Source organism: Vibrio sp. 10N.286.52.C3, assembly GCF_041468865.1.
GTDB classification, from domain to species: Bacteria; Pseudomonadota; Gammaproteobacteria; order Enterobacterales; family Vibrionaceae; genus Vibrio; species Vibrio crassostreae_C.
The window spans coordinates 1-57,459 of sequence record NZ_JBFRJM010000018.1 but is presented as its reverse complement, the minus strand read 5'-3'; the positions used below and the strand labels follow the sequence as shown (position 1 = coordinate 57,459).

At 40.0% G+C, this 57,459-nt stretch carries 41 protein-coding genes and 4 pseudogenes; 13 read left to right on the top strand and 32 right to left on the bottom strand.

What is annotated here, in order from left to right:
• Positions 1-446 precede the first annotated feature (446 nt).
• From AB4138_RS07790 to AB4138_RS07775, 4 genes are all read right to left on the bottom strand, one after another.
• Positions 447-2,756 carry a molybdopterin-dependent oxidoreductase gene (locus AB4138_RS07790; RefSeq protein WP_102370553.1) on the bottom strand — a complete coding sequence of 770 codons (2,310 nt, stop codon included), beginning with the start codon at positions 2,754-2,756 and terminating at the stop codon, positions 447-449.
• Between the two features lie 867 nt (positions 2,757-3,623).
• The gene (locus AB4138_RS07785) at positions 3,624-4,481 is read right to left on the bottom strand and encodes a hypothetical protein (protein ID WP_372305524.1); all 858 of its coding nucleotides are present in this window, start codon (positions 4,479-4,481) and stop codon (positions 3,624-3,626) included.
• A 39-nt stretch (positions 4,482-4,520) separates the two neighbouring features.
• The gene (locus tag AB4138_RS07780; protein WP_102397177.1) at positions 4,521-5,063 is read right to left on the bottom strand and encodes a hypothetical protein; all 543 of its coding nucleotides are present in this window, start codon (positions 5,061-5,063) and stop codon (positions 4,521-4,523) included.
• Positions 5,064-5,373: 310 nt separating this feature from the next.
• Entirely contained in the window at positions 5,374-8,046 is a 2,673-nt protein-coding gene (locus tag AB4138_RS07775; RefSeq protein ID WP_102397178.1) for a TrlF family AAA-like ATPase, read from the bottom strand.
• Between the two features lie 396 nt (positions 8,047-8,442).
• Between AB4138_RS07775 and AB4138_RS07770 the strand changes: the two genes are divergently transcribed.
• The 4 genes and pseudogenes from AB4138_RS07770 to AB4138_RS07755 all read left to right on the top strand — a co-directional run bounded on the left by AB4138_RS07770 (position 8,443) and on the right by AB4138_RS07755 (position 12,477).
• Positions 8,443-9,474 carry an IS110 family transposase gene (locus AB4138_RS07770; protein ID WP_010429930.1) on the top strand — a complete coding sequence of 344 codons (1,032 nt, stop codon included), beginning with the start codon at positions 8,443-8,445 and terminating at the stop codon, positions 9,472-9,474.
• A gap of 491 nt (positions 9,475-9,965) precedes the next feature.
• Entirely contained in the window at positions 9,966-11,264 is a 1,299-nt protein-coding gene (locus AB4138_RS07765; protein WP_372305521.1) for an MFS transporter, read from the top strand.
• Positions 11,265-11,416: 152 nt separating this feature from the next.
• A pseudogene (locus AB4138_RS07760) lies at positions 11,417-12,016 on the top strand (tyrosine-type recombinase/integrase).
• Positions 12,017-12,225: 209 nt separating this feature from the next.
• A complete protein-coding gene (locus tag AB4138_RS07755) occupies positions 12,226-12,477 on the top strand; it encodes a hypothetical protein (protein ID WP_050612985.1) in 252 nt (83 codons plus the stop codon).
• 1,189 nt (positions 12,478-13,666) lie between these two features.
• Here AB4138_RS07755 and AB4138_RS07750 read toward each other — a convergent pair.
• From AB4138_RS07750 to AB4138_RS07690, 13 genes and pseudogenes are all read right to left on the bottom strand, one after another.
• Positions 13,667-14,129 (bottom strand): annotated as a pseudogene (locus AB4138_RS07750) (prepilin-type N-terminal cleavage/methylation domain-containing protein).
• Positions 14,130-14,340: 211 nt separating this feature from the next.
• Positions 14,341-15,522 carry a hypothetical protein gene (locus tag AB4138_RS07745; RefSeq protein ID WP_102370481.1) on the bottom strand — a complete coding sequence of 394 codons (1,182 nt, stop codon included), beginning with the start codon at positions 15,520-15,522 and terminating at the stop codon, positions 14,341-14,343.
• A complete protein-coding gene (locus AB4138_RS07740; RefSeq protein ID WP_102370482.1) occupies positions 15,509-17,533 on the bottom strand; it encodes a methyl-accepting chemotaxis protein in 2,025 nt (674 codons plus the stop codon). Before AB4138_RS07740 ends, AB4138_RS07745 begins: the two co-directional genes overlap by 14 nt.
• 123 nt (positions 17,534-17,656) lie before the next feature.
• Complete coding sequence (locus tag AB4138_RS07735; RefSeq protein ID WP_050612989.1) at positions 17,657-18,958, bottom strand: carbohydrate porin; 1,302 nt, start codon at positions 18,956-18,958, stop codon at positions 17,657-17,659.
• 353 nt (positions 18,959-19,311) lie between these two features.
• Complete coding sequence (locus AB4138_RS07730; RefSeq protein WP_050612990.1) at positions 19,312-20,484, bottom strand: glycosidase; 1,173 nt, start codon at positions 20,482-20,484, stop codon at positions 19,312-19,314.
• Positions 20,485-20,572: 88 nt separating this feature from the next.
• A complete protein-coding gene (locus AB4138_RS07725; protein WP_102370483.1) occupies positions 20,573-21,565 on the bottom strand; it encodes a glycoside hydrolase family 130 protein in 993 nt (330 codons plus the stop codon).
• Between the two features lie 99 nt (positions 21,566-21,664).
• A complete protein-coding gene (locus tag AB4138_RS07720) occupies positions 21,665-23,029 on the bottom strand; it encodes a phosphomannomutase (RefSeq protein WP_102370484.1) in 1,365 nt (454 codons plus the stop codon).
• Between the two features lie 183 nt (positions 23,030-23,212).
• On the bottom strand, positions 23,213-24,220 hold the full coding sequence (locus AB4138_RS07715; protein WP_102370485.1) for a LacI family DNA-binding transcriptional regulator: 1,008 nt from the start codon (positions 24,218-24,220) through the stop codon (positions 23,213-23,215).
• 141 nt (positions 24,221-24,361) lie between these two features.
• Entirely contained in the window at positions 24,362-25,444 is a 1,083-nt protein-coding gene (locus AB4138_RS07710; protein ID WP_102370486.1) for an ABC transporter ATP-binding protein, read from the bottom strand.
• A gap of 14 nt (positions 25,445-25,458) precedes the next feature.
• On the bottom strand, positions 25,459-26,730 hold the full coding sequence (locus AB4138_RS07705; RefSeq protein ID WP_372305517.1) for an AGE family epimerase/isomerase: 1,272 nt from the start codon (positions 26,728-26,730) through the stop codon (positions 25,459-25,461).
• A gap of 23 nt (positions 26,731-26,753) precedes the next feature.
• Positions 26,754-27,362, bottom strand: coding sequence for a DUF624 domain-containing protein (locus tag AB4138_RS07700; protein ID WP_102370488.1), 609 nt, complete (start codon positions 27,360-27,362; stop codon positions 26,754-26,756).
• Between the two features lie 7 nt (positions 27,363-27,369).
• Complete coding sequence (locus AB4138_RS07695) at positions 27,370-28,308, bottom strand: carbohydrate ABC transporter permease (protein ID WP_102370489.1); 939 nt, start codon at positions 28,306-28,308, stop codon at positions 27,370-27,372.
• A gap of 1 nt (position 28,309) precedes the next feature.
• Entirely contained in the window at positions 28,310-29,182 is an 873-nt protein-coding gene (locus tag AB4138_RS07690; protein ID WP_050612998.1) for a carbohydrate ABC transporter permease, read from the bottom strand.
• Between the two features lie 421 nt (positions 29,183-29,603).
• Between AB4138_RS07690 and AB4138_RS07685 the strand changes: the two genes are divergently transcribed.
• Entirely contained in the window at positions 29,604-29,867 is a 264-nt protein-coding gene (locus AB4138_RS07685; protein ID WP_050612999.1) for a type II toxin-antitoxin system Phd/YefM family antitoxin, read from the top strand.
• Entirely contained in the window at positions 29,864-30,157 is a 294-nt protein-coding gene (locus tag AB4138_RS07680; protein WP_102370490.1) for a type II toxin-antitoxin system RelE/ParE family toxin, read from the top strand. The genes AB4138_RS07685 and AB4138_RS07680 overlap by 4 nt, the downstream gene beginning before the upstream one ends.
• A gap of 53 nt (positions 30,158-30,210) precedes the next feature.
• On the opposite strand, the gene AB4138_RS07675 is transcribed toward AB4138_RS07680, so the two are convergent.
• From AB4138_RS07675 to aguB, 5 genes are all read right to left on the bottom strand, one after another.
• Positions 30,211-31,125 carry an AAA family ATPase gene (locus tag AB4138_RS07675; protein ID WP_102370491.1) on the bottom strand — a complete coding sequence of 305 codons (915 nt, stop codon included), beginning with the start codon at positions 31,123-31,125 and terminating at the stop codon, positions 30,211-30,213.
• The gene (locus AB4138_RS07670) at positions 31,122-32,147 is read right to left on the bottom strand and encodes a DNA mismatch repair protein (RefSeq protein WP_372305511.1); all 1,026 of its coding nucleotides are present in this window, start codon (positions 32,145-32,147) and stop codon (positions 31,122-31,124) included. Before AB4138_RS07670 ends, AB4138_RS07675 begins: the two co-directional genes overlap by 4 nt.
• Positions 32,148-32,849: 702 nt before the next feature.
• Entirely contained in the window at positions 32,850-33,941 is a 1,092-nt protein-coding gene (gene aguA / locus AB4138_RS07665) for an agmatine deiminase (RefSeq protein WP_102370492.1), read from the bottom strand.
• Positions 33,938-35,329: an APC family permease gene (locus AB4138_RS07660; protein WP_102370493.1), complete on the bottom strand. Its 1,392-nt coding sequence runs from the start codon at positions 35,327-35,329 to the stop codon at positions 33,938-33,940. Before AB4138_RS07660 ends, aguA begins: the two co-directional genes overlap by 4 nt.
• A 3-nt stretch (positions 35,330-35,332) precedes the next feature.
• Positions 35,333-36,217 carry an N-carbamoylputrescine amidase gene (gene aguB, locus AB4138_RS07655; protein ID WP_081324642.1) on the bottom strand — a complete coding sequence of 295 codons (885 nt, stop codon included), beginning with the start codon at positions 36,215-36,217 and terminating at the stop codon, positions 35,333-35,335.
• Between the two features lie 101 nt (positions 36,218-36,318).
• Between aguB and AB4138_RS07650 the strand changes: the two genes are divergently transcribed.
• From AB4138_RS07650 to AB4138_RS07640, 3 genes are all read left to right on the top strand, one after another.
• Positions 36,319-37,209, top strand: a complete 891-nt coding sequence (locus tag AB4138_RS07650) for a LysR family transcriptional regulator (protein WP_102370494.1) — start codon at positions 36,319-36,321, stop codon at positions 37,207-37,209.
• Positions 37,210-37,813: 604 nt separating this feature from the next.
• Positions 37,814-38,590 (top strand): hypothetical protein, encoded by a 777-nt coding sequence (locus tag AB4138_RS07645; protein WP_133146358.1) that lies wholly within the window; start codon positions 37,814-37,816, stop codon positions 38,588-38,590.
• Between the two features lie 35 nt (positions 38,591-38,625).
• Positions 38,626-39,150 carry a hypothetical protein gene (locus tag AB4138_RS07640; RefSeq protein ID WP_102370496.1) on the top strand — a complete coding sequence of 175 codons (525 nt, stop codon included), beginning with the start codon at positions 38,626-38,628 and terminating at the stop codon, positions 39,148-39,150.
• Positions 39,151-39,242: 92 nt separating this feature from the next.
• On the opposite strand, the gene AB4138_RS07635 is transcribed toward AB4138_RS07640, so the two are convergent.
• The 3 genes from AB4138_RS07635 to AB4138_RS07625 form a co-directional block, all read right to left on the bottom strand.
• Positions 39,243-39,611, bottom strand: coding sequence for a phage protein (locus AB4138_RS07635; RefSeq protein WP_102370497.1), 369 nt, complete (start codon positions 39,609-39,611; stop codon positions 39,243-39,245).
• A 1,172-nt stretch (positions 39,612-40,783) separates the two neighbouring features.
• On the bottom strand, positions 40,784-41,863 hold the full coding sequence (locus AB4138_RS07630; protein WP_372036931.1) for a ParB family protein: 1,080 nt from the start codon (positions 41,861-41,863) through the stop codon (positions 40,784-40,786).
• A complete protein-coding gene (locus AB4138_RS07625) occupies positions 41,863-43,062 on the bottom strand; it encodes a ParA family protein (RefSeq protein WP_102370500.1) in 1,200 nt (399 codons plus the stop codon). The genes AB4138_RS07630 and AB4138_RS07625 overlap by 1 nt, the downstream gene beginning before the upstream one ends.
• Positions 43,063-43,583: 521 nt before the next feature.
• Between AB4138_RS07625 and AB4138_RS07620 the strand changes: the two genes are divergently transcribed.
• Entirely contained in the window at positions 43,584-44,750 is a 1,167-nt protein-coding gene (locus AB4138_RS07620; protein WP_372036929.1) for a glycoside hydrolase family 26 protein, read from the top strand.
• A gap of 259 nt (positions 44,751-45,009) precedes the next feature.
• On the opposite strand, the gene AB4138_RS07615 is transcribed toward AB4138_RS07620, so the two are convergent.
• The 6 genes and pseudogenes from AB4138_RS07615 to AB4138_RS07590 form a co-directional block, all read right to left on the bottom strand.
• Positions 45,010-45,549, bottom strand: a complete 540-nt coding sequence (locus AB4138_RS07615; protein ID WP_102370502.1) for a redoxin domain-containing protein — start codon at positions 45,547-45,549, stop codon at positions 45,010-45,012.
• A 287-nt stretch (positions 45,550-45,836) separates the two neighbouring features.
• Entirely contained in the window at positions 45,837-46,160 is a 324-nt protein-coding gene (locus AB4138_RS07610; RefSeq protein WP_102370555.1) for a PTS fructose transporter subunit IIB, read from the bottom strand.
• A 441-nt stretch (positions 46,161-46,601) separates the two neighbouring features.
• The gene (locus AB4138_RS07605; protein WP_102370503.1) at positions 46,602-47,543 is read right to left on the bottom strand and encodes an alcohol dehydrogenase catalytic domain-containing protein; all 942 of its coding nucleotides are present in this window, start codon (positions 47,541-47,543) and stop codon (positions 46,602-46,604) included.
• Positions 47,544-47,701: 158 nt separating this feature from the next.
• On the bottom strand, positions 47,702-48,445 hold the full coding sequence (locus AB4138_RS07600; protein ID WP_102370504.1) for a type 1 glutamine amidotransferase domain-containing protein: 744 nt from the start codon (positions 48,443-48,445) through the stop codon (positions 47,702-47,704).
• 632 nt (positions 48,446-49,077) lie between these two features.
• A pseudogene (locus tag AB4138_RS07595) lies at positions 49,078-50,235 on the bottom strand (IS3 family transposase).
• Between the two features lie 72 nt (positions 50,236-50,307).
• Positions 50,308-50,427 (bottom strand): annotated as a pseudogene (locus tag AB4138_RS07590) (transposase); the annotation flags it as partial.
• A gap of 200 nt (positions 50,428-50,627) precedes the next feature.
• On the opposite strand from AB4138_RS07590, the gene AB4138_RS07585 reads away from it, so the two are divergent.
• From AB4138_RS07585 to AB4138_RS07575, 3 genes are all read left to right on the top strand, one after another.
• Complete coding sequence (locus AB4138_RS07585; protein WP_050613016.1) at positions 50,628-51,221, top strand: hypothetical protein; 594 nt, start codon at positions 50,628-50,630, stop codon at positions 51,219-51,221.
• 119 nt (positions 51,222-51,340) lie between these two features.
• On the top strand, positions 51,341-53,575 hold the full coding sequence (locus AB4138_RS07580; RefSeq protein WP_102370505.1) for an integrase: 2,235 nt from the start codon (positions 51,341-51,343) through the stop codon (positions 53,573-53,575).
• Positions 53,557-56,544 (top strand): tyrosine-type recombinase/integrase, encoded by a 2,988-nt coding sequence (locus AB4138_RS07575; protein WP_102370506.1) that lies wholly within the window; start codon positions 53,557-53,559, stop codon positions 56,542-56,544. Before AB4138_RS07580 ends, AB4138_RS07575 begins: the two co-directional genes overlap by 19 nt.
• Before the next feature lie 253 nt (positions 56,545-56,797).
• Here the strand turns inward: AB4138_RS07575 and AB4138_RS07570 are convergent, their stop codons facing one another.
• Entirely contained in the window at positions 56,798-57,019 is a 222-nt protein-coding gene (locus AB4138_RS07570) for a hypothetical protein (RefSeq protein WP_133146359.1), read from the bottom strand.
• Positions 57,020-57,459 lie beyond the last annotated feature (440 nt).

Genomic DNA, 57,459 nt, shown 5'->3' with positions numbered 1-57,459 from the left:
AGTAAATATTCTGAGATCGTCAATATCTATAAAAAAGTTCGATAACATCTCGACTATGTGGGGCACATAGAGTAAGGAGAGTTGAGATCTATGAATTAGTCAAATAAGATCTCTAAGAGCAGTTATAAGTAGGTGTTAAAAAGTAAAGAATTGAAACTAATGTGGTTAAAGTTGGAGAGCAAAAAACAGACGAAGAAAGCACGTCATATAATAGGTTTACAACGGTATTGCCTGATTAAGGAGTTAGAGAAATACCAAACGAACCGGTCGTGCTGATATAAAAACGTTACGTCAAGGATGGTTCAGGTTACAAACCATCCTTAAAGGTATGCACTCTCTAAGTCTCTTGATCAACCAGGCTTGTACTCAAGAGACAAGTATTTCACTACTCTTTTGTTTTGAGTCCTCAAAAGCCTCTTTATAATACGAGTCAACGCGGAATTTAGCTACTCGGTAGACATCTCAGGCGAATCAAATACAGTTATCTCCGGCAAGTCGCCTTCGAATTTCTCTATATTGACTAATGCACTATGAGCCGCAGTACTTTGTGATAATTTCGATGTACGTTTATCATGAGTGAGAACATTCGGATTACTATGCTTATCAAGGCTACCTTTTTCACTTGGATTCATCGGGTCATACCATGAACCCGTACACAAATAGATGGTTCTTTCTCGAATGTCTTCAGTAACAACAACGCCTGCTAGACAAGCCCCTCGGTCGTTAAAAACTTTTACGATATCTCCATCTTCAACTCCTCGATTCTTCGCATCTATCGGGTTGATCATCACTGGTTCACGCCCTTTAATCTTAGCATTTCGGCTGTAACGGCCTGAGTCTAGTTGGCTATGTAGTTTTGTTTTCGGCTGCCCTGAAATCATATGAAGCGGGAATATTTCCGCTTGTTTTGAATTCAACCACTCTGTCGGAGGTAGCCAGGTAAACTGTCCTGGGCAATCTTCGTATCCAAACGAGGCAATACGTTCGCTGTAGAGCTCGATCTTACCGCTTGGTGTAGTCAATGGATGCAAGGCAGGGTCTTGTCTAAATTCCGCAAGCAGCACGGTTTCCGGGCTCGGATCTGCGAACTCGATAATATCCCCATTCAAAAACGCATCAAAATCTGGAAGTTCAACACCTAAATTTTTCGACTCAGGAATCAGCTTTTGCCACATGCTCTCAAGCCATTGACGTGAGGTCTTGTTTTGAGTGAAGTCCTCTTCGATATCTAAACGCTTTGCGATTTCTGTGAAAATATCAAACTCATCACGAGCTTCACCTACAGGCTCAACTACTCTAGGCATAGGGATTAAGCTGTTGTCACGGGATCCAGCACCGATATCTTCTCGCTCTAATGTTGTCGTTACTGGCAATACGATGTCTGCAAACCTTGCTGTTGATGTCCAGTTGATTTCATTAACTATGATAGTTTCAGGTTGCTGAAATGCCTCAACTAAGCGGTTAATATCTTGATGATGGTGAAATGGATTACCACCGGCCCACCAAACCATACGGACATCCGGGTAAGTCAAATTCATACCGTTGTATTGGTACTCCTCCCCCGGATTGAGCAACATGTCGGAAATACACGCCACCGGAATGAATGTATCGACGTTGTTTTTGCGCTGTGGGAATGTAGGCCAACGAATAGGGCGATGCATTAGTCCAATCCCACCGTCAGACCCATACGCAATAGCGTAGCCACCACCAGGTAAGCCAATTTGGCCAAGCATAGAAGCTAAAGTGATCGTTCCCCAAAGCGTTTGTTCGCCATGCTCAGTTCTTTGAACCCCTGCGGCTGTACAGATAAAGGTACGAGACTTAGCCATTTGGCGAGCAAGTTGTTTAATACGTTCAGCCGGGATTTCCGATAAAGCACTGGCCCACTCTGCTGTTTTAGTTACGCCGTCTTTCTCACCAAGCAGGTACGCCTTAACTTCATCAAACCCAACGCTATATTTGTCGAGGAATTCATTGTCATGAAGATCTTCAACAAGCAAGGTGTGCGCAAGTCCCAGCATTATCGCTGAGTCAGAGCCAGGAACTGCAGCCAACCATTCAGCTTCAATTTCTGCCGGAGAGTCTGAGCGACACGGATTGATGTCAATAAACTCTACCCCCGCTTTGCGACATGCCAGTAGTTCGTCTTTCAACCGGTGACGAGCGCAACCACCAGGAGAAACTTGAGCGCTCTTAAGTGGTACACCACCAAACATAACAACCAACTCGCCCTCTTTGGCAATCGTTGACCAACGAGTAGCAGTAGATGTCAATTTATTAAAGTCACCGACAATATGTGGTAACAGGATAAGTGCAGTATTGTAGCTGTAGTTACCTTCACTGCTTACAAATCCACCAGCACAGGTTAAGAATCGCTTAAGCTGACTTTGAGCATGATGAAAACGACCAGCACTGCCCCAACCATAAGAACCGCCGAATATAGCTTTGTTGCCGTGTTCGTTACAGGTTGACTTAACAGCATTGCTGATAAGGTCAAATGCTGTTTCCCAAGAAACCTCAACAAAGGGTTCTTGACCCCTTGTGTTATTTTTATGTTGTGGTCCGTTCTCTAGATAGCTTTTACGAACAGCTGGTTTCTTTATTCTGGCTGACCCATAAAGAGAGCTGTGCATGTTGTCATTGATAGGAGAAGGATCCGTATCGATTGGGTGTGCACTGACGCGAACTAATTTACCGTCCTTGACCTCTGCAATCCCTGCTCCCCAGTGACTGGAGGTTGTGTACTTTTTCGTCATATTGTTACTTAGTTAAGTGATAAGAACATCGCATCACCGCTGTGTTGGCGATCAACGCTTGTCATAGGTGCCAAACAGTAGCCTTTGGCTGAAGTTTACCCCTGTGGAACCCGATTGTTCCAGATCTCATTCAGGATATTTAAGAATACGTTATTATCAATAAGCCCACGTTCTCGGTCAGGTGGATTTTGACCACATATAACTAATCTGACACCCAAAACTCACAAAGTCCGGTAAATGACCGTCATAGTGTTGTTCTTAGCTCAAACGAATTCGATGATTTTTGCCCTGTAAATCGCTTTGAAAGCGTCACAAACTTTCAAAGCGTATAGTATATATTGCGTCCAAGATGTCCGCTTAAAGCATTTTAGGCGGTCTGATGACTGTTTTTGATAGCAAAGTCGTTGATAAACTTTTGTCCAGAACCTTGCTGATTGAGGAGCTGGGACACTTTTGGACAGAAATAAGTTTCGGAACATTGAATATTAGAAAGTTATGAATAATTACAGGTATGGAAAGTCACTCAATTTAGTGTTCAGTTTTGTTGGCACAGAACAGTAATCTCCTAGGGTTATAACGCCTGTAATAAGGTGTGCCCCACCGTACTAGCAAAGCACACTGAACTCCGCACCAAAACCGGCGAGTGTAACGCATCACCTTGACTGCTTTGCTTACTGAATTATTTCGTAAGGCTCGTACCAAATATAAAAACCATGTCATCAAAACGAATTTCTACATAAAGTTCTACTGATATAAGAATGTAGATGAGTGTCGATTTCCAGTTTACTTTCATTAGGTTACTCCTTCTTACTAAGTAACCCAATAGTGCAGAACTCATGTGGCTTTTTGGTGGCTAGCCGAAATTATTTATGGCTGCCATTTTTTAAGTGATTTTAATGCAGCTGAAATATCTCTGTTTAGGTTTGATACCTTGTCTAGCTCCACACCATGCCTAGCTGCCAATTTACTGATATCTTGAGCAATTTGACTACAGTTGGCCGTTGTTCCTTTTTTATACTTTGGAGATTGTTCACTAAGTATTAACGCCATTAAACCCAAACTAGAGACTAAAGTATCTTCAGGTGTTCTCAATAGTCTTTTTTCTGGCTCTGTTATCTTTTGCTCAAGGACCTCCAAGTCCTTACGTAGTACAACTAACTCATTAAATTCCGGTAAATCATCCGTGGGATAAGCTCTTTCAGCGAGTCGATCAAATACGGCCTCACCATCAGTAGTAGGTAAAAAGTCAACAGGCTGAACATACCGTCCTTCTGAATCTAATAATAAGCACCCTTCGAGGTTAACTAACTCCGAATCTGTCCCTGTAATAAAGGACAATAAATGATCTTTAAAAATGCCAGTGTTCAACTGTATCTTGAGAGGGCCTTCAATGCGGAAAGGCTCTGATAATGAACCAATAGAAAGGCTAATGGCCTTTGGTCCACAAAGGTAATTAGTCATTAATTCATCAAGTGTGTAATCTAACTGTGACTTATGTGTCACATCTTGTGTTATATTTTCTAAAAACCATCCTCCAATAAGACTTGTATACATTGCGGCTTCTCGAGCCCAGCCATGTCGCACAAGCCAACAGATATCAAGTTCTCCATCAATGCATAGTTGAATGATATCTTTATCTGATACATCTTCTTCACAGATATAAGATAATCTTCTAGCAACATCATCGATGCTTAACCATTGCTTTAATTTGAAAATTTTCTTCATCTAAGCTTCTCTCAAGCGTTGAAAATTACTCATAAACGCTTAAATTTCATTTCTTCCTGCGCTCTTGAACACCTGACGTTGCAGGAGCTGAAAGAATGCATCAATTTCTTTCATAACCAATTTAGTTTCTCGGATCTGTTCTTCACTGAAATTTTCGTAAACACAGTATTTTCCCCTTTCGTAGGCAGTATTTCGTGATTTACAAGAATCTATAGTATCAGAGTAACTCTCCAATTTTCCGATCAGCTTTTGTAGTTTTTGACGCAAGGTTGGAGTTAATACAAATGCATAACTTTCATTCACACCACTTAGGTCACCGATATACTCACAGTGCTTACTTGCAAATGCTTCATGCAAGGGTGGCTGAGCAGGAATGTTTAATTGTGATTTCTGAGCCTTGATATTGATTACACCGACTTCTTTGAGTAGCTCAAGCTCGATTTCAAATAACTTGCTATTATTTTCTAGTTTTCTTTTGTGATCTTCTAATCTTCTTTGAAACCAGAATTTATATACCGCAAGAACAGCACCTCCCGATGTAAGAAGGCTGGTAGAGACTGTTGCCCAATCAATTCCTGACATCTGAACCTCATTGAATTTAACACTTTCTATACGGTTATAAGCCGATATCTATTCTGCTATGATGCCGTCTTTCACTCAGCAGTTCAATTGATAATCAATAGGTTAGCAAGGCGAAGTGAGGAATCAGATTTGTAAATGAAGCATAGTTTAGACTTATACGGATAGCAGGCCTCTTTCTGATAAGTTTATCCGGACTTTAAGTTATCTAAAGAACTAATGGTGATTCAAAGAGCCATTTCCTACTGCGTTCATGGTTAAGTCAATTACAGTAGAGCGAGGGCAAGCCCGCTCTACTGGCTCACTGTGTTGCTTATCGTCCAATTGTTAAACCATATTTTTTCTCGCGCTGCTCGAATGCATAACCACCACCTTCGAGAATCTCACACACACGAGTTCGAATACTATTGGAAGCACTTAAATGGCCATCTTCAACTGCCCCAGCTTGATAGCTAAGAACTTCATCCTCGTTATTGGCTATAATAACTTGCTCAGCATCGCTGTTTACAACCAAGTTTGCATTGTGGGTTACGATAACCACTTGGCGATATTTTTTGATTCTTCTGAATAGAGGAACTAGCTGCTTCATGATGAAGTCGTTATCTAGATCGTCTTCTGGCTGGTCAAATATGAATGGTGAACCAAAAGGATCAGTTGCTAGCTTGAGGCATACATAAAATGTACCTCTCTGGCCAACAGAGAGCTTATCAACAGTCTTGTTTTTATACTTAAACTCAGCATTCACATGAAGATAGGCCTGTACCGAGCTTGGTTTGTATAGATAGTCTAGTAGCTCAAATCTGCCTGACTGGTTGAAGTACTCTTGCCTCCAGCAGAAATCTTCAAGAGATATAGGAACAGCAACCTCTGGAATTGTAATGATTTTTTCATTCATTATTAGCTTGAAGAAATCATCAATATTGTGGACATTGAATGTCTGATTGAGCCGTATCAAAGATGTTAGGGTTGATGTCTCTCGGAACTTGCCTCTGTTGATGCAATTGAGGAGACCACCGTAAAACTTCTCTAGGTTGAATGACACAGTGCCATAGATATTGATGTCAGTTAGTATGTCTTGTACTAGCTGGTTTTGTTCATAATTCCATGATTTCTGCGGCATACCTAAGGTAGTAAATGCGTTGTCTATCTCATCTTTCTGTGTGTCGAGATAGTTTTTATATGCTTGTGCGAAAACCTTTCTGTCTTCTACAAGAGAGAAGTACTGAGCATTTTTTTCTTTTATCTCAGCCTGCTTGTTGTTAGCTAAATCAATTTGAGTTTGGCACTCATTTACTTTAGTTAATAGGGAAGCTATATCTTGGTTGATTCCCTGTTTTTTGAACTCTTCAATGATAGCGGTATTTTCCCCAGACAAAGTGCTTAGGTTTTTATTAGCTAGATCTATGTTAGTCTGAAGAGCTTGTACCGTTGGTGTATAGTCCAAGATAGGTACAGGGTTTGTGAGCTGTGGGTTAGTGTTAATCTGACCTATCGATATGTTTAGGGGATCGACAGCTTGCGTTATGCTTTTTACCGCCTGATTACATTGCACTATAAACTGATTTATTAGGTTTATGTTTTGAATGTTGAGCTGGTATCGTTCTATTAATCCTTTGTTTTGAGGACTTGTAAGAGTTTTTATCAGGTCTGTATTGTATTTGATAACGCCCTCTTGGTACTGCTCAGTATTTACAGTATTGCCATGGGAGTCTGTCGTGTTTCTATAGTCAATGAATGCTCTGTATTTGGCTAAGCAATCTTGTATAGATAAAGTTTTTGATTGGTCAAACATAGCATCACGAAGACCTAGCATACGCTTTATCTCATCGCTCAGCTCATCTGGCTTTTGACTAACATATTGTATGTCACCTTGGCTAACATGGAGGTATGAGTAAACATTTTCAGGTCGATCGAACTGTATGGTGGAGCCATCACCTTGGTTAAACGTGATCGACAAGCCATCTGCTTCTACATTTCTCAAACCAGCCGAGGCAGGGTTGTTTGGGAACTTAGATCGAATAGAGTCCAGTAGAATACTTTTCCCTGTACCCCGACCACCGATGATTGCTGCCATATTTGGATTGAGTGGCAGAGTTGTTTTTTTAAACTGTAAAGGTTGATCAGGGAAGAGTCTGCCATTAAGTGATATTGATTGGAAGTGAGGTTTGATAAAGCTTCTATCTACGAAGTCATCTACGATTTGAATGCGTTCTTCTGGCTCTATCAATACTTGTCTCAGCCCTTCAAAAGTTGGCTTTGCTTTTACCCAAGAGTATTGAGCCCCAATACCCTGCATTGAATGAGCGTCAGAGCATGAAAATACTGGTTTTGGTGGAAGATTTGCGTTTCTGTCAGATAAGAAGAACTTTCGATCCATTTCAGTCGATCCAAAAATCAAGTCTCCAAACTTATCTATTTCCTTTGCTATAGCTACTGAGCGTCCATCCTTTCTATCAGGTCTGAATCCCCCATACCCATTTGGACAAGCAACCATTAGATAGTCGATACCACGGCGCAAGTTTTGCGATAGGTGCACTTGTAGCACTTCATAATCAATAAAGACTTCCTCTACCTTTACCCCATTTCGCTTTAGGCTTTCTTGCTCACAGTAAATCGCATTTCCGGCGTCAGTCGTATTTTTTAGTCGGAGCTTAGACATAACACCGTTTATTTCAGCCGTAGATAGGTGCTCGGCAAAAACACAGTGAATGTTGATAAACTCATTGTCCTTGTTTGGCTGCGAGATTCGAAACTCTAAGTTTCCAAGAACTTTTATGTTGTAACCATTGCGGTTAATCGCTTCTCTAACCTGCTCAAGCTCATTGTCAGCAAAGAAAAAGTAATTGGTTATGCCGACGAAAGATAATCCTTGTTCGAACAACTGAGCGGAGTACTCATCCAGAGTTGCGCCACCGAATTGATTGTTTTGATGTGTTAGTGGGCTATGTATGTGTAAGTCCCATTTGTTCCATGTTGAGCCTATCATTGAGATCTACTTTTAGGTGTCTAGTAACATTGAAACTAATTGTATTTGCATCTCAATTTGCCAACAGTGATCTAAATGTCAGTTTCATTAATCCAGATGCATCAAAAATCACTCGTTAAGGGATGTTTATATCAATAAAGAGGGGATGATGGGCATGGCAAAAGTACGGTAGCTCCTAGAGTTAGTCTGAAAACCTAACAATTTATGATGCTCGCGTGACATGAAAAGCTCATTCGGTTATTGGGAGACTTATAAGACTTTCGGATAACCTTTTCTATGGCTAGAAGCGTTACTGAAAAGGACTGTTGAGTAAAAGCACTAAGATGATGTATGGAATCCACTCCCTCCTTTGCCAAGCTAGACTTAGGAGAATGAGATAAATACGAGGGTTCCAATATGTTGAGCAATAATATTATCGCTATCGACCTAGCTAAAAATGTTCTACAAGTCTGTCATATCAGTGTTCATGGTGAAATGCTTTCCAATAAACCTTTAAGCCGACAAAAAACGAAAGAGTTCCTAGCTAAAGCAAAGTCATCCATTGTTGCTATGGAAGGTTGCTGTGGTTGTCACTATTGGGGGCAATTAGCTGAACAATTTGGGCATGAAGTGAGGATCATTAACCCTAAGAAAGTAAAAGGATACCTAGAGGGTCATAAAACGGATCATAACGATGCTCTCGCGATCGCTAACGCCGCAATACAAATTGGCATTAAGTACAGCCGTCCAAAATCACTAGAACAACAATCTATGCATTCTTTAGAAACCAGCCGTAGATTCTTATCTCGCAGTGTGGTTTCCCTAGCGCTTCACATTCGAGGGACGATCTTGGGCTACGGTATAGCAAACTCTAGAGGTGAAAAAGGGTTAAAAGCTTCAGTTCAAACAGTGCTTGATGGAGAAACATCAATACCAACCAATGTCGTATCCGTTCTGTCTATGTTGTGGGAGCAATATAAAGAATTGAAAGCAAAACTCATTGCATTCGAAAAAGAGAAAAACGCTTTAACCCGTCAGATAGAACCTTGCCAACGATTAATGGAAATTGAAGGTGTTGGTGAAACAACTGCTGCAATGCTCTATACAACTCTTGGTGATGGAAAGCAGTTCAAGAATGGAAGACAAGCTTCAGCGTTTGTTGGTCTTACACCCAAACAACACAGTTCAGGAGGCAAGGTCTTTATGATTGGGATCGATAAGTGCGGTGGAGTGAAGGAGCTACGCTCCCTTCTCTATCTTGGTGCAATGTCTTACGTTGGACGACTCCCCGAAAAACCGAAGACTCAAAAGGATGCTTGGTTGAGGAGTATCATAGATCGTATCGGCTTCAAGAAGGCCTGCATTGCACTGGCTAACAAAGTGGTACGGACTGCGTGGGCAATGCTTCGGTATGAGACTGAATACAAACCAGTTTTACTCACCGATTAATCACTAATAAATTGTGATATTTTACAAAATGATGAAGCATAAAAGGTAAGACCAACCTACTGAAAACCTGACCTTTCCGTCATGCTTTCCAAGCTGCTAACTCGATGAGGACAGTAGGTGCGCAAAACATCAAAGGCTAGAGGGTAGCTCCTTCAATAAGAAGCCGAATATACGACCGCATCTTAACTTTTATTGCCAAAATCACTTTGTAAATACGTGGATTCCATATAAGGAAAGGGGCATTTCCGAGTTGCGATCTTGCTAATTTAGAAAAAGATAAATTGACAAAATATGGCAAACTCGCCCATGCGAGTGTACAGAATCACTGGAGCAGAACACATCTATATAGATATTGCCTTTCAAGAAACTGACATTGCCTTGCACAGTATTTAAGGCGTGATCAATTTTAAGCATTTGTGCCGTTGTACTTGAGCTTGTAAATGAACTTATGCCCCTTACTACCCGTAATAAGTAGCCTAGGGAGATCATAAATGAAACTTAATAGTACAACCCTCTATCAACGGGTCTCAAACGAAGAAGATGCTCGGGCATGCGCTGGGATACCTGACTCAGCTTGCAGTGAGGTTCCCGGTAATTTTTTTAAAATATTAATTGCTCAGCTAAGCACCAAGCTGGCAGATTCATTCACCAGCAGTAAAGCCGTGCTACCTTGGCTCCTGGCCTCCGCCGGAGCACCCGCTTTTTTCGCCGCACTGTTAGTTCCCATTCGCGAGTCTGGATCTCTGATTCCGCAACTATTATTGGGCGGAATCGTTCGTCAATTCCAGCTCCGAAAACAATTTTATGTCATCGGATCATTGTTACAGGGAGCTGCTGTTGCTTTAATGGCTATCTCTGCGCTCCAGCTCAACGGCGCTAGGCTTGGCTGGACGGTTATAGTATTACTGATTACTTTCTCGCTTAGCCGCGGACTCTGCTCTATTGCCAACAAAGATGTACAAGGAAAAACGATTCCTAAAGCTCGACGAGGCCGATTGGGCGGTCTAAGCGCTAGCCTATCGGGCATCATTACCCTACTGGTCACTGGCAGCATGCTAGCTTTTCAGTATGATTCAATTAATTTTGTGGCCACAATGCTGGTGATTGCCAGCCTATTCTGGGTGTTTGCCGCCGTCAGTTTTGGGTTGATTGTTGAGTATGAAGGCGCAACAGAAGGGGCAGGCAACGGATTTAAAGTCGCATTAAAGAACCTTAACCTTTTACGTAGCGATAACCAATTTCAACGCTTTGTGATGGTACGAGCACTGCTAATGAGTTCTAGTCTAGCGGCTCCATTTATTGTTTTACTGGCAACCCCCCACACTGACCTTGGTGGCGTTCTGCTGTTTGTGATCTTAACTGGAATGGCCAACTTGATTAGTGGTTGGTTTTGGGGATTGTTGGCGGATCGCAGCAGTCGCTATGTGATCTTGTTAACGGCGGCACTCTCCATTTGTATTTTTCTGTGCACGGCTATATTCCAGGTGACAATCGAATCGGCTTTGTCTTCGATGACTGTCTTAATTGTTTACCTTCTTATTTATTTTTTGCTCGCAATTACACACCAAGGAGTCCGTTTAGGGCGGAAGACTTATCTTATCGATATGGCAGACGGCAACCAAAGAACCGACTATGTGTCAGTGAGTAATACGGTCATTGGTCTTCTTTTATTGGTATACGGAGCAATCAGCGCGATCATTGCACAGTGGAATCTAACGGCGGTAATCATCTTATTTTCAGTAAGTAGCTGCGCAGCCTTAATCATTGCATTGAAACTCAAAGAGGTTTAATCAAGCTTTGGCTAACAAAGAATAGGGCATTTCGTGTACCATACACGCCCCGCTAACACACTTCTGGAAACCAACGTTTGAGATAGTCCTGAACTTTACTAAAGGTGACTGCCAAACTTCATATTGACCAAAAGCACTGAGATGAGGTCATCATGAGAAAGTTATCTTCTGTAAAATGCAGAGGCATCAAAAGACCATTTAAGCTTAAAGAGATCTGGCGGATCAGAACTAGGCTGGAGATTGAAAAATCTTATGCAAATCGCATTACTGAACCTAGCTATAAATAGTAAGTTAAGAGCGAGTGATTTGCTAAAGCTACACGTTTACGATGTTCCATCGCAGGGAGCTATCTATGAAAGGGTTTTAGTGCATCCAGCAAAAAACTGGTACCGATGTCCACTATGAGATTACTCCGAAAACACAACAAAGCATTAACCGATGGATTTTTGCAGCATCACTAGAGGCAAGCAGCCTTCTATCTATTCCCGAGTAGCCTACGCCCTGGGCAACCTATCAGCTACTCATTCTATCGCTCAATTATTCGAGATTGGGCTGCAAAACTGAGATTGAATGCTGACTATTATGGCTCTCATTTCATGCGCCGTACCAAAGCTACTCTAATGTATGCCCGAACGAAAAATATCAGAGCCGTACAGATCTTGCTTGGGCACTCGAAACTAGATAACACAATTCGATACCTTGAATTCGAGCTAGAAGACGCTCTTAGAGCGTCTGAGAAAGCAGACTGTTGACAAACAGGATCTGCAACAGGCTTTTTGTACTAGAAATTCGGTTCGCAGGGTGCGATTCGCAACCTGCGAAACGAGCTAATTTTGCTCCAAGACGTGTTTAGAACGCACAAAACTAACATGATATTTATTTGAATAATGTTCTACATTACGGTTAGTAGTCCATCATGCTATAAACTATCTAATGTCATTTTTGAATCGAGAAACGACTTATGAGGAAGAAAAAGCTATCAGAAAAAGAACTGCTTGAGGGTATTACACCTAATACTGCCCACGCTGATGGGCTTGCTACAGTTTCATTAAATGAAGTGGGACTAGAACCCTCAGAAAGCGACTATAAAGCCGTTTTGAAAAGAATTGAGTCCTTGTTTGATGTGGCTGAACCAGGCACACCCGAAGGTGATGAGCTTGAAAAGCTAGTAACTTGGGCTGAAGGGTATGAAGAAGATCACTTCCCATTTTAAACCAAATATGAGAGGGAGAGTACCTTAGGCTTATCGTATGTCCTCGGTGGGCTGCTTTCCAATTACGCTAGATTCAAATTGATACCATTACTTCTGTCCAGACAGTAAATAGCTACTCAAAGAATAAAGCAGGGATAACCGAGGCTCTCGCTATTAGCGTAAAGCTAAGAACCGAATGCAGCAAGCTTACTTCCTCAAAGAAACAAGCTAACGCAGTTCATAGCTATCACGCCTCTGACCAAAGAGGTCAATTCAAATAGTCACTCGACTAAAAGGTTTAATTATCCTGGTCGAACACAGCACTCTATTAATTTATCCTTTTGGTCGAAGTTAGGATTTGAGTATAATCTCGACCAGAAAAGTGAATGTTCTTTCTTTTTAGACTAAAAAGTTTAAAAGAATTGGTCGAGAAATTGCCGGCCTTGTCGCGTCTCATAAAAATGCAAGTATTGTTAGAGTGGCTTCAGTTATTGCTCCTGAAACATTCAATATCGATAAGCATTGATACACCTTCATTAAAACTCCCCCTCAATACAGAAGTGAAGTTTTTTAAGATTTTCTATGTGGGCCTATTGGTACTCACTACTTCCTGGGGAAACGTCTCCAAGCTCTCGCTACTAATTTACTTATATAACCCCACTACAGAGTGGGCTACTAAGTAAAAAAGATGATCAACGGGAAAGTGAATGGATTCTCTGAAGATATGCATGTCCCTCGTAAGTCTATGAAATGAAGGGGACTGATAGAAACATACTCAAGTGTCCAAAATATTCGCAAAAGCATTTGAAAGCTTCTGAGGCCTATCTCTGACACCAAAATTTTAAGGTTTTAAGGGGGAATTAAAAAATGAGATACAACTTGGACCACTCATTTCTCGGCAAGGTCCTTTTGCGTAGATTTAAGCTAATTAATGCCTAGCTAGCTCATTAACTATAGCCCGACTTGTCTTTTATGAAATGCAGTATTTTTTATTTATTTAAAAGTTTGCGTGAGGTGGTACTTTGTACGTTACAAGGTTGATTTTTTAGGTATCGTAAAATAGTGCTTATTATCCAGTAAACCTGTAGCGACATGTCGGAGTAAGTTAAACAATGATACGTAGTTTAATTTAGAGGAAGTGCCTTAACGGTACTGGGACTGTGTTTTTCTTAAAATCATAGAAAATTCGCATATTTATTCATGGTCTGTGTTATTCCTTACAGCTTATACCGGAGATAGTAATCGTAGGTCTTTCCCCTTTATTTGCTTCCTTGTAAGTGAGTTTACATATAGTCGTATTCGATTTTATCTCTTCAACGTTCATATCATTGGTTTGATTGAAAAAAGTAAAAATAACAGGGTTTGAGCCAGACAGCATCCAGTCGGAACTTTCATCAATATTAATAACTCGCTTTAAATTTCTTTGAGTATCTTTTGGATATCCCCAATGAACTTCTACGCCAGAAGCAAGCTCAGCTTCTTCTTCATTTTCCAGTTGCTCAATAAGTAATATTATTCGCAGTTTCTAAATTCGACTCTAACCCTTTCATCGCAGAAAGGCGGGAATCATTCTGAATATTTAGAAACCGAGGAGCAACCGTTACAGCAAGAATGCCGATCACAACGATGACTATAACTAACTCAATAAGAGTGAATCCGATTAGTTTTTTCAAAATACATCACCCTGAATGCTTTATAAGCAACCACCAAATCAAAAATGCTATCCGCAGCTAGTATTGGTGGTACCCCTTATTCCGAGCTAGAGAAAATGGAACTGGTTAAGCTTAAAGTGGGTTTACTCGCTACCAACGATACAACAGTGCGGACCAGGCAACTACTACATTGTGCGTATTTCAGTGATTGCGATCTGTAGTTGTTGATCTATCAATCTACTTGTACACTAAAACGATACACGAAGCTTTCATGAGTTGAAACTAGAGTATTGAATTCTTGGGGCCGCTGATATAGTGCTGAACCTGTGTATGAATAGTGCTGTTGGGTATTAAACATAACCTCTCCTTTAACGACGATCCAAAGGCTCGGAAACTCCTGATTCGGAATAGTTAGCAATTCCTCAGCTATGAGTTTAAAACTGGTGACTTTTAAAAAACAACCTTCTACTCGATAATCAGCTGTCCTTTCGTCCGTCATTTCAGGAACAAGGGGAAATGATATACCTTTACTTACGTCGACCTGCTTCAAAAACTCCACCGGCCAATGTGAACTTTGAGAGGTAGGGGTTATAGTGTTGCTTAATGGTGAAGAAAACTCAAAATAGAACCCATTAAGAACAGTAAAAGCACAACCAGATTCAATATAAACAACGTCTCTCGGCTTTACTCTCTGTACTTTCATAAACAGCATTAAAAAAATATCAGATCTTAATTTCTCTCCAATAGCCAAACGATATTTAACGCTTTCTAAAAACCAATACAGATTGTCTTGAGTTGAAATTTCGCTATTTTCAAACCGAGACCTGTAAGCCTCGTAAACCCTTTTAATCAGATAGGTGGCAAATGACTCGTCAATTTTTAAGATAAATGACAGCCCACCCTTTAATCCAAATTTTTTAAAAACATCTCGAATTTCTGAAAACATATCAGAGCAGCTTAACTTTTCGAGAATCGCTTTTTTAGATAAAAAACCGGATAGCAACACCACTTCTGAGACGGCTATAATAACGTTTTTTTGACCTGCAGCATCCAAGTGATTTTTTTCTTTCCCGCTACGTAATGTTCGTGTTTGGCTATTGCGGTCAACCTCTATATCGAGAGGCCCGGGATATAAACATACAGGCCGAGGTATATTTACATCAACAAGCTTTATTGAGAATGGTAGATTACACCCAAATGCCTCTACCCCAGGAACACCTAGACGAATCTCGGGGGCCGCTTTAAGCCAATCACAAAAATTAGAACTGTCAATCAATCTAACAGTATCAGAGGGAGTACCAGTGAACAGGTACTCTGAGCACTTAATATTGGAATGATTTTGGGAAGTCATTAGAGGTATATGATGAAGACCTCCCCAGCTTGCATGCTTCACCACTCCTTTAATTTCTAGCATTGTTATCTATTCTTGATGGTTCACAGTTCGTTCGAAACCAAGCAACTTCCTCTTGTTGCTTCGCAGTCAGCGAAACTAAGTGTTGGCTGTTTTGGCTTACTTTCTCGAGATTACTAACGCTTTCTTCTATCTCACTCAATATCGTACTAACTGCCGTAGATATTTGGCTGCAAGACACAGATTGCTCTTGAGCCGAAGTGAAAACAACGCAACTTTCATCCGCCAAACCACTCATATTAAGTTCAATTTGATTCATTGCAATCTTAGTTTCATCGATGAAAACTAGGTTTGTTGTCATTTGTTTCTCACACATTGACATGCTATCTACCGCCTCTTTTGTCGCACATTGCAAATTTTCTATCATTGTTTGAATCTGTTGAGTAGAGTCAGTGGTTCGATGGGCTAAGTTTCGTACTTCATCAGATACAACAGCAAAGCCTCGACCGTATTCACCAGCCCTAGCAGATTCGATGGCAGCATTTAAAGCGAGCAAATTGGTTTGATTCGCAATTTCATCTATAACACTGATAATTTTGTTTATTTCTTCTGATCTTTCAGCAACACGTGTGATGTTTTCGGTACTATCGGTGATCAACGTTCTAAGCGTGTTATTTCCTTCAACATTATTACCAACGACGTTGAAAGTTTCACCGACAATTCTTCTCACCTCTTCGGTATGGGCCGAAGACTGCTCTACAGACAAAGTTGTCTTACGCGTAATATTGTCCAACTCCTCTACTGCTGTCGAAATTTGAGCCATCATTGACTTTTGCTCGATACCACTCGTTGCCACGATATGGACAGCTTGTGAGTTCTCTTGGCTTTGAGATTTAATGTCTAAACTCGCGGTCTTGACGTTGTTTATTAACGATTCATTCGCTCGAATAACATCCTCAATTCTTTCTGTTAAGATTTGAAACTCAGATGACCACCCTGTAGTTTTTACTGATTGGCTGTAGTTGCCATGAACCATTTCTTCTAAAATGCCAAGAACATATTGAATAGGACTAGTGATACGTTTAACTAAAAAATAAGCGACGAAACATACACCTAAACAGCACATAAATACGGCTATATTTTGTGTAATAACAATAGTATCTAATGTTGAAACGATGCGGTCACGTGTTAGTTCGCTGGTTTCTTTAACAGAGTTATTGAGTGCGTTGAGAACGCCTAAAACTCGTTTGGATAAGAGTTCGTAAGACTGTTTCTTGATATCCAAACTCTCAACTAATCTTATAATTTCAAGCTGTGTAGAAGATAAGCTCTGTTTGGAATACAGTATTTTTACAATTTTTTCATTAAATGGGGCAAAATCCCTCTCAGTCGCTAACAAGGGAATTTCACTAGCTAAGTACGATAAGTCATCATTGACCTCTTCTCCCAGCATCTCAATTTGTTTAGCTATACCCTCTGCTTTTTTATAACCATTCTCAAATAAAATTCGATTACTCAGTGCGATTAGTGTTGAGCGTTTTTCAATAACACTTTCAATATCTTGAATTAAGTAGTCGTCGTTTTGTACATACCTAACAGCCTTCTTCAGAAGAAAGTCTGAAGCTGATGTCAGGCTCTCAAGCTCATTCCTTTGGGCATAGATGTGATCTTGTTTTATAATTAACTGGCGATAGATTGACTCCATTTCCAATAGTAAATCACCTAATTCATGCAGAACTTCCTGATCCAAACCTTTTACATCGAGTAGTTGTAATTGGTTACTCGACCCACTTACTACGTTACGAAACTCTTTATATTCTCTGTCAGCTTTTACAGAAAGATCGTTAAATTGCTCTATTAGCTCACTACTCCCTAGTTGAGCGACTAACGTATCGAACTGAGTAAATCTTTGTCTTAGGTCAGAAGCAATATCAGCGATATGCTGTGACTCCTCAATAGCCTTAGTTATTTCTTGTTTAGAAAATGTAGCTTTTTGGTGGACAATCACGTTCGCAAGCCCAAAACCTATAAGGACAGCAACAAACGCTAATACTATTTGGGTAACAACTTTCATGAACACCTCGAACACCTTGGCGTTAGCTTGAGATAGCGAAATAAATGTCGCTAAAGTAAAGAAAGTGACAAAAAAAGTGAGAGCTATACAACTCTCACTTTTCAAGTTGATGGCGAGTTGTAGTTAGAACCAAACTTCCGCTTGAACACCAAAGTTTAGAGTGTCAGTTTGACCATCTCGCGTATAACCAGAATCTACTTTACTAGAAGCTTCATCATCCCATTGAGCATAAGTAACAAACGCACGAATTTGAGGACGAGCCCAGAAACCACTTTCTAGCATTAATGTTGGAGCTACTGTTACTTTATATAAACCGCCGTCAGCACCATCTACTTTATCTTCACTGACGTTCTCGTAACCGATTTCGTACTGCATCGCAAAATTTTTGGTAATTTGATTATGTGGACGCACACCTATTGCAAATACGTCACGATCGTAGCCTTTTGTTGCAGCGTTTGACCAGTCACTCCATGGAGCATAGTCACTATCCGTTTGATAGAATGCGAATGTTGACAGTTCCCAAGATTCACTCAGGTTCACCACACCATCAAAAACTACGCGTGATGATTTGGTATCTTCCGAGTTAGCAAAACCCCAACCGTTTTTCCCTAAAGAATCCCCTGCAGCTAACCCTTCACCATACTGAAGTGTCATACGAGAGAAACCATTTGCTAAATTGTAAAAGCCATCAAAGTTATATAACGCTGTAACACCTACACCATTAGTAGCAGCGCCTTTATGCCAAGAGTGCTCTTCCATCGTATGAGCAACCAACTGAACATCAAGTTGCGACCCTGCGATTTGCTTAAACCAAACATTAAGAGAGAAATCATCTGAGTAACCTTGAACAGTACCATCTACTGGCTCTTCACCATTTCGATCGCTTGGCAGAAATGCATATACGCCAATGTCCATCTTAGCGAAACCAAGATCAATCTTATCGATACCACCACCAGTACCATTGTATTGTATGTATTCCCAGTCAAACTGATGAGATGATGTGTTTGAAGAACTGTAACGCTTACCTGCCCAGAAAACGGATTCTGGCGCAAAATCAAAGCCGCCCATTTCCACAAAGCCTTCACGGAACTGGATATCATGCCCATCGCCATCCACACAATTCCAATCAGAAGTACAGTTCGTCTCATGCGTAAGGTTAACTCGCGCTTTTGCCCAAGTACCATCATCGGTAGTCATTTTCAAAGTTGGCAAAAGTTCGATTTTAGTATTCTGCTCATTACCTAAGCGCCATTTACCATAGTCTGTTAACAATCCTACAGAGTTGGCGCGAGTACCATCAGCGTTTGCCAATAGACCTGCTTTAATATAACCATGCATTTCAGCAGTGGTTTCAAGAGCTAAAGCAGGAACGGAACACACTGCAAGTCCTAACGCGATGCTTTTAGTAAGAGTATTTAATTTCATAATATTTTCTTCTTATCGTTACAGTAAGGTATGTATTGCCTTCTCAACCCATAAATCCCTTATGGATTAAGGATTTTTTGTCTCGGAGCCAATATATCAAAATTAAAAATAATAACGTTACGATTTAGATCACCATTTTATATTATCAGTCTCTATTTGATCTTAATTTGAGATCTTGATTACGTTATTTCAGTGATTTATTGGGAGTAATGACGCAAAACTAACAAGAAATGAACGCTAAACAGACAAGGTTCACAAAAAACTTATTCTTTGAAATAAAAATAACGTTTCGATATTCGCCAAATAAAAAAGCACCCTAATTAGGGTGCTTGAAGGGATTAACACTAAAAATACTAAAGGAAGGCTCTGTTTGATTTAATCAAATCAATTCGCTGTGCTACACAAGCTGCGGAAGTAAGAGGATCTTCAGGTGTATTTATAACATAATCGACAAGCTGATCGACCGTCGTTGTTAGCACGTGACAACGAGTATCAGACGAAGCGTAATAGATAAAGACATCACCATTTTCGCGAGCAATCAAGCCATTCGAGAAAACGACATTTGACACATCACCAACACGTTCTTCACCCTCAGGAGCTAGGAAGTAACCACTTGGTCGATGCGTCACTTTCAGAGGATCATTCAGACCAGTCATGAACGAGTAAAGTACATAGCGCAAACCAGCAGCCGTATTTCGTACACCGTGAGCTATGTGTAACCAACCTTTATCTGTTTTGATTGGGGCCGGACCTTGGCCATTTTTAGACTCTTTAATGGTGTGATAAGTTTTAGGATCAATAACGTGCTCTAAGTCGACAACTGCATGATCCATGCTGTCCGCAAAACCCATACCAATACCACCACCAGAGCCAGCTTCAATAAAGCTATCTTGAGGGCGAGTATAAAGCGCGTACTTACCATTAATAAACTCAGGGTGAAGTACAACGTTACGCTGCTGAGCTGAATTCGTTTTAAGATCTGCAAGGCGCTCCCATGTTTTTAGATCAGTAGTGCGAACGATACCACATTGTGCAACTGCCGCAGACTCGTCGCCATTTGGTGCATCTGGGTCTTTACGCTCGGTACAAAATAATCCGTAAATATAACCATCTTCATGCTTAACCAAACGCATATCGTAGACGTTTGTATCCGGATTCTCTGTTTCAGGAATGACACAAGGTTCATCCCAAAATTGGAAACCATCAACGCCATTATCAGATTCTGCAACAGCAAAAAATGATTTGCGATCATCACCTTCAACACGTGCAACCAAGTAGAACTTACCATCAAGCTCAATTGCCCCAGGATTAAGGACAGCATTAATGCCTAGACGCTCCATTAGGAACGGATTTGCTTCTGGATTCAGATCGTAGCGCCAAAATAGTGGGGCGTGGTCTGCAGTTAGTACAGGCTTTTCATAACGCAGAAAAATACCATTACCAGGCAGGACTGGTGCATTTTTATATTCAGTATTACCTCTGAACTCTTCGTTCAGAGCGGCAAGGCGAGATTCAAAATTAGACATATTAACTACCTAATAAAGAGCAAGCGCTAAACTCGCCTGCTCATTAAATTTAAGAGATGACTCGTAAAAGAAACGTGTTTTGTTCGAATTAAAACACTTCAGACTTAGTTTTTAGCTCTGCCATAATCTCATCGATTGTTGTATAAGCAACTGCTGAGTAAGTATCAGCAGCCCCGTAGTACACTGCAATACGACCAGTATCAGCATCAGCTAGTGCCGCACATGGGAATGCAACATTAGGAACAAAACCTGTTGTTTCATAGTCTTTCTCCGGCGTTAAGATGTAGTCTCGGGTGCGGTATAGCACTTTCCATGGCTCATCAATGTCAAGCAGAGTCGCACCAAAGCTGTATACATAACCATTACAAGTACCTGAAACTCCATGGTAAATCATTAACCACCCTTCAGATGTTTCAATTGGGATAGGACCAGCACCAATCTTGGTACCTTGCCACCAACCGTTACCGCCTTTACCCATTACATGACGATGCTTACCCCAGTACTCCATATCGTTAGAATGACTTAAGAAAATATCGCCAAATGGCGTGTGACCTGAATCGGAAGGACGGTTCAGCATTACGAACTGATCGTTGATTTTTCGTGGGAATAGAACACCATTACGGTTGAATGGTACACACGCGTTTTCTAGACGTGTAAATGTTTTGAAGTCTTTGGTCATGCCAGTGCCTAATGTGGCACCATGGTCATCGGTACACCACGTTACATAGTATGTATCTTCAATTTTTACAACGCGTGGATCGTAAGCGTAAGTTGGTTGTGCATCATTGCCGTCCTTATCTTTCCAAACGATTGGAGCGTGATCAAATTCCCAGTTAAGAGCATCACCTGAACGACCTACGTGAAGATGTGGACGACCATTTTTATAATCGCAACGGAATACACCAATGAAAGCACCTTCGAAAGGCACTACTGCAGAGTTATACACGCGCGCAGCCGCAGGGAAAGGATTCCAACCAATAATTGGGTTTTCGCTATGACGCCACATTACGCCTTCTTCACCTTCAGGACGGTTTTGCCAAGGCATATTAGGGATAGATTCACCAATAATTTTTACAGACATTTTGTACTCCGATATTTTATCTTTTCTTTGGTTATACTTTAATAACCAAAATATTATTCAGGTTTGATCATCATTAGAAATGATGTTCAAAATTATTTGTTAGGCTTCTAAAAGTGCTAAAATTTGAGAAGTCTTCTGTTCTACAAGCGCTATATTTCCTTTCGACTCAACGTTAAGTCGAACGACTGGTTCGGTATTTGATGAACGCAGATTAAAGCGCCACATATCAAACTCCATGCTTATTCCATCTGTCAGATCGGTTACCAATGCAGTATCGACAAATGCATCCCACACACGCTTAACGGCGACTTGTGCGTCATCTACATGTCGGTTGACCTCGCCTGATATAGGGAAATTTTGCTGAGCACGAAGCACAAACTGAGATAGGCTCAAACCACTTGAGGAAATAAGTTCAGCAATAAGTAACCAAGGAAGCATTCCCGAATCACAATAAGCAAAATCACGGAAGTAGTGATGCGCACTCATTTCGCCACCATATACGGCATCTTCTTGTCGCATGCGTTCCTTGATAAAAGCGTGACCTGTTTTAGATTGGATAGCTTCCCCACCCGCTTGATTCACAATATCAACCGTGTTCCATGTCAAACGAGGGTCATGGATAATTTTTGCGCCTGGATCTTTATTTAGGAATGCTTGAGCAAGCAATCCAACAATGTAGTAACCCTCAATAAAATTTCCTTCTTCATCGAAAAAGAAACATCTGTCTACATCACCATCCCAAGCCACACCAAAGTCAGCATCATGTGCTTTCACTGCATCCGCAGTAGATTGGCGGTTTTCAGGAAGTAAAGGGTTAGGGATTCCGTTAGGAAATTCACCATCTGGATTATGGTGAACTTTAATGAATTCAAATGGTAAGAACGGCTCTAAACCGTCAACCATATGCCCAGCAGCACCATTACCTGCATTTACAACAATACGTAATGGACGTAAATGTTCACGGTTTAGATAACCTAATAGGTGCTCTGTATACTCTTTATAAATATCGTAACGTTGCGATTTTTGCTCATAAAAAACAACATCATCAGACGGAACGTAATCTTGTTTTGCAACTAATTCTTTAATCTCATTTAAGCCAGAATCGCCACTTATGGGTTTAGCTTGCTCTCGAACAAGCTTCATTCCGTTGTATTCTTTAGGATTATGGCTTGCCGTTACCATGATTCCACCATCTAACTCTAAGTGACTGGTAGCAAAATAAACTTCTTCAGTTCCAATAAGACCAAGATCTAAAACTTCTGCACCACCGTCAATTAAACCGCAACGAACACTTCGTGCTAATTCTTCACTACTTAAACGAATATCATAACCAACAGCAACACGCTCAGGTTTAATATGTTCTGCAAAGGCACGACCAATTCGATAAGCAATGTCTTCATTAAGCTCATCAGGAAGTCGTCCTCGGATGTCATAGGCTTTAAAAGCATCCACGTTAATTTTCATATTTCCCCCTAAAATCGTAACGTTTTCATTTTCTTTTTTTTGAAGTGGCTTTTCAAGAGATTGTTTAGGCAAAGTCTAATAAGTGTGATGGGTATTAGGTTTTAATTTGGAATTGAGATAAAAAAAGCCAAACAAAAAATGTTTGGCTTTTTTAAAATGGTAAGGTTACGGAAAGCGTATCAATTAGCAACGATCATACAATTTAGTTTTCTCAATATATTGCAGCTTAGACACATCCGTACCTTCTACTGACTTAACGATATATTCAGATAACTTTTTACCTATGCTATGCATGTCCTGTCGCAAGCCAGTAATTGGAGGTAAAAAGAAACTTGGCAAATCACAGGTTTCTACAGCTATGATATCGACATCCTTCCCAATCTGCTTACCAGCGTCTTGTATGCCAGCAATCATCCCACATGCACTGATCTCAGAACCACAAACGATACCATCAGGCGCGTTATCAGACTCCATCAGTGACTTAGCATATTCTCGATAATTCTCAACATCAGTATCGTAAACAATGTCTCGCTCTTTATCAAAGTCAGCGCCAAACTCCATCGAAGCGCGTTTTACACCATAATACTTATGCCACGCGTATGTATAGATCTGAGATGAACTCACCAAGTTAATGTTTTTTCGCCCTTTCTCATATAAATAAGAGGCAGCGCGGTAGCCTATATCATAATTGTCAATATCGACAAATGCATGATCTATAGACATCTCTGTTTGACCAAATGTTACGAAAGGTACATTCTGATCGTTCAGATATGTCACTCTTTCATCTTTGGTTTCCGTCAAATTGAAAATAATGCCACCTGCGAGGCTATTTTCAACTGCGTATTTTACTGGTTCTAATGGATCTTGCCCGGGTTCTAGCGGCAACATTGTAAGATGAAAAGGTGTCCCCTCTAAACCAGCAGTCAGCCCACTAATTAGTGCAAGTGTGCCAACATCACCAACAATATCTCCAGGCTTAGTTACGGGTAAAATTGCGCAAATATTGTAGTTGATACCGGTTCTTAGCCCTACACCAGATAAGTTTGGCCGGTAACCCAACTTATCTGCAGCAGCCTTAACCTTATCTTTCGTCGGCTGTTTTACATCATCACCATCTTTCAAAGCTCGTGAGACTGTAGTGACAGATAAACCCGTATATTCTGCGATAGTTTTAAGTGTTGCTTTAGCCATGAGCCTACTATTTGTAATTTCCGTAACGTTGCAAAAAGTGTCGCATCTTATGACATATTGCTCAAGCTAAAATCCCATAATTACGATCTCTGTAAACAAAAAACAGGCACTAAGGCCTGTTTTACATTATAAAAGCTACTCTTAAACTCGTTCTTCCGTTGCAGCACAAAAGATTGAGATGTTCTGTAAATTCAAATGAAGTCCCAATTTGTCACCATTTTTAATATCTGAATTCGCATCAAGTTTTGCTCTTAATGGTTGAGCGCAAAGATCAAACTCCGCTAACGTCTCTGAACCTGTCATCTCAAATGCGTTAACGCCAAGTTCGATCTCATAGTGACTGTTTAGTGGGGATTGAGAAACATGCTCTGGGCGAATACCAAACAACACTTTTCTTCCTTCTGTAGGTTGATCTGTAAATTGGTAATCTGCTACTGGTAACCAAAGGTTGTCAATTAATACCCCCCACTTACCTTCTTGTTCCATCAAATAACCTTTTAGTAGGTTGATTTGCGGTGAACCTACAAACTTGGCAACAAATACGTTTGAAGGTTGGTTGTAAATCTCGTATGGCGTACCAATTTGCTGGGGTATACCCTTGTTAAGTAAAATAATCTTAGTGGCCAGTGTCATAGCCTCAATCTGATCATGCGTCACGTATACAATCGTTGAATCTAATTTGTCATGTAGTTTCTTTAACTCTAAGCGCATTTCGCCACGCAATTTTGCATCTAGATTCGATAATGGTTCATCAAACAAGAATACCTTCGGTTCTCGCATTAATGCTCGCCCAATAGCAACACGCTGACGTTGACCGCCAGATAACTGAGCAGGAGTACGATCGAGTAGATGGCCGATCTGAAGTAGGTCCGCAACGTCATGTACACGCTTTTCAATTTCGGCTTTTGGTTTCTTATTGATCTTCATACCAAACCCTATATTCTCTTCCACTGTCATATGTGGAAAGAGAGCATAAGATTGAAATACCATTGCGATATCGCGATCTTTTGGATCAGCAAGTGTTACATCTTTACCGCCGATCACAACCTCACCAGATGTCACATCTTCTAAACCAGCGATAAGACGTAACAACGTTGATTTACCGCAACCAGAGGGGCCCAATAAAACAGTGAAACCACCGGCTTCCATTTCTAGGTCAATGTCGTTTAGGATAACCGTCTTACCAAAAGATTTATTTAGTTTTTTTACTTCTACTGCATGCATGATGGCATCCTTAATTAATGAGTAACTACTAGCGCATTATTTTGCGATTGTTCAAGTATTTGATCAGTTTGTTCAAGTATTTGATCAGTTTGTTCAAGTGGAGCAATACGCCTATAGACTTCTAAGCACGCTCGACCGTTGTGATAAGGGCATTTCCAAGGCTCAACTTTTGGTTCATCATGATATGGTTTTCCGAGGCGATTTACTTTCCAGTACCATTCACCATTTTCGTTATCGGTAAGCTGCTGTTGAATAATATCCCAACAGTCTTTTGCAGCTTGCATTAATGGCACATGTGAATGCTTCTGATATGCATTAAAAAAGCCGACCATAGCTTCTGCTTGTACCCACCAAATTCTGTCTGAATCAAGCAAAAACCCATCGCGCAATTCATTAAATACCGCACCATCGCGATCTAGACCTTCAACCAAAGTAATATTGGCCATTTGAGATGTCTGTTCGAAAATTTGATGAGCAAGGTCGCGGTCTTGTAATTGACCTGCTGCAGCATCCATTAACCAAGTACCTTCAATATCATGTCCGTAAGACACATCCTTTGAAACGCACTTCCAATCTCTTGTGAAAAACAACCCGTAGTGCAATGACTTATCTACCACCTTATCTTTCATTAGTTCAGCTAAATGATGCAATTGTGCTTGAACTGAAGCACTTCCACATGCTTCATGTAACGTGGTGTATGCTTCCAAAATATGCAGATGTGTATTCATCGATTTCTCAGCAAGAACACCCTCAGCAGTGTCGCACACCAGGTGATTTTCAATCTGATTCCATTCACGATCAAAGGCTTCATTATAACCACCAAACTCTTCATCAAAGGCATGACTCTCAATTAACTCGAATAGGCAATTAGCGTGCGCCAGCGCACCTTCGTCACCACTTGCTAAGTAAAATTCACTAAACGCATAGATTGCAAAACCTTGATTGTAAACGTGCTTCTGAGGATCCGTAACGTTACCATTTTTATCCAACATCCAATATACGCCGCCGCATTCTTTATCGAGCGCATATTCTGTCATGAATTGATAACAATGGTTCGCAGCTGCTAGGTATTCCGGCTTGCCTAACACACGGTAAGCATTAGAAAACGTCCAAAGAATACGTGAATGCAATAAAACTGCTTTAGAGTGTTCTGTATCAACTTTTCCGTAAAAGTCGGCATAACAGTAAAAACCACCCACGGTATAATCTTGCAATCGCATCCAATAATCTAAAATGGACTCTGCTTCAGCTTTTAGTTCAGCTTTGAATTTATGGAGTTCAGACATATCTGGTTCTCTCTAACTGTGTATCACATTTGTAATGTGTTTAATTCTTCTTTGTTGTGCCATAACCAAGCAACGGCACACGTAAATATTGGTGTTAATCCAAAAATTAATGCCAATACAGGCATCGTCAGCGCTACTCCTAACAGGCATAGCAGTAAGACCATACAAATCATGACTAGTTTTTTTTCGGTGAAGAGTAATGACAGTCCATTTTTTAGGTCATCTTTTATCGACTCTGAGTGGTAAATACTCATCTGAATGATGCAGCAAAATAACCATACGCTCGCAATCACTAACGCTGGAGCAAAAGCCAAAGAAACGACACTCACAATGTTTGAGCCATTAACAATCGTCCAATGAAGATACCAACCTATAGAAAACAAAGGTAAGCACACAATTATTAATAGCTGATTTGCTCTAAAAAATACCGATTTATATTCTTCCCATACCTCAGAAGTTTGTACATTGTTGCCATTTAGGAGACGTCTCAACAATGTGCATACCACAACAGAAGCCGGAACAATTCCGAACAATCCCGCACCACATATCACCAACATAACCCAGATTAAATTTAACCAAGCAAGTCTGCTTATCCATTGGCAAGCTATGATGAGTGGAGAGGTACTAGTCATAATACTTTTAACCTTTAACTGCGCCGTTTGTTACACCAGCGTATATTTGCTTTTGGAGTGACAGGAAGATAACAATAGATGGAATCAAAATGATCACAATGCCTGCCGAAATCGTAGTCCATTCAGTACCAAACACTGAAGTAAACTTGTAAAGTGCTGTTGATACAGTTACTTGGGACGACTCTGGTAAGTACAACAATGGAAAGTAGAAATCATTGTAGATGAAAATAGTACGCAAAATAACGATGGTTGCGACCGCAGGCTTCAATAAAGGTAAAATGATTTTTCTATAGATTAAGAAGTACGACGCACCTTCCATTTTCGCTGCTTCATCAAGCTCTACAGGAATACCTTTCATAAACTGAAGGAAGACATAAATCATGACCACATCTGCACCAATGTATAGCAATACTACAGATGCCTTGTTGTTAATCAGGCCTAATGATTTAATCACCTCAAAGGTTGCAACCTGAGTCGTTACCGCAGGGATCACCATCGCAACCACATAAGCTAAGAGCACTAGCTTTTTGCCACGAAACTCAAACCGAGAAAGAACGTAGGCGACCTGAGTACCAAAGATAATGGTAAAGAAAAGTGAAATTAGTAGAATTGAACCTGTATTGAAGAAAGCTAACCCTAAATCACCATCAGAAAAAACCTTGATGTAGTTACTAAAGTTAGTAAAGCTTTCAGGAAGACCAACCTTACTTGTCGCATAATACTCATCGAGACTCTTAAATGACGTCATCAATACCGAGTAAGGTGGAACGAGTACCGCCAAAGATGCCAGGAATAAGGTCAAGTATTTAAATGTTGACCAAAACACCCATGACGGATTAGATAAATTTTTCTTTAATCGAGCTTTTTTCATCTGTTTTTCAGAACGTTCTACTCTTTCAAGTACCCGCTGATCTTCATGGCTTAATGCCACCTCTTGATTACTCATTTTAGTTTTCCTCTTTAAACAGCACTTTTTGTAGAATCATGAATAGAACCACTATCATGAGCAGCAGTACTGCCATTGCAGATGCAAGACCGAAGTCATTGAAGTTGAATGCTGTTTCTAACGTAGCCATAACGAATGTCTTAGTGCCATTCGCACCTTTAGTTATGATCATTGGGATTTCAAATACTGACAACGACCCGACGAAAGCAAGCAGAACCTGTAGACCAATCACTAGCTTGATTGAAGGTAGCGTAATAAACCTAAACTGCTGCCATTCAGATGCACCTTCAATACGTGCAGCTTCATACTGGTCTTGTGGAATAGATTGGAGTACACCAAAGAAAAGAATTAGGTTGAATCCTAGATAGCGCCAAATAGATGCTGCAACAAGAGACCAATTCACGACCTCACGATCCATTAACCATGGTTTGATCCAATCTTCTAAACCAATAGCAATTAAGAAACTGTCTAGAGCACCATCAACTTGATAAAAAATTTGAAATACCATTGAAGCAGCGACAGCATTCAATACAAATGGAATAAATAGAAGTGTTTTAAATACGTTACGACCAGCTAATTTTGAGTTAACTAAAACGGCAAACCAAAGAGAAAGTGTGAGCTGGATAACTGCACCAGCAAAATAATACAAAGTCACAAGTAGAGGGTGTAACTGGTCAGGCTCTTCCCAAAGATAAGTGTAGTTTTCTAAGCCAATAAAGTTTTTGACAGGTGCATAACCATCCCAATCAGTAACACTCATATAGAATAATTGGCTCGCAGGATAATAGGAAAAAGTGAACAATAAAGTTAGTGGTATCGCTAGAAATGCAAAAATAATCAATCTTTGCTGTTGTCTTAACGTAAGGTCAAACATAAGTACTCCGTAAGTGCCATTGTGACGAAATTGAATTCAGAGCACGCAAGCTATTCTCGTTATCTGACAGGAATCTTAACGTTACGATTTTAGTGTGACAATCAATATCCGATGTTTGGAGAGGTTATTGTGAAGCCGATCAACATCGAAAAATATAGCTCTAGGCATAACGTGATATGAATCAAAATATCATCTAAATTAAAATAAAAACTACGCTCAATCAAATTTAATAATAACGTTACGATATCAAATAAAGCAGTAAGTATATCTAGTAAGAAAACAATGCACTGTCGACATTGGAACTCTTGCTTTCCCAGTAAAAGTCAAAGATGAAACGCCCCTTTCGTTTGTTCCTTAGTCATATGACACAAATTGGTTAAATCGTTCGATTCGTTTATAATGAACGAAAAAGGAGATTATTATGCAATCACTTACTGCTAATACAGCTAAAACCAAATTTGGTGACTTATTAATGAAGGTTCAACGTGAACCTATACAAATAAATAAAAATGGTTCACCTGTTGCGGTGATGATGTCTTGTGAGGAATACGAACAACTTGAGGCATTGAAATTGATGGTGATAAAATCACGCTTCGAACAAGCTGAAGCTGATGCTCTATCAGATAACCTAGTCGGCGGTAATGATTTCATGAACGCACTTGACCAAGGTAAATTTGATAAATGAAGCAATATAAGCTGTCTTCTGCAGCGCAATCGGATCTCATTGAGATTCGTCGCTATACTTTAGAGCGATGGGGGCAAACACAATGGACAACTTACTTCTCAGAGCTAAAGCAATCTATGGAATTACTGGCTAACAACCAGCTACTCGGCATAGCTTTTTTTGAGCTAGGCCAAAACTATTTCCGGTTTCCTTTAAAGCATCATGTGATTTATTACATCCAAAAGCGAGATCACATTGTTATTGCTGCCGTGCTTGGTAAGCACATGTCTCCGGGCAAGCACTTTTCATAATTATCTTAACTCTTAAAATAATCTCGGTGCTGATTGAAAGTATAAAAGGCCATTTACAAAACGTCCCTGAGATTTTTACGTTCTTCAATTTCTTCCTGCTCTGGAATTGTGCCGGGCAACGTAATTTTTTTAGGGGTTTTCTTAATGCATGGTGTTGATCTAGCTGACTTAGACGTTTTGGATTTCAAACTGAATACGTGTGGGTTAATCGTGAGGCCTTGTCTCACTTCAACGCTGAACTCTTGATTCTCATTTTCGGGTAAATAGTTACTCTTAAGATACTTAATAGACAAAGACTCTCTGCTTTTCTTTAGCGTAAACAAACACTTTGTTAAGCGCATTATCGACGTTAAGCCAGCACCTGATGCCATAGTAATTTCTTGGTTACCACGGATCTCATCTTTATTCACATGATGAACAAGCAACAAACTGGCACCCGATTCACTGGCAAGGCTCTGAAAAACATTCTTAATTAAGCGATCATGTTTCACCTCTTCACAACGGCCTATTGATTCCGTCACCGTATCAACTATCACTAAATTAAACTCAGAGAAAGTTTGTTTGAGCTGTTCTAAATACTGTTTTTGTTCTGCCTGTTCTTGTAACGAGCTACCGGGTGGTATCACTATCGGTTCAATGTCTGTCAGAAAGTGTAAATTATTTTTTAACTCTGACTTAATGCTTGTTGTACAGTTAGCTAACTTTTCTTTCATCCTAGATTGAATGACACCCGCGCTATCTTCTGAACTTATTACCAAGGTTTTTGCTGGTTTTTCTATTGCACTCATCCCTAATAATGACATTGAAGAAGCGTGCTCCATTGCAATACACAACGCTAGGTGAGACTTACCTACGTTAGGCGCAGCAATCAACATGCCTACATGCCCTTTGAGCAAACCTTTTAAACTAAAACTCAGGTTTTGACTCGCTGTCGAAGACATCAGACTATCAAGAGATTGAGTTATCATGATTCTCCCTCCCCAATGTAGAAAATCTGTATACCGTTGCCTACATCTCGAAATTGAAGACTGAAGTCTTTTTCGATTTGGACAGCATTGGCCAACAAATCTTTTCTGAGATCACTGCGGAAACTATGACTGACTTTCGAAGCAATTGATTGAATATAGCTATCGAGTGCCCACTCAAATTTCTTGTTGTGTAAAAATTCAGCTTTATGCGTAGTGATGTATTTCAAGAATGAACGAACTGATGGTTTACTGTAGTTCGTCATCTTATGTTGCTCTAGTCGATAGTAGTACCCATGATCCCGTATTGCTTGCAGTAAACGCATATCTGGAACTAAAAATACATGGTTAGTTAAATTCTTACTGTTTCTACGAGTTGTTTTGAATTTACTCCGATCACAATAAAAACGGTAGTCTTGAACAAACTCCAACGGTTTTTTTCCCACAACATTTTTATCTTCATCGAGCTCATTTATCACCAAGTGTGCTGTAGCTAACTGAGTAATACGACGTTCTATTTGGTCATAATTTGCACGAGTCGTCGCCATACCCATACGGGTTGCCAGTTCGTACATACTCATTGATAGAACTGTTGCATCTCGATCAATAAATGAATCAAAACCATCTTGTTGAGTGTCTGATATATCACCATCACTTATCGTTTTATATACCTGAGACCAAGTTAAACGGGCACCAGCATCATAAGATGTATCGTCTAATTGAATAGTTTGAGCATACGCGAGCATTGTTTCTAGAATATCTCGATGTGGTTGAAGTAGATAATCAACATGTAAATCGACTTTGAAGTTCTTTCCGTAGCTATTAATGTTCACACTTTCTAGTGGATAGTTAGGATCTGTACCACCGCTTTGTGCAATCTCAATGAGTTTGGATTGCATCGTTGAAGTTAAACGTGAAGCTGGATGAAAGATGGTGGCTCTCGAAAACAAAATGGATGAGATGAACCGATTCTTACGATCTTCTTCATTAATAACTGTCAAACTAGAATTGGATGTCAAAGCCATGATCATTACCTAATATGTCGATAGTGTTATCCTAACAGAGAGCTATCATTAACTCACTAACTTCGGTAAATATCTATATCAGATCGGTAAATATCTATAAATAGTTAGTTGGAAAGGCCATATTCATCGGTAAATGTTCACTAGCTTCGGTAAATGTTTAGTTCTGTGATATAGATCTTTTCTTCATTTCAAATGTTAGTATGAACTTCATTTTAGATCAGATAAACGATTGTTATTAATGGTTGATCTGTGAACTTGGTCAATTTTGATCTTTTTACCATTTAGATCGGTGAATGTTTATATATACAAGGCTAATGTCGGTAAATGTTGATATGGTGGATCGTTAGATATTAGTATTAGATCGGTAAATATCTATATAACATCGGCCAATATCAATACGTATTCGGTAAATGTCGATATTTAAGATGCATCTCTAAGAAACTAGAACCTTAAGGATCTAGTTTTAAAAAGTACCAACTTCACTGAGGTTCAGCCGGTGACTTAAGGAGCAACACCAAATCTCTAGAGAGCTTTGGTGTTGCTCCTTAAGTAAATATAAAACATATCAATACTTTATCACTGATCTATCTGTTTTTTTAAGATGCAATATTATTAGATGTATATAAATCTGATTGAAGGCATAAATCTGCGTTAGTTGTTATCTAGGTATGATGGTCTTTGTATTGAATGGTCTAGTTTAAACTAGATTGTTGGTATTTGTTGGGTGATACAGTGGATGTTCCCTCCCCCAAGTAGAATTTCACGAGCTTCAACTCCGATAACGTTATAATCAGGGAAAGCGTGTTCCAGTATAGTTTTTGCTTTATGGTCTTTTTGTTTATCAAGCAATGGGAAGATAATTTGTCCATTACTGATGAGAAAATTGGCATAGGATGCTGCCAATCGTTCTCCAGCTTTACGTTCCATCCCGTTACTTGGATTTATACCGGCTGCTTCTTCTTTGTTCATAAATAAAGGTCCTGGCATAGGCAGCTTGTGTACCTTGATAGAACGCCCTTTTGCATCGCATTGACTACATAAAATATCAATGGCTTCACGACTGATCTGATACTGCGGGTCACTTGGATCTTCACACCAAGTTAGAGCAACTTCTCCAGGTTTTACGACGTGCATGATATTATCAACATGTCCGTTAGTTTCATCGTTGTATAAACCGAGAGGAAGCCATACCACTTTCTCAATACCTAGATAATCAATCAGGTATTGCTCTAGTTGTTCTTTGGATAAGTCGGGGTTTCGACTAGGGTGAAGTAAGCACTCTTCAGTCGTGTATAAGGTCCCTTCACCATCGGTATGTATGGAACCTCCTTCAAGCACAAACGGTGCCTGATAGCCGTTATCTTGGGTTATGTTCAGCATTTTCCCTGCGACCGCGTTATCGAGATCCCATGGGAAATACAAGCCATCAACTAATCCTCCCCAAGCGTTAAATTGCCAACTTATGCCACGTCGCTGGCCTTCATCATTGATGATATAGGTTGCGCCAATATCACGCATCCAACAGTCGTTATACGACATTTCAATAACGCGAATATGCGCGGGAAGTTGAGTGCGAGCATTATCAAATTGCTCATGATTCACCAACATGACGACTGGAGTATTTTGTGCAATAGTCGTTGCGACATCAATGAAAGCCTTCTGCGCAAGTTTGCCACTGTAGCGCCAATTATCACTACGAATTGGCCAAGCCATCCATACTTCACTTTGTGGCTCGTGTTCCCCTGGCATACGAAACTTATGGTCTTTTGGTAGTGCTGAAATCATCGTACTCATGCGATTTCCTCTGCGGTCTTGATATTATTGCGTTTGTTGGCATGCATGAGCAGGATTTCTCCGACAACAATAGTAATGAGAACACCAGTAAGAATTGGTAGAGAATAGGTCCATTCAATATTGCCAAAAATAATGTCAGGGAAGATAAATAGTACAACAGCCTGAAAAACAATCAAAAAACAGACTGTTGTAATGACTTTTTGTACCACCAAGTTACCCGGCACTCTAAATGGACGTGTTCGATCTGCATCGGTAGTTCGAAGCTTAAGGTAAGCTGGAAACATAAACAGGTATGGCATCAAGAAAACACAACTAGAGAAAGCAAACATTGACCAAAATAGTTCATCATTTGTGTTAGCAAAGAAGGCGTAGATAATGATAACGGAGGTAGAAACGAGACCTGTTATTAGATTGGCTCCGACGGGTGTACCGTGTTTATCAGACGTTTTTGCGGCTATTTGAGGTAGTTCTCCTTCTTTACCCGCTTCTGCGGCAGCTCGGCTAGAACCCATCGTCCAGCTAACCATATTACCGATAAAAGTGATAAGCGTGACAACACCCAATACGTAAATAATGAATTGTCCTAGAGGACCTTCACCAAACAGAACTTTAAGTGTATCGACAATACCTGCTACTAATCCAATCTCATCGACAGGAAGAGCCATTAAGATGCCTATAGTGCCCGCGATGTAGAGAAAAGAAGTAATAGCGATGGCAAGGAACACGACTTTTGGCATTTGCTTTACGTCTTTCATCTGCTTAGTCATTGTGGCGACTAGCTCAAACCCCATCAGGTTGAAAACTAAAGCAGGTAGAAAAGCGACGCCTGTATCGAAAGATGGCAGTATCGCTTGAAAGCTGAATTCATTCGCTACGCCATTATTAGCAGCATAAATAAAACCACCTACCCCAAGTACAGAGATGATGATGACTTTCAAAATCGCGCAGAAGTTGGTGATCATCACACCAATGTCGGTAGATATATTACATATCCAGACAGTACCCCAAGTAAGAGCAATACAAATCAAGATTTGAGCGGATAAAGGAAGGTCAGGAGCGAACAGTTCGGCAAACATTCCGGCAAAGAGAATATAAACAGCAGGCATCCATAGCCCTACGTTGATCCAATAGAACCATGTCGTTCGGATTGCCCAGTTTGAACCAAATGCTTTTTTGACCCAATCGTAGATACCGCCCTCACCTGGGTAAGCAGAGCTCAACTCTGATGTGATCAGACCGTATGGCAGTACAAAAACAACGAGAATTAATAGCCACCAACCAATAGAACTAACACCAATAGACGCAGATGCAGTTAAAGTATCCACGACTAATACAGCACAAAGGCTAAATAATGCGAGAGGAGTGATCCCCATTTTTTTATCTTCCATGATTTATCCCTTCACTTGTCCATCGAGTGTGAGTAATGGTTTGTAGTGCTCTGGTCGACGGTCTCTAAATAGCCCCCAAGCTTCGCGTTGGTACTGGATATTATCGAGGTCAAATTCATGAATAATCACGCCTGAAGTCTCGCGGTCAGCTTTCGCGACAATTTTCCCGGTGTAGTCAGTGATAAATGACGAGCCAAAGAACGTGAGCTCAAGGTCACGATATTGCGCTTGCTCAGTCCCTATTCTATTTGATGCAATCACAGGAATTTGGTTTGCGGCTGCATGACCTTGCATCACACATTGCCAATGAGGTTGAGAGTCCATATCAGGTTGACTCGGCTCGCTGCCAATTGCCGTGGGAAAGAAAAGAAGTTCTGCACCATGCAGAGCCATGCTGCGCGCAGTTTCAGGAAACCACTGATCCCAACAAATACCGACGCCAATTTTCGCATAGCGGGTATTCCAAACTTTGAAACCTGTATCGCCAGGGCTGAAGTAGTATTTTTCTAAATACCCATCACTATCAGGAATATGCGTTTTACGGTAAGTTCCGAGTAATGATCCATCGGCATCAATCATGGCTAAAGAGTTAAACTTAACGTTGCCTGATTTTTCGAACCAACTGAAAGGCAGCACCACTTCAAGCTCTTTAGCAAGTTTAGAAAGGCGTTGAAAAGCTTCATTCTCTTCAAGTTGTGTGGCGAGCGCATGGTATGACTCATGAATCTCTATGCAGAAGTAAGGTGTTTCGAATAACTCTTGCAGCAAGATGATCTGAGCACCTTTGGCTGCGGCCTCGCGAACTAACCTTTCAGCATGTTCAATATTTGCTTGGGTATCCCAACTACAAGCCATCTGAGTGGCTGCTACAGTGACGTTTCTCATCATAATCCTTATGTATTTCTTACTGTTACGAATATTTTTAATACCATTTAGGTTATTATGGAAGTGCATAATTTTTATTTGGATATGAAGGATTTCGATAACTTATGGATGTAGATATCAATCAGTTGCGTCTTTTAGTCGTGCTAGAGCGTGAAAGGAATTTGTCAAAAGCCGCTCAAAAACTGTTTATGAGTCAATCGGCGGCGAGTCATGTGTTAGCGAAGCTGCGAAGTCGTTTCGATAACCCTTTATTTATAAAAACACGCATAGGGATGGAACCTACACCTTTACTAGAAAGCTTGTTGCCTGATATACAAAAAGGCCTTAGCTCGATTGATATGGCGTTTGATCGCATGAAGCCTTTTGAACCGATGCTTGATGCGAAAACGTTCTACATTGGAGCTATTGACTATTTTGAGTTTTATGCGCTACCAAAACTCGGTAAGACCTTTGAAAGAAGTGCGCCGAACGTGCGCGTTGCGATTGATATTTTGTCTGAGAACATGCAAATGGAACGTATTGAGCAGGGGAGATTAGATTTGATTCTGGGGGTTGACGACTTACAGGCCATACCTCGATATTACAATCGATACCATTGGTTGACGGACTCTTACGTTGGTATTGTTGCAAAGGCTTCAAGTGTTAAAAGCAAGCTCACTTTAAACGAATTTGTTCAAGCGCCACAAATACACCTCCCACTGATTAATTCAGGGGCCGATCCCATTGACCGATGGCTACACCAAAATCACCACTCGCGTCATATATCAATGATTGTACAAAGTTATGCGGTCGGTGGCATGGTGACAGCGCAAACCAATAATTTAATGTGTGTACCTTTGAGAGTGGCGCAAGAATTAAAAGAAATGCTTCCTTTACGTATTGTCGAGTTACCGAAAGATGCTCCTAACTTGTCGTTAAGTATGTTTACCCATCAATTGTATGATAACCAAGACAGCATTCAATGGCTTATTAAACAGATACATATGTGTACTTAAAGAGGGAACAACTTACTCTCTTCAGCATTCGTTTACCTATGCTGTTACTTAACGAACGCTTGGATGTGTAGTTAAAGTTCTTATGAGCTTTTAGCCTTAGACGATCAGGAAAGGACAATTTTAGGTAAAGCTATATAAAGTGTAAGTATATGAATCGCCTTTCAAATCGGTCTATTGATTGCTAAAAGAAACAATCCCCTGCCCCACCCTACTTTATATATTTAACCAATGAAGTGGGCTCATTAGACACTAATTGTTTGGATCTCCTGTACTTCAGTATCGCTATCTTGTATTGCTGTTGAACTGAGCAATATGGTCTTCGGTAGTAAAAAGTTGTCAATGCTCAGCCTGAGCATTGACAACTTCAAGTTCGGTTTTTCTATTAACCCGTCATGTATCACGGGGGTAAATTCGACCTATCTATCAGCACTCACATAACCAGCTCTAGTTGCAAGCTTGCGCGCTAATTTCTCTCCGTAGTGATTAGCAATTGTTAGTAAATGAAAAGACCTAGTAGAATTGAGTCTACAAGCAATTTGACAGAAAATTCCTATAGTAAATATTGGAACTTTCTATCTAATAACTAGCTCATATGGAGGTAAATTTGAAAAATTGTGGCTACTGTAAGTTGTGTCGAAAATATTCTCAACTACAAAACTCTCACGCAATTGGAGACACTATTTTCAAAAAAATTACTAGACGGAATTCGGGTAAGGCAATCTCTGTAACCGCTGAAATGAGCGTTCCTGTTCATTATACAAGTGATAGTTGGGCTGAATATCAATTATGTGCTGTTTGTGAGGGGCTTTTAAATAAGCGGTATGAGACCTATGCGGTCAATTTACTTCGAGGGAAATACTCTGCAAAGATTTCCAAAACTGGTGTTACATTCAATAACGTTGATCAAGGCTTGCTAAAAAAATACTTTCTTTCAATAATCTGGCGTTCTGTATTATCAACGCACCCGGCTTATGACAACACATCAATGCTTCCTCAAGACCTTGAATATATAAGGTTAGTATTGCTTAATGACTTGGACGTTCCTAATAGCAAGTATACTATCAAGGTACAGCGTGTTCAGGATATGAGTATACATCCAACATTTACACCTCAAACTATTAAAGAACTAATAGTTTCACCATTTTGTCGAACTTACAGTAACCCTACTAATGTTTCAGTTTGTTTACTTTTTGAAGGGTTCTTTATCGAAGTTTTATATAAGGCTGTAGCTCCAAGGGAACGTAAGTGTTTTGGCATTCTAAATTCAAATAGTTCTTCATTATTCGTACCCTTTGTCAACATATTCAGCATTCGAGAAGTCTATGATTTAATGGCTTTAGGTCACGATAAGAATCAAAATGGTATAACCCTTGTGCGATAATTTATCAATCAATTTGAAAAAAAATGGAGAGATTTGTGACAAATAGAAGTGTTGAAGTATTCAAAGAGGTATCTGTTTCTATGCAAAAGTTTGACTACTTTGTGCTTGGAATTTCAATCGCTTTGTTTGCATACTTGGGAAAAGATTTTATACCAGTACAACTAGGTTTAAATGTTGGTACTGTTCAATTAGTTGCGCTTACAGCACTGTTCATTTCAATTGTGTTTGGTTACTTTCGCCTTCAGTTTGATTTAACCATAAAGTCTTTGAATTTTAATGTGTTAAGTCTGATTGAAAAGCGTGGAGCTCTAACTGAAGCATTGCAAATGCCAGGCCAAAAATACAATGCCGAAACTGGTGATATTATAGACATTAGAAGCGCGTCTTTAGAAGTTAAAATTTTTAAAGAGATCATCGATGAGAATAATTTGGTTTTAAAATCTAAACAAAAAAGTGCAGTATGGTTATCTAATCTTAGAGACTTATTTCTCAGCATAGGTTTTTTGTGCTTGTTGCTCACAAAATATTTGAATCTAATTCTTCTATGGGCGTCTGCTTAGCCAATGGTTTGGATTGAAACCCAACGCTTGGAGTTTTTCATTCATACGCTGGGTTTCTTTTTATGACGCTAGGATAAATACGACCATCAAATCTATCTCTTAATGTTTGCTATGGCCCTAGCAAGCCCTAACAAATGTGTTGATGTTTTGATTTCTAATTCTGATTGAATCCCCAATAGTGCAATCCCTGCTAGTATTTGTTGTGGCCTCACCACTTGGCCAGTCGGCAGCTCCATCCTGTCGTATAACATTTTGAACTGTATCCAATCTTCACTAATGCTTAGTTCCCGACCTTTTGCCATTCTCATAAGCCTTTTGCACTCGGGTGGAATAGGATTCCCCTCATCCCAACCTGTGACGGTTCTCACAGATTTAAAACACAGTTCTGCAACCTCTTCCTTTGTCATTTGGCACTCTAACTCTCGAAAAATGTAATTCTTACTCATTTCGCGATACTTCAATGATAAAACCTCTAAATACAAGAGGTTGCATTGAATTTATAAGATATGCACCATTAAACATAATCAGACAAAGTGCGCACTATCTAGATAATAAATGTCACCAGTCACATAAGGACTTATGAGCTTTATGACTTTTTAGATGGTACCGTAAATGTTTGGCTGAGTTATCGATCATCGTCTTAATTTTAAGCTGCTACTTTTGCTATTCACGGCCTGTGAGTTAACAACAGAGGTACTATCGTTATACCCGCGACAGTGTTTATTTCAGCTGAACATTGAAATAAAGATAACTCGCGATTTTTATTTTTTGTCAATGCTCAGCCTGAGCATTGACTAATTGTAGGGGAATTATGTCAAATAAATGAGAACTAATTTTTGGCGTTTAATTTTGTTTTCGGGTTTCTCTAAATAAATGTTTGTGGACTAAAATTGATAGTTGATTATATGTATCACGCGTTCGGTATAAAGGAGGGAGACGTTGAAAACACCTTCTGTTACATATGTGTGTGTGGTGAGAGCATACTGACCATAACGGCATTATTGTAGAGAACGATGAATCCTTGTGTCATGAAGTCGCTCTCTGGAGCTGTCATATTGACTTTGAGGTTCTTCACTTTAGTGGCTGTTTTCCTCTTTCATCTCGCTCTACACCAATATTTATATCAGCATATTTAGATAAGGGTTTCTCTATTACTTGGATATCGATGATAGTTAAAATGTATTCAAAAATATCAACACTATTGATGTGGCGAATGCGGTCTTGACTGAGTATTGAGGTATGGGAAATTTTCTAAGCTAGATACATTCTAATGAACCAGCGGTATGCGATATTAACTAGAACTTCATCCGCTAGTTAGCTCTCGATTTTTACACCAAAAACATAACGAATCAGAGGGGGGAAGTAGGGGGCACGGGGCACGTTATTTTTGCAGAAGACGTAATCTGCTTCGTATCTGTTGAACTCAAAGTTTATAGCGCTATCAACTTTCTGAACACTCTGTTCTATGGGAGCATTTTCAATTCGTATTGATGGGGAGAAGGTTTTTGAAGTATCTATATTTCGATACTCTTATTCGATAAGAGGTCTAGCGGAAAGCTAGACCTCTGTAATCTGTCTGACACTTACAGTATAAGTTAATAAGTTTCGTCACTAATTTCTGAAGAGTGGGGCGCTAGTTCTTGCTATTGTTTTTCAATACATCTTGAATAGCGGAATCCAATTGGGACTGAACTTCTTTTGACAATCGCCCAAACTCATACGAAAAATTACGACCTTTCACTTTTTTGCGAGCAAACATGCCTTTACTATCAAATTCAGCTAAAGGAGTTACCAGCGCTTTGTCTGATTCTTGCTTTGTTTCTACGATTTTTAACTGATTTTTGATGTTAGAAATCAAATTTTCTTTAATATCTTCTTGGCTTTGCTCAGGCTGAGCATTGACAGAGATATTCGCTATTTTTTTGATGAAACTGCTCAAAGCTTTCTTGTCGTAGCTAAAGGTTTTCATTACTTTAGCTAAGAGAGAATAATCTGTATGGGACAAATCGTTAACGATAGGAAACAGGGTAATGAGGTTACTATCAATACTGGCGGCTTTCAGAGCTCGACCCACAGCTTGACGGCTAATGTTTAAAATTTTTGCTACATCTTCTTGAGTGAGGTCACCGTTATTCATTAAGGTTTGACACTGCAATCCAATTTCACGTTGATTGTGCTCTTTGGCGGTTTGCAACTGCTTAGCTAGAGCTTTGGCATCTGCAGTCGACAGTTCATCTTGGGTGACGAGAATTCGAAATGTTTTTACTCGACCTTCTTGAAGTAGAAACCAAGCACGACGGCGAGATCCATCAAGTACATCAATATGACCATCTACTTCACGGCCAACGGCGGGATAGAACTGCTGAAATTCCAACGAATTCAAATCTTCCAATGATTCTTTGTTCAATAAAGACTGATCACGTCCATTTACATCAAAAGTAACTAGAGTGTTTTGTTTTACCTGCTCGTATGACAGTGTCACTTCATTAAAAGTCGCAGTAGTACCAGATGCAAGTTGCCATACCATCTTTTGACCTACTGATTTTAAACCGAATTTCTGTTGCAGGTACTCGGCAGTATTTTGGCCGCTTTTTTCTAATTCTGTGTTGAGTTGCGCTGTTAAAGTCTCTAAGTTTGCTTTGGCTGCGGATTGCTGTGCTTGCGCTGAACCAGGTGCATTGCCTAGAGGACTACCACCACGTTTCTTTGCCATTATTTGTTCTCCTGTTCACGCCAAACGTTTAAAATATCGCGCAAGATCTGGCTCGTGACTTCATAGCTATTTTGTTGCGCACTTTGGAAGGTTGCTTTGCTTTTCGGGTATTCACTTTTTGACATGTCAAATACCGTCGAGAGTAGGGAAGAAGACTGACGAACAGCTTCACTGTGCTTAAATTCTTTTGAGTATAAATAAGGAGAGAAGTGATCGTATAAGCTGTTCATCAACTCGGTAGTCGTTGAGCTGTCACGATGATTAGTTAGTAATATTTTCATGAAGTCATAGCCCTCATGGTTAGCGTTTTCTAACAATGCCCACACTTGTGGGATATAGCTAAAGTAAGAGCATGTAGCATCAATGTCGTTTTCGGTAATCGATAACGGGAACACGACATTTGTTGCCGCAAAATATGCGTTGAAAGTCGCATAGCCTAAAGAGGGGGGGGTGTCGATGATGATTATATCGAACTCGCCTTTTACGCTATCAATGATGTCGTCAAGTAATGAATAAGGAGAAGCTAAAGTTTGACTAAACACTTGTTCATGGAACCATCCTTCCATTGCTCGGTCACTTTGTGCAGCAGGTAAAATTCGTAAATTAGGGATAGTAGTCTCAAGAAAGGCTTCAGAAATAACTTGTTTAACAGTTTCACCTTCATCGAGATCAAATGTTTTCATCATTAGATCACCGACAGACAAGTAGCCTTCTTGTTCGGCTTCAGGAGCGTAGTACATTGATAATGTCGCTTGACCGTCCATATCAATTAAGCCTACACGGTACTCTTGGTGAAATTCGGTCGCTAAACCTGATGCGATAGTTGCGGCAGAAACAGTTTTTCCAACACCACCTTTTTGGTTCTGGATTACCATAACTTGCGTCTTTTGATTTTCATTACGCAGGAATTTAGGGTCTTTACGCAGGCTTTCAGGCAGTAAATCACGGACCTTATACATTTCTGCAATATCGATGGACCATTGTGAGTCTTCATGGCGACGTGGGTCTATTTCTGCAGCAGTGACGTAGCGGTCTAGTGTTTTCGCATCAATTCCTAGATAAGTTGATGCTTCAGCCCGGGTAAAGTTTCGTAGTTCTTTACGGTGATTGGCGAGTAAACGCTGGTTTCGGCGCTGAATATAGGCATCAGCACCTACTTTAAGCGCTTGAAAAGTAGTAGTAGTATGTTGGTTATCCATTTCTGCCTCCATATAGGAATAATAAATAGTATATACCTCAACTTTTGATGTTGGTAGTTAAAAATGATGGATTTTGTGTTTAGAGAATTTGAGACTGGTGTTTTTCTAACTTATTGCTAGGGAGTCTTCATTTAAACTTACACAGTGTGCGTAAGAGTCTATTAAGATTGATGGAGTTTAGTTAGGTTCATATGCATTGTTGACTTAAGAAATCGTTTAGAAGCTTTTGTTCGTGCGATCAGAGGTTGTATAAAGCACTACATTGTAGTGTTTTTAGCATCATGGGAACTTAAGGTCTTGAATAAGTTAGCGAACACGAAAATAACTGATTTTAGACACATGAAGGTAAATGAAAACGATAAATTAATATTATTTCATTAACATTAATTAGTGATTTATATCTAGTTGGCTTGTACGCATCAAAACTATTTGATGATCTACTTCTAGCTTTTTCTAACTGAACTTGAAAAAATCATACTGCCGATCAATCGTAACGTTACGATTTTTAATGGGGTAAAGTTATGAGTGTAAAACTAGTTAATGTTGTTTTAGCCTTTTCTATTGCGAATTTTTTTTGTAGCGCACATGCTGAATTAATAAATCCTAACGCAACAATTCAAACAAAACAACTATACCAGAACCTGCAAGGGTTGGAGGGTAAAGTACTATTTGGCCATGAAGACTCACTCGCCTATGGAAATGATTGGTGGGGGACAAAACAAGCTCCGCTATACTCAGATATAAAAGGGTTAACGGGAAGCTATCCTGCCGTGTTTGGTGCTGATATTGGTGGTATTGGCTTAGGAAATGATAAAAATCTAGATGGCGTAAGTTTTAATGATTACCGTCATTATATTCAATCAACTTTTCAGATGGGAGGAGTAAATACCATCTCATGGCATATGTATAGTCCAGTCGATGGGCATAATTCTTGGTCTAAAAATTCATATGTTAGTTCGGTAATCCCTGGTGGAAAAGATCATCAGAAGCTAAAGGGATATTTAGATAGTTTTATAGCGTTCAATGAAACCTTAAAAGTAGACAAAGATAATAAACAGATTTGGATCCCTATTGTTTTTAGACCATGGCACGAACACAATGGTGACTGGTTTTGGTGGGGGAAAGGGCATACAACTGAACAGGAATATAAAGCGCTTTGGAAGTTTACTGTTGAGTACTTAATAGATAAGAAACAGAATAACCTCATTTTCGCCTTCTCACCAGATCGTAGCCGTTTAGACTTAGCTGATTTTAAAACTTCTTATCTATATGGATATGCGGGTGATCAGTATGTTGATCTACTTGGTATGGATAATTATTGGGATCTGGGACACGGCTCAAATAAATTGTCATCGGTGCTCCAACAAGCGCAATTTATTGAGAGTTTAGAAAAGTTGACGGATCTTGCTTCTAAGAAAAGAAAAGTATCAGCACTTACAGAAGGTGGGCAAGAGGGAGTAAAAGAACCAAACTTTTGGAGTGAACGCTTTGTTGCTGGTTTACTACATAGTGAAAAGACTCGTCGATTATCATATGCCTTAGTATGGCGTAATAACTTTTCTGGCAATGGTAAACAAGGGCATTTCTTTGCCTCTTACCCTGGACAAGGCAATGATGATGATTTTATAAAAATGTCTGTGAACGCTGATATTATAATGTCAGATTCATTGCCACATTTGTATAAATGACCAATTGTTAAAGTATCGGCTCTGCTAAGATCTAGTTATTGGCGGTTTACATACCTAGCGAACCTGTTGTCTGTACGCTACTGCGGTGCGTTTTAGTTGTGCACCGCCGTGTAAACAGGCGCTGCAAGTGCCTTTATCGTCCGGTTCATAATACTTAAATGCACCGGTACCACTGACTAATTTTGCTTATCACGGGGATTAGCTGCTCCACGTATGAATCAGGCAACTTATAATTAAGTTGCCTTTTTACATTGTGCTTCTAGTAATCAAGTGTTCCTCGGATAGGATATTGGTTATCTGGATTACGAATCCATTTTAAACCACGAGTCAATGCACCTAACTCAGGTCTTAAAAATGGGTTGTTTGATATATCGACTACATGCAAATCCCCATATTCGTTGACGACAAATAGCCCGGGCTCTGAAAAGTTATGGTCGGTTTCTTCTTTAGAGCGTGGTAGAGAAATATAAAGGCCAAGCGTCTGCATTTGTTGTTCGCTTAAACTATGGGCAATCGGGAAGCTGATGTCGAGTTTATCTAGATGTTGTTCCAATTGTTGTTTTGAATCACCAGAGACAGCTAAAATATCGACGCCAGCATCTCTAAAAGCCTGCTTGTAACTTTCAATCTCGTTAAGGTATTTGGTGCAGAGCGGACAATGCTGACCACGATAGACAAATACCGCTTGCCACGTTGCTTCCCCTCTAGGTTGGCCTAGTTTGACTTTGGTCCCATCCAATTTTGTTGCTTCTAATGTAGGGAAGGTGTCACCTGCTTTGAGTTTCTGTGAGTATGTCATTTCGGGTCCTTGGATTGAATTCGCAACTAAGTAAATAAAAGATAAAATACGATGAGGCAAGTTGCAACTAGTATAGATTTAGTTACCTCATCAAGTGGTTTTCAGCAAAAAGAAGTGGCGTAAAAAATTTCGGTTTGAGGAAGTTTGGCTTCTCAGAAGTCGATAATACGGTTAGTGCTTTTGAATTTTTTTGTTAATTGAATAGGGGAATTACGTTTGAGTTTGCAACCGATAGCCGCCAACAAAGCAAAGGTATTTGTTCATTCAGAAAATTAGCTACGACTACGTTATGCATCACGAGTGTGTTTTACAACACGACCGTGCTTAATAAATACTCTCTCGACATTTAGTAAAACATCCTCCATAGGAATCAATACCGTTTTTTCTGGATCGAATCGGTTCGGCTGTTCTATGTCAATATCTGAGACAATCATTATTTTGTCCGCCAAGGTAATGTCCTGCGCAGAGAGTAAGTTTTCAATACCCATAGCACCTTGCGTTTCAACCTTGATTGAAACGTTGAATTTATGAGCTGTTTTATTTAAAGCATCAGCTGCCATATAAGTGTGTGCAATACCTGTAGGACATGCGGTTACCGCTACAATTTTCATCATTCTCTTGTTTTAACCTCATTACTTTATTTTCTTAATGTGGGAATTACGCACATTTAGAGGAAGAAGTTGTTATAGATAAACAAACACCAATTACTATACGTCTTAACTAAGGCGAGACAGAGCAATATATGGTCATTATCTGCTTAGAATTACAAAGCCGGTAGTGTTTGACGGTTGTATTGTTATTGTAGGTGCTAAAAGTACCGCTGTAGTTAAATCTACCGTTGAACTTGGGGTTACCGAACTAACACGGTTTTTGTGCTCACGCGGTGAGCTGTATGATGAATTTTTTATGCTCGCTTCGCTCGATAATAATGCGTTCATCATATCGAAGAGCTAATAGTCTTTAAAAATAGTTTAGAGGCACACCTAAGCTAAATAGTGCCTCGTGTTAAAGCTCTGTACCCCAAGGTGTTGGAGAGTTATTTGGAGTATGGTTTAACTCATTGTAATTACAGTTTTTGATTTTTTGGATTCACTGTAAGCTAATGCGTCAAGTGCTTGATGAAATTTAAAAGTAGTTGGTGTACTAGTTTCGATGCAACCTTTTTCTATTGCCGCAAGTAATTCTTCGCCGCTTTCCATCAACACGCGCCAATCGTCTTGGTCTCCAAAGTCATGTAATGCACCAAGCGCTATTTCATGGTATGAAATAGTACGAGTAAATGCTGGATCAATTGGTGTTGGTATGCGATCTTGAATACATACAATATGTCCATTCGCTCTTAGTTTTGGCACTAAATTAGCTGCACTTTCTCTACTCACGGCATCGAAAATAGCGAAGTATTTTTTATCGATTTGCGTGGACTGTCGATAAAGTTGGCTTATACCAAGACTTAATGCTTGTTCTTCACTTAGGCTTCCAGAAATGACATCAACGGTATAACCAGCATTTATTAGAATCTGAGATAAAAATTTGTTTACCGCGCCAAGACCAACAACGAGTACTTCCCGTTGGCGTGTTAGGGGGATTTTTTCAAATGCTTGCCATGCAGTAAGCATAGGACAGGGCAATGTTGCCAAAAGCTCAAATGAGAGGTTATCAGGCACCATCATCACTCGTTCAATATTCAGGGCCGTATATTCGCTAAAGCTACCATGTCGTTGTAATGAACAATGATACGCTACTCTACGGCCAATTAAGTTCGTATCTACCTTAGAACCTACATGTACAATGACACCAGCACCATCTACACCCGGAACATGTCCGCTAGGCCAGTTCAAAGGGTTAGTTTTGATAAACTTCCAGTCGACAGGGTTTATTCCAATCGCTTTATTTTGTACTAAGATTTCATCGGCATTTAAATCTTGCGTTTCTGTCTTGTCTAAAACAAGACTTTGTGTATCTGCTTGATATTTCCAAGCTTTATATTGTTTCATCTTATTTTTGCTCGCTGGATGAAAGAAGGTAAGGTGTTAAATTCTGGTTGTTGATATGCATTGTTGCGTCCAATAGGTCAGGTTAATGCTCTTTTTAAGCTGATGAAAACTGTTTTTCGGCAAATTGCCGGATTCGAATGAATCCGACATATTGTGTTCTATTTAGCCGTTAAGAGATCAATCATGTTTATTGCAACTGCAGTTGCAGAGGCTGGATTTTGACCGGTAACGATACGTCCATCAATAATGGAAAAAGATTCGAAATTATTATCTGTTTTCTGATATTTGACATTAGCTTGTACTAGACTTTGTTCTAATGAAAATGGCACTATCTTAGTTAGCTTAATATTTTCTTCTTCTTCATCTGAAAAACCGGTTATATTTTTTCCTTCAATGAGCAAATTACCAACCTCATCAGTAGCCGTTAGTAGGCCAGCTGAGCCGTGACATACTGCCCCTAACACACCATTATTATCATAAATATTAGAAATGATTGCATCCAGCTCAGGATTTCCCTTGAAATCCCACATCACTCCATGTCCGCCAATCAGGTACACGGCATCATAGTCGTTATGTGCTGCTTGACTCAAAGACATCACATTCTCGTTACTCAATAGAGCTCGTGTTTGAGAAGACAACAAAAAGTTCATCGCGCTAGCATCCATTTGGTCTAAACTGCCAGGATCGAGAGGGTAACCATTGCCATCGATACTAGCAAAACTGACTTTTATATTACTCTTAATAAATTCATCGTATGCATGACTAAGCTCAGAAAGCCAAACTCCAGTTTGGTGCTCGGTTTCTCCTAAAGAATTATGACTTGTTCCAATCATTAATACCTTTGGTTGAGCAATAGCTGTTGAGCTGAACAACAGTAATGAGATAAGTATATTTTTAATCATTTTTTACATGTCCTTAATAATTTAAAAATCATTATTACCTTTAGTTTTCTTGACTAAAAATTATCATTAATTATGAATTTGATAAATATATGTAATATAGACGTAGTCTATCAATGATGTTTTAGATATTAGGTGCAATAACTTTTCATACGAGTATCGAGTTGATAGGGGGGATTACAAAATATACGTGGCAAATTTTCGGCTTAACTTACCTTTAACCAACGATATTTTTGTAATCCAGATTGGTTTTACTGAGTAATTTAGTGGAACTAAATCCAAAGCCGATGTTCTGATCCATCACATTCACTTTCTTTCTTGGTTTATGTCTATAACTCCCTATAAAACAAAGAGGTGGAAGAAAAATAACCAACGGTTCAGGCATTGTTGTTTAAATGAATTGAAGTTTTTCCAAACTCTTTGAACAGGTCCTTTGTGATGTATAGACCGGTGATAACATGGGTAAAGCGTAAAAGAAGAGATCTAACTGGGCGGTTTACAATAAGGCTCGGCGTTGAAGGGGCCCCTCATCATTTCCCTAGTCCTGCATTGTGTGTGAACCTTTGAGCTTTGAACATTTCCCATTGATATTAGGATTAGTCAATTTTATATCGCCGATGATTTCGTACATCTCTTCATAGACAAGGTATGGATAGAACTCGGCGGTGTTTAGTGGGAGTTAGACCGCCGTTATACTGATGTGGTCTGAGTTGGCAGTAATACCCAATGATGTAGCGAGTGATTTCTTGTTGAGCCTCAGCAAAGCTACGATAACCCACCGTTGGCACCCATCCGTTTTCAGACTTCAAAAGAAGCGCTCCATCAGCGCATTATCCCAACAGTTTCCTCGACGAGATAAACTCTGCTTTATTTGAAAGCGCCACAATAATTGATGGTATTTACGACAGGTATAGTGACTACCTTGATCGCTGTGGAACATGACACCTTTAGGCTTTCCACGAGACTCATAAGTCATCGAAAGCACTTTGCCTGTTAGTCGAGAGTCAGGTGATAACGACATCGACCAACCAATCACTTTATGGACAAAAAGATCGATAACAACCGCTAAATACATCTACCGATTACCTGTCCAAATATACGTAACATCACCAGCCAAAAATTCATTTGGGACGGTAACCGAAAACTGGCGACTTAAGTGATTTGGAATTTCAATGTGTTCTTGTGAAGCCTTTCTGTAACGATGCTTTGGTTCTTGGCAACTCACTAAACCAAGTGTTCTCATCAGCTTTGTTACTCGGTATCGGCTCAGCTTTTCGCCTTGATTTGTGACTATATCTGCAATGGTTCTCGCTCCCGCTTAGCCATTGCTTGCGGCGTAAGCCTAGCTCATCAAGTTGCGAAGTTTTACAGCTTCAGCATTGATTACTGTTAGGCGTTTATGCCAATAGTTATAACTATTGGCATAAACATTGAAGACTTCGCATAGTGTTTTTATGTTGTAGATCTGCTTGAGTTTCTTGATTATCAAGAATTGTTCAGTGAGTCCGACATCAACAGAGCCGTTGCTTTTTTTAGTATTTCATTATGCTCTTCAAGACGAGCCAGCTTTTTTTTTAATTCCCGAATTTCTATTTGCTCAGGGGTCATAGGTGAAGCTTTCGGTGCTTTCCCTGGCGCTCTTCTTTTAATTGGCGAACTCATTTATCCATCGTGGATTTACCTACACTCATGGCTTGGGCTGCTTCAGTCACGGAATAGTTTTGGTCTAGGACTAACTGCGCCGCTTCTAACTTAAACTCTGCGCTAAACAGTCGTCTTGTACGTTTTGTCATAATGTCACCTGTTACCTTATGAGGTGATGATATCACCTCTAATTAAGTGACCAAATTCACCGTATCACTACAAATGCTGTTGGCTTGGAAGCCGAAATGCCACTTGGCTTGTATTGCAATGAGGCCATTACAGCACATCAAGATTTCAGCGAGCAACGCAATAAGAAGCAGGATATCCAATCGCTTAGTACAAATCATCAGATTATAAGGATTATACCCTCACACTTTTTTATATTGGTTTTTACATAAAATTATTCAATATCAATTATTTAATTGGTGTTATTTTGTAGATATCCTCACATTTACTACCATTTAATATCATGTTTTTCTCATTTTAGGTTTCCATTAATGTACAGTATTTGTACATTAATAGTTCGAATGAGGTGAACAAAATGGCAAAAATACTGGGATCTAAGCAGAAAAAGTACTTAGAATTTTCTATCCATCCGTATGCACTTCCAGCATTTGAATTTTTTAATCAGAGTACGCTTTTGGTCAATAAGGCGAAAATGGAACGTCAGGCTCTAATTGATTTAAACGTGGGGTTACCACTGCAGGGGGTATTTGAGTCTAATCATCTTCAAATCGTTTCTGGGTTCGAGTTCATTAGTTTTTCTCTTGCAGAACTCAATCTATCTGTATGTGAAGTAATTATTCATAGTAACTTGGCAGATAAAGACATTGCTCAAAAAGCATGGTCCGCCGTCATTCGCTCACTACTAACGTCACTAGATCCACACCAGTTAGAACTTACTCGCAGAGCACTGAATGAGTCTGCTCCAAAATCAGTCCTCAATTCTTTTTTTGGTAAAAACAAGCTATCTCAATCTTGTTTTGCAGAAATTATGCATCTGTCACGCAGCACACTTGCCCAACAGTACTCAAAAGCCGAAGGTGATAAGCTATTAGTTCAAGAAGAAGTTCCTACAATTTTCTCACTACTACAACAGAAGGCTAAAAGTGATCTCTCTGGCATTAAAAACTGAACATTGCTGATTGGTCTCCCCTATGATATCTAACCAGCAGGTGCATGACTTTGATGCCCGCTTTAGTACTTTTAAAGCGATCACTCTGTTACCGATTCATAACCAAAACGGCGGTGTAAATGATTGATGACTTTTTCGAACGGTATAAAGAGAAGAATATCGAGCGATTTTTTAAACAATTACTCCCTTTTGGCAATGCTGACAATATTGCAATAGCTAAAGAAGTCCAACGGTTATGCAACCTCGTTGCTCCAAAATATAAACAAGAGTTTGAAGAGGTTGAACTCTTGGTTCAGCGTACCAATACGCTGGCAAATCAAAAGTTGAATAGGACCCTCCACGACGTCTTCAAAAGCATTAATCGAAACCAGGCCGTTGGAGTACACCATCTTCCAATATTTCTTGCCTCGAACCTTCTTTTGACCTCCTATGACCCCACTAGGTTTGAGCAATATAAAGCATTAACACTGTTGTGCGTTACTCGTCTAGCTTTCATTGGTTCGCATCAATCTAAGATCAAAGCAATTTGTGATGATGTACGTCTGTTTTCTCAAGGTAAAAGAGAAAATATGGCGGCTTATTTACCGGATATTCATGACCTCGACTTTCCATCGCTTGTTGCTGAATTTCAGTTACTTGTCGATGAAGAAAATACCAACTCTCCACCATCAACCGTGGTTAATCAGCTAAACCACTATCGCCGTCCCTATGAAGCCAGCTTGGATCACAGTGAAGGTTTCACTCGGAAAACCACATCCACAGAGTTCAAAAAGAGCGGTCAACTACAAACCAGTGACGTGAAAACTTTGGATGACGATGAAGCGAGTTCATTGTTGGAAATTCAGCAGATCCAACCATCAATAAAGTTTCATCATCAATGGCAAAGAGAAGATGAATCTGGCGATGCAACGCGCACTCTCAACATCGTCACCTCCAAATCATCGAACCCAAAATCTTACGCTGCCGAGGCAATGCTCGCACAAGCCGTCAAAAATAAAATAGCAAAGAAAGAGATGGCTATGGCTTGCGATACCTCTGTTAGCACTAATTATGAAATTGGAGCGGTAGTAAATTTTTGCCTTACCCAAATAGAAGAAGAAAATACAAGTACCAAATCTGCACAGTTGCTGCTCATTATGCTAATTACGGGCAATACTTCAGCACAAGTAAAAAAACTGAAGACAAAGAGACTAAAGCTCTCAGGTTTAATTGGTTTTCAGCGCACACATACCCTACCTTCCCAAAATCAACGTCCAGAGCTCCGTACCTTGCTAAATGTTACGGATAAGAAGTACTGGTCTCCTCTGCCCAAGATCGTCACACAGAGACTACAGAGTTTAACCTTTACTGATGTAACCGATGACGATCTTAACGACTTACTCAAGAGCCTAAATAAAAATTATGGTACTCACATTACGCTAACTAGAGTTTCAGCCTATTTAAACCAGAAACTGACTCACGAGAATATTGACCCAACAATTATCGCTTTACTGACCGGCGCAGTCGCTCGAACTGTTCCTTCGACTTATTATCTAGGCTTATATAGTCATAAACTCTATGAGACGTATCGACGATATCTTACGTTTCTTTCTAAATTTCACTGTGATGATGCGTTAATTATTTTTGCCTCTGAGCCTGAAAATATTAAGTTAGGTTCGCCTTTACATATTGAACATCGGCTCCTTCAATGGCTATTTGAGAAGCTCATTACCAAAATAAAGGATCAACGGAACAATCTAAGCACTGAGCAGTGCCACAATGACGTTACACTCTATACTCAGTTAGTCCTTGCTTTATCCTCAGGCTATCGACCAGTGACAGGCTGGTTTGGCAAACTCAGTCACATGCATCTCGCTACGGGAGATTACTGGATTTCAGATAAAGAGTCCGGCATTGGTGACAACAGTCGAGTAGTGATCTTGAGCCCAGCGGCAATTCAAGTTGTGCGCTATTACCTCGAATATTGTGAACAAATGATTGTAGAGCATGGGAATAGCAATGTAAGTCTTAGCCGTTGCTACAAGCAGATTGTCGATGGTGATGAGTATCTGTTTTTTTATCAAAAAGAGGGAGAGTTGTTGCCTTGTACGCCGTCGAATTATACCACGATGATAGATGATATTTGGCCTCTACAACCTAACTGGGCACGACATCATATACGATCAACACTGAGTCAAACTGGGGTCGATTCAACCTTAATCAATGCATGGATGGGTCATGCTACAAATGGAAAGCGCTGTTACCACTCCTATAGCACCTTATCGAGGACACAATTAGAAAAAGTAACAGATACTATTGAAGAGCATTTATTACAAATAGGAGTCGAGACTATACAATGGACCAAATTGGCTTAGAAGCTCGCTCGAAAAATCGATTGAAGCAGATAGAGCGTGTTAAAAACAAAGCTAGGCAGTTGTTTGAAAAGCAGTTTCCGAACCCGTCTCACATACCAACTCAAGATAACTTTCATGACAAATGGATGCTTTATCTGAGTGACATTACTGAGACATTTGGAGCTCATAAAGACTATCGACGTGCGTTTAACTGGGCAGTTAAGCAGGTGTTATCATATCAAGAGCAATATAGTTGGAAAGTCACTCCACCCTCATATATTGTCACTAATAAACCGCCAAAGCAGCTTAGAACGCTAGAATGGATGCAGCACGCATGGCGCGTCCATAACTTCTATCAACTTTGGTACCAACAGCTTTTATCAAAACCTGTCGATGACCAGGCGCAGTCGTTTAACAATGTTGTACTTTCGTTTATCTTTCATAGCGGCCATTGTACACCTTGCGTGGTGAAGGCGTTCATTGAATATATTAGTGGTAAATCACTTGCTCTCAAACAATGGGATGAAACCCCCTTTGTTTCATTGCTAACAAAAGGGGGGTCATTCAATACCAACATAAAAGTTGACGAGCAGCCACTCACCCAGTTTCAGTGCTACTTACATCCTGTTACGCTCGGTTTACTCAGAACATGGCATCGTTGGAAAGATGAAAACTGGTGTGCTCCTAATGATGAATCCTATTTGATGAAAATGCTCACTGGCAACAATCTATCATTGACCTTCAACCAGCTTTGCTGCTCTGGGGTATATGTATGTGAGCAGCATCAAGGCGTTTCTATTAATCAGGCGTTGGTTGAGTATCAAGTTGGTTCAACCAAATCTTATAGTTTACCGACTTGCGATCTTGCTCGTATCCTCCATCCTGAGGTTGCCATCGCTAAAGATTTTGCACCACAATCCACGAAACACGCTTCCAATAAGTCGACATCACATAAAATTGAACGAAACTTCGACACAAGTATAGATACTTATCAGGAACTAAAAGTCAGTCTGTACCCTAAAAATGGAGCGAAAGAGCTTAGTAAAAAAAAACTATTGGTGGACTTAAATGCTCTGGTTGAACGGATAAAATTATCCCCTAAGCAAGTGAATGAGCGGCTTATTGTTGACTGGTACTGCCATAAATTGAGTACGACTTGTGGCATTCCAACGATTAAAAGATATCACGCTAATTTGACTCGGAAGTGGATATACCTCTGCAACCAAAATCAGCTAGATAAACTTGAATCTGATGAGCTTGAATCCATTTATCAATACGCAATAGAGACTCAACCAACGATTAAGTCGCAGAAGTATTTTACAGCGAGGCTCAAGGACCTGCATGGTTTTGCAGTAGAGCACTATAACTTTGCACAGATCTCTGAGCAGTATCTCCATTGCGACCCCACACAGACTCATACTCGAGCGGGTTTTATTGATGAAGCCCTATTCCTTGCTTTACTTAATACAATAGAAGCCAGCAATGATTTCGATGACGCGGATAAGTTATGCTTACAATCAATTTGTATCATTGCCTATCGCTGCGGCTTACGTATTTCTGAAATAAGAAAGCTTCGGATGAAAGATATTGAGCATTCCAATATCGGTTGGTTATCCATTCGTTCAAGTTATTTAGGTGAAAATAAAACTGCCAGCAGTTTAAGGAAGGTGCCATTGCACCCTTTGCTGTTAGATCACGAAGAAGACATAATTAACAAATACTTCCATCTGAAATTTGAACAACAAACGTCGAAAACAAAGCCCTTTTTCTCTTTAGGTCATGCCAATTTACCATTTAGTACATTCGATGTATCACATCTCATCGGTTGCCTTCTAAAAGCGTTATCGTTAAATAATCATTTAGTGTTCCATCACCTCAGACACGCGTGTCTCAGCAAACTTCAACTCCTTTTGGAGCTACCTGACAATCACCCTATACCAAATCAACTCATTCCATATGATGAACAACAGAGGCAGAAAATTAAGGCTACGGTATTTGGCCGTTCGCTGATGACTGGCTACGATGCTATTGCTGCATTTGCAGGACATGAATCTCCAGCTATGACCTTTATGCACTATTTTCACTTCTCAGACTGGATCGTGGCACACAAATTGAGCCTGGCTGACTATTCACCAATAACCAAAAAAGAAGCGCATTATTTAGGTTTACTACCCAAAAATACAGCAAGCGATACAAATAATAATCAGATCTTGAAAGAATCTAGCGCCTACCTAATTCGCAAACTTCGCGTTAAATATCTAGAAACCCAAATAGAGAAAGGGAAAGTTCCGGCACTCTCACTAATGATGCCCGACAATGAAGTCATCTCGATCCCAATTTGCTATCAAGCATTGACTACTTATAACAAAGGGTTCCAAGTGGGCGATATATGCGCTAAATACAGACTGAAACAGAGGACTGTTGATAAGTGGATTAAGAATGCTGTGGAAATTAAAAGCTATGCTACTGAATCGAAAGGCACAGAGTACCGACGACACTTTACAAGTGCTCGTATCGACAAGCTGTTACCGGCTCAACTCAAAACAGAAGCAGAGCAAGTGCGCTTAAATCAATATGCTTCTAAGTTAAACGAGGCCTTGAAAGACGACTCCAAACGCCATGCAATTCTGGATGCTATAAAATATGCGCTTCAACATACCAGCTCTTCACGATCTGGGGTCTACTTTAACTCACCCGACCGGTTAGAGCTGTTTGTTGAGGCATGTCACTCGTTTATACCAAAAGCGCACTGGAGAGCCGCCACTCAGTTTGTTGAGAAAAGTATTCAGCGTGAAGAGTGGCGTTTAGCTACAAAAGGAATATCAAGCTACTCGGAGCGGAAACCTTCAGGGCGCAGTAAAAAAAGTCGAGGGGCAATCAGGCTAGAGTTAATTCACCCTCACACACAACAAGGTAAGAAGATCAAAGTCAAACGTTCGTCGTCAACATTGATGTATTTATTCCACATGATGGGGATAATGATGCTTTAACCGGAAACCACAAGACGATATGCCTCGCAGCACAATGAAGATAAATGCCTCATGGTTTGTGAGGCTTTGTCTCCTGAGTCTTCTGAACAATTACCCAGCTTTCTAAGAGTGATAGCGTTATTTTCTTAAAATTGTTTCAGGTCTATCAAGCTCGGTTGTCTTGTTCACGCTTAACCATTACGTATGTTTTTCCTGTTCGGGCGTTGTAACTTCTTAAGCTCAAAGTGTTACCCAACATTTTTTTATCGATGTATTACTGTCTCTGACAGCGAACGTTTGTGGTAGCCATATTTCGACTTTCAGTATTTGTTGCACCCATACAGTGGCATAGATTTTCAGGTAAACCAATCACGGTATCTAGCAGGTTCTCTTCAATCAGTTGTAGTTGTTTTGCGGATTTCACCTTTTGCCGATGTACGCCATGAGGTACTACAGTGCGCATGCACCCATTTTCAGGTTGAAGTGTCTCAATCATGTGTACGTTTGGTGATATCACATTATGTGTTAGGGGGAGTATTCACATGGATAAAAAGCATCATGTTACTAAGAAAATCAACTCTCTCGACAGTATCGATCTCAATTTAGTTTGTTTCATAAAATAATGGAAATTAACGACCCCACCAAGAACCTATCAGTGAAAACCATCTCCACCTTGCTTCTCAAGCGATGAAATAAAAATGACTGGGGAGCAACTAATTGTTTTACAAGCCAAATCCATTTAAATAAGCACATGGACGCGTGGGCAACATCCAAAATCCTCTGAGGTTTAGAGATTTAACTGTTCTCACTATCATTTACGCTATCTTACTCCGAGAGTCAGAAATTGGTGCCATACGCAAAAAACAAATCACTATTTTGGATGATTGGGGTATCAATATTGAACGTGTATTATAGAGAGGCTTTGTTTCCTAATTG

Coding starts and splice junctions, on each gene's coding strand:
- AB4138_RS07790 (WP_102370553.1), bottom strand. CDS start 2,756: ATGACGAAAAAGTACACAACCTCCAGTCACTGGGGAGCAGGGATTGCA.
- AB4138_RS07785 (WP_372305524.1), bottom strand. CDS start 4,481: ATGAAGAAAATTTTCAAATTAAAGCAATGGTTAAGCATCGATGATGTT.
- AB4138_RS07780 (WP_102397177.1), bottom strand. CDS start 5,063: ATGTCAGGAATTGATTGGGCAACAGTCTCTACCAGCCTTCTTACATCG.
- AB4138_RS07775 (WP_102397178.1), bottom strand. CDS start 8,046: ATGATAGGCTCAACATGGAACAAATGGGACTTACACATACATAGCCCA.
- AB4138_RS07770 (WP_010429930.1), top strand. CDS start 8,443: ATGTTGAGCAATAATATTATCGCTATCGACCTAGCTAAAAATGTTCTA.
- AB4138_RS07765 (WP_372305521.1), top strand. CDS start 9,966: ATGAAACTTAATAGTACAACCCTCTATCAACGGGTCTCAAACGAAGAA.
- AB4138_RS07755 (WP_050612985.1), top strand. CDS start 12,226: ATGAGGAAGAAAAAGCTATCAGAAAAAGAACTGCTTGAGGGTATTACA.
- AB4138_RS07745 (WP_102370481.1), bottom strand. CDS start 15,522: ATGCTAGAAATTAAAGGAGTGGTGAAGCATGCAAGCTGGGGAGGTCTT.
- AB4138_RS07740 (WP_102370482.1), bottom strand. CDS start 17,533: ATGAAAGTTGTTACCCAAATAGTATTAGCGTTTGTTGCTGTCCTTATA.
- AB4138_RS07735 (WP_050612989.1), bottom strand. CDS start 18,958: ATGAAATTAAATACTCTTACTAAAAGCATCGCGTTAGGACTTGCAGTG.
- AB4138_RS07730 (WP_050612990.1), bottom strand. CDS start 20,484: ATGTCTAATTTTGAATCTCGCCTTGCCGCTCTGAACGAAGAGTTCAGA.
- AB4138_RS07725 (WP_102370483.1), bottom strand. CDS start 21,565: ATGTCTGTAAAAATTATTGGTGAATCTATCCCTAATATGCCTTGGCAA.
- AB4138_RS07720 (WP_102370484.1), bottom strand. CDS start 23,029: ATGAAAATTAACGTGGATGCTTTTAAAGCCTATGACATCCGAGGACGA.
- AB4138_RS07715 (WP_102370485.1), bottom strand. CDS start 24,220: ATGGCTAAAGCAACACTTAAAACTATCGCAGAATATACGGGTTTATCT.
- AB4138_RS07710 (WP_102370486.1), bottom strand. CDS start 25,444: ATGCATGCAGTAGAAGTAAAAAAACTAAATAAATCTTTTGGTAAGACG.
- AB4138_RS07705 (WP_372305517.1), bottom strand. CDS start 26,730: ATGTCTGAACTCCATAAATTCAAAGCTGAACTAAAAGCTGAAGCAGAG.
- AB4138_RS07700 (WP_102370488.1), bottom strand. CDS start 27,362: ATGACTAGTACCTCTCCACTCATCATAGCTTGCCAATGGATAAGCAGA.
- AB4138_RS07695 (WP_102370489.1), bottom strand. CDS start 28,308: ATGAGTAATCAAGAGGTGGCATTAAGCCATGAAGATCAGCGGGTACTT.
- AB4138_RS07690 (WP_050612998.1), bottom strand. CDS start 29,182: ATGTTTGACCTTACGTTAAGACAACAGCAAAGATTGATTATTTTTGCA.
- AB4138_RS07685 (WP_050612999.1), top strand. CDS start 29,604: ATGCAATCACTTACTGCTAATACAGCTAAAACCAAATTTGGTGACTTA.
- AB4138_RS07680 (WP_102370490.1), top strand. CDS start 29,864: ATGAAGCAATATAAGCTGTCTTCTGCAGCGCAATCGGATCTCATTGAG.
- AB4138_RS07675 (WP_102370491.1), bottom strand. CDS start 31,125: ATGATAACTCAATCTCTTGATAGTCTGATGTCTTCGACAGCGAGTCAA.
- AB4138_RS07670 (WP_372305511.1), bottom strand. CDS start 32,147: ATGGCTTTGACATCCAATTCTAGTTTGACAGTTATTAATGAAGAAGAT.
- aguA (WP_102370492.1), bottom strand. CDS start 33,941: ATGAGTACGATGATTTCAGCACTACCAAAAGACCATAAGTTTCGTATG.
- AB4138_RS07660 (WP_102370493.1), bottom strand. CDS start 35,329: ATGGAAGATAAAAAAATGGGGATCACTCCTCTCGCATTATTTAGCCTT.
- aguB (WP_081324642.1), bottom strand. CDS start 36,217: ATGATGAGAAACGTCACTGTAGCAGCCACTCAGATGGCTTGTAGTTGG.
- AB4138_RS07650 (WP_102370494.1), top strand. CDS start 36,319: ATGGATGTAGATATCAATCAGTTGCGTCTTTTAGTCGTGCTAGAGCGT.
- AB4138_RS07630 (WP_372036931.1), bottom strand. CDS start 41,863: ATGGCAAAGAAACGTGGTGGTAGTCCTCTAGGCAATGCACCTGGTTCA.
- AB4138_RS07625 (WP_102370500.1), bottom strand. CDS start 43,062: ATGGATAACCAACATACTACTACTACTTTTCAAGCGCTTAAAGTAGGT.
- AB4138_RS07620 (WP_372036929.1), top strand. CDS start 43,584: ATGAGTGTAAAACTAGTTAATGTTGTTTTAGCCTTTTCTATTGCGAAT.
- AB4138_RS07615 (WP_102370502.1), bottom strand. CDS start 45,549: ATGACATACTCACAGAAACTCAAAGCAGGTGACACCTTCCCTACATTA.
- AB4138_RS07610 (WP_102370555.1), bottom strand. CDS start 46,160: ATGAAAATTGTAGCGGTAACCGCATGTCCTACAGGTATTGCACACACT.
- AB4138_RS07605 (WP_102370503.1), bottom strand. CDS start 47,543: ATGAAACAATATAAAGCTTGGAAATATCAAGCAGATACACAAAGTCTT.
- AB4138_RS07600 (WP_102370504.1), bottom strand. CDS start 48,445: ATGATTAAAAATATACTTATCTCATTACTGTTGTTCAGCTCAACAGCT.
- AB4138_RS07585 (WP_050613016.1), top strand. CDS start 50,628: ATGGCAAAAATACTGGGATCTAAGCAGAAAAAGTACTTAGAATTTTCT.
- AB4138_RS07580 (WP_102370505.1), top strand. CDS start 51,341: ATGATTGATGACTTTTTCGAACGGTATAAAGAGAAGAATATCGAGCGA.
- AB4138_RS07575 (WP_102370506.1), top strand. CDS start 53,557: ATGGACCAAATTGGCTTAGAAGCTCGCTCGAAAAATCGATTGAAGCAG.
- AB4138_RS07570 (WP_133146359.1), bottom strand. CDS start 57,019: ATGATTGAGACACTTCAACCTGAAAATGGGTGCATGCGCACTGTAGTA.